Annotated in this window: 54 protein-coding genes (1 of these 54 running past the window's edge); 29 read left to right on the plus strand and 25 right to left on the minus strand. The window is 73.2% G+C overall.

Going from position 1 to position 56,021, the window contains the following annotated elements; translation table 11 throughout:
- Positions 1 to 59: 59 nt before the first annotated feature.
- The 5 genes from CP977_RS15670 to CP977_RS15690 form a co-directional block, all read right to left on the minus strand.
- Positions 60 to 551: a GNAT family N-acetyltransferase gene (locus CP977_RS15670; protein WP_062754393.1), complete on the minus strand. Its 492-nt coding sequence runs from the start codon at positions 549 to 551 to the stop codon at positions 60 to 62.
- Positions 548 to 1,597 (minus strand): hypothetical protein, encoded by a 1,050-nt coding sequence (locus tag CP977_RS15675; protein WP_152370321.1) that lies wholly within the window; start codon positions 1,595 to 1,597, stop codon positions 548 to 550. Before CP977_RS15675 ends, CP977_RS15670 begins: the two co-directional genes overlap by 4 nt.
- 130 nt (positions 1,598 to 1,727) lie before the next feature.
- Positions 1,728 to 2,717, minus strand: coding sequence for an ABC transporter substrate-binding protein (locus CP977_RS15680; RefSeq protein WP_152370322.1), 990 nt, complete (start codon positions 2,715 to 2,717; stop codon positions 1,728 to 1,730).
- Positions 2,710 to 3,438: an ABC transporter permease gene (locus CP977_RS15685; RefSeq protein ID WP_229991703.1), complete on the minus strand. Its 729-nt coding sequence runs from the start codon at positions 3,436 to 3,438 to the stop codon at positions 2,710 to 2,712. Before CP977_RS15685 ends, CP977_RS15680 begins: the two co-directional genes overlap by 8 nt.
- Position 3,439: 1 nt before the next feature.
- Complete coding sequence (locus tag CP977_RS15690) at positions 3,440 to 4,126, minus strand: ABC transporter permease (protein ID WP_062754387.1); 687 nt, start codon at positions 4,124 to 4,126, stop codon at positions 3,440 to 3,442.
- A gap of 144 nt (positions 4,127 to 4,270) precedes the next feature.
- On the opposite strand from CP977_RS15690, the gene CP977_RS15695 reads away from it, so the two are divergent.
- Positions 4,271 to 5,260: an ABC transporter ATP-binding protein gene (locus CP977_RS15695; protein WP_152370323.1), complete on the plus strand. Its 990-nt coding sequence runs from the start codon at positions 4,271 to 4,273 to the stop codon at positions 5,258 to 5,260.
- Here CP977_RS15695 and CP977_RS15700 read toward each other — a convergent pair.
- Positions 5,247 to 6,359, minus strand: coding sequence for an alpha/beta hydrolase (locus CP977_RS15700; protein ID WP_062754383.1), 1,113 nt, complete (start codon positions 6,357 to 6,359; stop codon positions 5,247 to 5,249). The two genes, CP977_RS15695 and CP977_RS15700, sit on opposite strands and share 14 nt — an antisense overlap.
- A 165-nt stretch (positions 6,360 to 6,524) precedes the next feature.
- On the opposite strand from CP977_RS15700, the gene CP977_RS15705 reads away from it, so the two are divergent.
- The 6 genes from CP977_RS15705 (at position 6,525) to CP977_RS15730 (ending at position 11,353) form a co-directional block, all read left to right on the plus strand.
- Positions 6,525 to 8,369, plus strand: coding sequence for a phosphatidylglycerol lysyltransferase domain-containing protein (locus tag CP977_RS15705; RefSeq protein WP_152370324.1), 1,845 nt, complete (start codon positions 6,525 to 6,527; stop codon positions 8,367 to 8,369).
- 27 nt (positions 8,370 to 8,396) lie between these two features.
- Positions 8,397 to 9,257 carry a dihydropteroate synthase gene (gene folP / locus CP977_RS15710; RefSeq protein WP_062754381.1) on the plus strand — a complete coding sequence of 287 codons (861 nt, stop codon included), beginning with the start codon at positions 8,397 to 8,399 and terminating at the stop codon, positions 9,255 to 9,257.
- Positions 9,258 to 9,313: 56 nt separating this feature from the next.
- A complete protein-coding gene (locus tag CP977_RS15715) occupies positions 9,314 to 9,733 on the plus strand; it encodes a nuclear transport factor 2 family protein (RefSeq protein ID WP_229991717.1) in 420 nt (139 codons plus the stop codon).
- A 134-nt stretch (positions 9,734 to 9,867) separates the two neighbouring features.
- Positions 9,868 to 10,227, plus strand: a complete 360-nt coding sequence (folB, locus tag CP977_RS15720; protein WP_062754379.1) for a dihydroneopterin aldolase — start codon at positions 9,868 to 9,870, stop codon at positions 10,225 to 10,227.
- Positions 10,224 to 10,823: a 2-amino-4-hydroxy-6-hydroxymethyldihydropteridine diphosphokinase gene (gene folK / locus CP977_RS15725; RefSeq protein ID WP_062754377.1), complete on the plus strand. Its 600-nt coding sequence runs from the start codon at positions 10,224 to 10,226 to the stop codon at positions 10,821 to 10,823. Before folB ends, folK begins: the two co-directional genes overlap by 4 nt.
- A gap of 47 nt (positions 10,824 to 10,870) precedes the next feature.
- On the plus strand, positions 10,871 to 11,353 hold the full coding sequence (locus CP977_RS15730; protein ID WP_062754375.1) for a DUF3180 domain-containing protein: 483 nt from the start codon (positions 10,871 to 10,873) through the stop codon (positions 11,351 to 11,353).
- 22 nt (positions 11,354 to 11,375) lie between these two features.
- On the opposite strand, the gene folE is transcribed toward CP977_RS15730, so the two are convergent.
- From folE to dacB, 6 genes are all read right to left on the minus strand, one after another.
- Positions 11,376 to 11,981, minus strand: coding sequence for a GTP cyclohydrolase I FolE (folE, locus tag CP977_RS15735; RefSeq protein WP_030219409.1), 606 nt, complete (start codon positions 11,979 to 11,981; stop codon positions 11,376 to 11,378).
- Positions 11,982 to 12,087: 106 nt separating this feature from the next.
- Positions 12,088 to 14,109 (minus strand): ATP-dependent zinc metalloprotease FtsH, encoded by a 2,022-nt coding sequence (gene ftsH, locus CP977_RS15740; RefSeq protein WP_062754373.1) that lies wholly within the window; start codon positions 14,107 to 14,109, stop codon positions 12,088 to 12,090.
- Between the two features lie 183 nt (positions 14,110 to 14,292).
- Positions 14,293 to 14,832: a hypoxanthine phosphoribosyltransferase gene (hpt, locus tag CP977_RS15745; RefSeq protein WP_030219403.1), complete on the minus strand. Its 540-nt coding sequence runs from the start codon at positions 14,830 to 14,832 to the stop codon at positions 14,293 to 14,295.
- 41 nt (positions 14,833 to 14,873) lie between these two features.
- The gene (tilS, locus tag CP977_RS15750; RefSeq protein ID WP_062754371.1) at positions 14,874 to 15,920 is read right to left on the minus strand and encodes a tRNA lysidine(34) synthetase TilS; all 1,047 of its coding nucleotides are present in this window, start codon (positions 15,918 to 15,920) and stop codon (positions 14,874 to 14,876) included.
- Between the two features lie 208 nt (positions 15,921 to 16,128).
- Entirely contained in the window at positions 16,129 to 17,268 is a 1,140-nt protein-coding gene (locus CP977_RS15755; RefSeq protein ID WP_062754369.1) for a zinc-dependent metalloprotease, read from the minus strand.
- Positions 17,269 to 17,486: 218 nt separating this feature from the next.
- Positions 17,487 to 18,941: a D-alanyl-D-alanine carboxypeptidase/D-alanyl-D-alanine endopeptidase gene (gene dacB, locus CP977_RS15760; RefSeq protein WP_104860480.1), complete on the minus strand. Its 1,455-nt coding sequence runs from the start codon at positions 18,939 to 18,941 to the stop codon at positions 17,487 to 17,489.
- A gap of 102 nt (positions 18,942 to 19,043) precedes the next feature.
- Here dacB and CP977_RS15765 point away from each other — a divergent pair, with 102 nt between their 5' ends.
- Together CP977_RS15765 and CP977_RS15770 are read left to right on the plus strand one after the other, a co-directional pair.
- Positions 19,044 to 19,535: an inorganic diphosphatase gene (locus tag CP977_RS15765; protein ID WP_024758444.1), complete on the plus strand. Its 492-nt coding sequence runs from the start codon at positions 19,044 to 19,046 to the stop codon at positions 19,533 to 19,535.
- A 166-nt stretch (positions 19,536 to 19,701) separates the two neighbouring features.
- Positions 19,702 to 21,399 (plus strand): threonine/serine exporter family protein, encoded by a 1,698-nt coding sequence (locus tag CP977_RS15770; protein ID WP_372460720.1) that lies wholly within the window; start codon positions 19,702 to 19,704, stop codon positions 21,397 to 21,399.
- Between the two features lie 22 nt (positions 21,400 to 21,421).
- Here CP977_RS15770 and CP977_RS15775 read toward each other — a convergent pair whose 3' ends face one another.
- Positions 21,422 to 22,120, minus strand: coding sequence for a DedA family protein (locus CP977_RS15775; protein ID WP_062754367.1), 699 nt, complete (start codon positions 22,118 to 22,120; stop codon positions 21,422 to 21,424).
- Between the two features lie 151 nt (positions 22,121 to 22,271).
- Between CP977_RS15775 and CP977_RS15780 the strand changes: the two genes are divergently transcribed.
- Entirely contained in the window at positions 22,272 to 22,640 is a 369-nt protein-coding gene (locus tag CP977_RS15780; protein WP_062754365.1) for a YbjQ family protein, read from the plus strand.
- Positions 22,641 to 22,799: 159 nt separating this feature from the next.
- Positions 22,800 to 24,089 carry an ion channel protein gene (locus tag CP977_RS15785; RefSeq protein ID WP_152370326.1) on the plus strand — a complete coding sequence of 430 codons (1,290 nt, stop codon included), beginning with the start codon at positions 22,800 to 22,802 and terminating at the stop codon, positions 24,087 to 24,089.
- Positions 24,090 to 24,100: 11 nt separating this feature from the next.
- On the opposite strand, the gene CP977_RS15790 is transcribed toward CP977_RS15785, so the two are convergent.
- From CP977_RS15790 to CP977_RS15815, 6 genes are all read right to left on the minus strand, one after another.
- On the minus strand, positions 24,101 to 24,865 hold the full coding sequence (locus CP977_RS15790) for an ABC transporter permease (RefSeq protein ID WP_062754361.1): 765 nt from the start codon (positions 24,863 to 24,865) through the stop codon (positions 24,101 to 24,103).
- A complete protein-coding gene (locus CP977_RS15795) occupies positions 24,862 to 25,815 on the minus strand; it encodes an ATP-binding cassette domain-containing protein (RefSeq protein ID WP_152370327.1) in 954 nt (317 codons plus the stop codon). Before CP977_RS15795 ends, CP977_RS15790 begins: the two co-directional genes overlap by 4 nt.
- A gap of 129 nt (positions 25,816 to 25,944) precedes the next feature.
- Positions 25,945 to 26,559: a PadR family transcriptional regulator gene (locus CP977_RS15800; RefSeq protein WP_062757021.1), complete on the minus strand. Its 615-nt coding sequence runs from the start codon at positions 26,557 to 26,559 to the stop codon at positions 25,945 to 25,947.
- A gap of 44 nt (positions 26,560 to 26,603) precedes the next feature.
- On the minus strand, positions 26,604 to 27,152 hold the full coding sequence (locus tag CP977_RS15805; RefSeq protein ID WP_062757020.1) for a DinB family protein: 549 nt from the start codon (positions 27,150 to 27,152) through the stop codon (positions 26,604 to 26,606).
- Between the two features lie 108 nt (positions 27,153 to 27,260).
- Complete coding sequence (locus CP977_RS15810) at positions 27,261 to 28,718, minus strand: aldehyde dehydrogenase family protein (RefSeq protein WP_062754357.1); 1,458 nt, start codon at positions 28,716 to 28,718, stop codon at positions 27,261 to 27,263.
- An 87-nt stretch (positions 28,719 to 28,805) separates the two neighbouring features.
- Complete coding sequence (locus CP977_RS15815) at positions 28,806 to 29,678, minus strand: helix-turn-helix domain-containing protein (protein ID WP_079131145.1); 873 nt, start codon at positions 29,676 to 29,678, stop codon at positions 28,806 to 28,808.
- 373 nt (positions 29,679 to 30,051) lie between these two features.
- Here CP977_RS15815 and CP977_RS15820 point away from each other — a divergent pair, with 373 nt between their 5' ends.
- The gene (locus CP977_RS15820; protein WP_152370328.1) at positions 30,052 to 30,549 is read left to right on the plus strand and encodes an ATP-binding protein; all 498 of its coding nucleotides are present in this window, start codon (positions 30,052 to 30,054) and stop codon (positions 30,547 to 30,549) included.
- Positions 30,550 to 30,612: 63 nt separating this feature from the next.
- Here CP977_RS15820 and CP977_RS15825 read toward each other — a convergent pair whose 3' ends face one another.
- From CP977_RS15825 to CP977_RS15840, 4 genes are all read right to left on the minus strand, one after another.
- On the minus strand, positions 30,613 to 30,825 hold the full coding sequence (locus CP977_RS15825; RefSeq protein WP_030219358.1) for a DUF397 domain-containing protein: 213 nt from the start codon (positions 30,823 to 30,825) through the stop codon (positions 30,613 to 30,615).
- A 165-nt stretch (positions 30,826 to 30,990) separates the two neighbouring features.
- On the minus strand, positions 30,991 to 33,057 hold the full coding sequence (locus CP977_RS15830) for an FUSC family protein (protein ID WP_152370329.1): 2,067 nt from the start codon (positions 33,055 to 33,057) through the stop codon (positions 30,991 to 30,993).
- Positions 33,058 to 33,091: 34 nt separating this feature from the next.
- The gene (locus tag CP977_RS15835) at positions 33,092 to 34,249 is read right to left on the minus strand and encodes a DUF2786 domain-containing protein (protein WP_062754349.1); all 1,158 of its coding nucleotides are present in this window, start codon (positions 34,247 to 34,249) and stop codon (positions 33,092 to 33,094) included.
- Between the two features lie 156 nt (positions 34,250 to 34,405).
- A complete protein-coding gene (locus CP977_RS15840) occupies positions 34,406 to 34,975 on the minus strand; it encodes a GNAT family N-acetyltransferase (protein ID WP_152370330.1) in 570 nt (189 codons plus the stop codon).
- 90 nt (positions 34,976 to 35,065) lie between these two features.
- Here CP977_RS15840 and CP977_RS15845 point away from each other — a divergent pair, with 90 nt between their 5' ends.
- Positions 35,066 to 36,760: a bifunctional 3'-5' exonuclease/DNA polymerase gene (locus CP977_RS15845; protein ID WP_062754345.1), complete on the plus strand. Its 1,695-nt coding sequence runs from the start codon at positions 35,066 to 35,068 to the stop codon at positions 36,758 to 36,760.
- Positions 36,761 to 36,805: 45 nt separating this feature from the next.
- Here the strand turns inward: CP977_RS15845 and CP977_RS15850 are convergent, their stop codons facing one another.
- Together CP977_RS15850 and CP977_RS15855 are read right to left on the minus strand one after the other, a co-directional pair.
- A complete protein-coding gene (locus CP977_RS15850) occupies positions 36,806 to 38,095 on the minus strand; it encodes a hypothetical protein (protein WP_152370331.1) in 1,290 nt (429 codons plus the stop codon).
- Between the two features lie 59 nt (positions 38,096 to 38,154).
- Positions 38,155 to 38,664, minus strand: coding sequence for a SigE family RNA polymerase sigma factor (locus CP977_RS15855; protein WP_062754341.1), 510 nt, complete (start codon positions 38,662 to 38,664; stop codon positions 38,155 to 38,157).
- A gap of 167 nt (positions 38,665 to 38,831) precedes the next feature.
- On the opposite strand from CP977_RS15855, the gene CP977_RS15860 reads away from it, so the two are divergent.
- The 16 genes from CP977_RS15860 to CP977_RS15935 all read left to right on the plus strand — a co-directional run.
- Positions 38,832 to 39,215 (plus strand): DUF6479 family protein, encoded by a 384-nt coding sequence (locus CP977_RS15860; RefSeq protein WP_062754339.1) that lies wholly within the window; start codon positions 38,832 to 38,834, stop codon positions 39,213 to 39,215.
- A 433-nt stretch (positions 39,216 to 39,648) separates the two neighbouring features.
- Positions 39,649 to 40,647, plus strand: a complete 999-nt coding sequence (locus tag CP977_RS15865) for a serine/threonine-protein kinase (RefSeq protein ID WP_229991704.1) — start codon at positions 39,649 to 39,651, stop codon at positions 40,645 to 40,647.
- Positions 40,648 to 40,653: 6 nt separating this feature from the next.
- On the plus strand, positions 40,654 to 42,828 hold the full coding sequence (locus tag CP977_RS15870; protein WP_152370332.1) for a protein kinase domain-containing protein: 2,175 nt from the start codon (positions 40,654 to 40,656) through the stop codon (positions 42,826 to 42,828).
- 23 nt (positions 42,829 to 42,851) lie between these two features.
- Complete coding sequence (locus CP977_RS15875; RefSeq protein WP_062754336.1) at positions 42,852 to 44,954, plus strand: serine/threonine-protein kinase; 2,103 nt, start codon at positions 42,852 to 42,854, stop codon at positions 44,952 to 44,954.
- Between the two features lie 545 nt (positions 44,955 to 45,499).
- Complete coding sequence (locus CP977_RS15880; RefSeq protein WP_152370333.1) at positions 45,500 to 46,108, plus strand: YybH family protein; 609 nt, start codon at positions 45,500 to 45,502, stop codon at positions 46,106 to 46,108.
- Between the two features lie 271 nt (positions 46,109 to 46,379).
- Positions 46,380 to 47,612 carry a 3-deoxy-7-phosphoheptulonate synthase gene (locus CP977_RS15885; protein WP_062754332.1) on the plus strand — a complete coding sequence of 411 codons (1,233 nt, stop codon included), beginning with the start codon at positions 46,380 to 46,382 and terminating at the stop codon, positions 47,610 to 47,612.
- Positions 47,600 to 48,223, plus strand: coding sequence for an isochorismatase family protein (locus tag CP977_RS15890; protein WP_062754330.1), 624 nt, complete (start codon positions 47,600 to 47,602; stop codon positions 48,221 to 48,223). Before CP977_RS15885 ends, CP977_RS15890 begins: the two co-directional genes overlap by 13 nt.
- Entirely contained in the window at positions 48,220 to 50,124 is a 1,905-nt protein-coding gene (locus CP977_RS15895; protein WP_062754328.1) for an anthranilate synthase family protein, read from the plus strand. The genes CP977_RS15890 and CP977_RS15895 overlap by 4 nt, the downstream gene beginning before the upstream one ends.
- Positions 50,121 to 50,468 (plus strand): hypothetical protein, encoded by a 348-nt coding sequence (locus CP977_RS15900; protein ID WP_062754326.1) that lies wholly within the window; start codon positions 50,121 to 50,123, stop codon positions 50,466 to 50,468. The genes CP977_RS15895 and CP977_RS15900 overlap by 4 nt, the downstream gene beginning before the upstream one ends.
- Positions 50,465 to 51,085, plus strand: coding sequence for a phenazine biosynthesis FMN-dependent oxidase PhzG (phzG, locus tag CP977_RS15905; RefSeq protein ID WP_062754324.1), 621 nt, complete (start codon positions 50,465 to 50,467; stop codon positions 51,083 to 51,085). The genes CP977_RS15900 and phzG overlap by 4 nt, the downstream gene beginning before the upstream one ends.
- Before the next feature lie 43 nt (positions 51,086 to 51,128).
- Positions 51,129 to 52,976 (plus strand): asparagine synthase (glutamine-hydrolyzing), encoded by a 1,848-nt coding sequence (asnB, locus tag CP977_RS15910; protein WP_062754322.1) that lies wholly within the window; start codon positions 51,129 to 51,131, stop codon positions 52,974 to 52,976.
- 74 nt (positions 52,977 to 53,050) lie between these two features.
- Positions 53,051 to 53,542: a PhzA/PhzB family protein gene (locus CP977_RS15915; protein ID WP_104860479.1), complete on the plus strand. Its 492-nt coding sequence runs from the start codon at positions 53,051 to 53,053 to the stop codon at positions 53,540 to 53,542.
- A 113-nt stretch (positions 53,543 to 53,655) separates the two neighbouring features.
- Positions 53,656 to 54,066, plus strand: a complete 411-nt coding sequence (locus tag CP977_RS15920) for a VOC family protein (RefSeq protein ID WP_062754320.1) — start codon at positions 53,656 to 53,658, stop codon at positions 54,064 to 54,066.
- Between the two features lie 147 nt (positions 54,067 to 54,213).
- Positions 54,214 to 55,224: a methyltransferase gene (locus CP977_RS15925; protein ID WP_062754317.1), complete on the plus strand. Its 1,011-nt coding sequence runs from the start codon at positions 54,214 to 54,216 to the stop codon at positions 55,222 to 55,224.
- A gap of 18 nt (positions 55,225 to 55,242) precedes the next feature.
- Positions 55,243 to 55,728: a DUF488 domain-containing protein gene (locus CP977_RS15930; RefSeq protein WP_062754315.1), complete on the plus strand. Its 486-nt coding sequence runs from the start codon at positions 55,243 to 55,245 to the stop codon at positions 55,726 to 55,728.
- A protein-coding gene (locus CP977_RS15935; protein ID WP_229991705.1) for an asparaginase domain-containing protein crosses the window boundary here: on the plus strand, positions 55,725 to 56,021 show its 5' portion. Its footprint extends 1,380 nt past the window's final position; only the first 297 of its 1,677 coding nucleotides appear in the window; it begins with the start codon at positions 55,725 to 55,727; the stop codon falls past the right edge of the window. The genes CP977_RS15930 and CP977_RS15935 overlap by 4 nt, the downstream gene beginning before the upstream one ends.

Below are 56,021 nucleotides of genomic sequence, written 5' to 3' on the forward strand. Positions count from 1 at the left end.
GGTAGAGCAAGTAGGGCAGGCAGGGCAAGTAGGGCAGGCAGGGCAGGCAGAACCCGCCGCTATCCGTCCTCGCGGCGCATCACCGCGTACACCCGCCCCGACGTGCCCGGCGTGCGCCGGTCGCACACGGACCAGCCCCAGCGCTCGTACCGCTTCGTCAACTCCGGTACGTCCAGGGTCATCAGAAGGCGTGAGCCGGGCGCCAGGGCGGCGAGGAGCGCGTCGTGGAGGGCGCGGCCGGTGCCGAGGCCCTGGTGGGCGGGGGCGACGACGAGTTCGGCGAGTTCGAAGGCGGGCTCCCGGCCGGTCAGGACGGTGTCGGTCCAGCCGGCCGTGAAGCCCAGGAGCTCGTCGTCCGGGCCGAACGCGGCGACGGCCCGGAAGTCGGGCCGCCCGGCCGCCGAGCCGAGCAGCCGCTCCACGGTCCGTACGGCGCCGAGCGGCGGCTCGTGCCAGGGCGCGCCGCAGAAGGCCTGGGCGCACAGGGCGAGCAGTTCGTCCCGGCGGCGGGCGACCTCACCGGCGGGGAAGTCGGCGAGGCGGTGCGTCACGAGTTCACGGCCCCGCGCAGCTCCGCCAGGTCGAGCTGTTCCGTCTCGTCGTGCGCGGTCAGGTCGATGACCTGGCCGATCGTCCGCGGCGGCACGGGGGTTCCGATGCCGGGGACGGCGGCGGGGCCGGTGGCCGGGACGAGGGCCGGGGTGCCGAGCGCGGCCCCGGCGGCCAGGACCTCCTCGCCCACGACGTCGGCGAGGTCGGTGTTCTGCACGGCCTCGATGGCCTCCGCCGTCTTCTGCGTGCCGAAGAAGTCGAAGCCGCCCTCGGGGCGCGGGACGGGCCTGCGGGAGGCGTACGGGACGATCGCGGCGGCGACCGGTACGGGCGCGGCGGGCGGGAGCGCGAGGGCGGGGGCGGCCGGCCGGGTGTGCTGCTCGGTCCCGGCGGCCGCCGCGTGCTTCCCCTGCGGCTCCTCCGTCTCCCGGGCGCGCTCGGCGAGGTCGCGGGCGCGGGCGGCCTCGGCGGTGCGGCGGGCCTGCTGGGCGGCGGCGTTGCGCGGGAGGTCGCGCAGGGCCAGGGCGGCGCGGCGGAAGGCCTCCGGGGTGAGCGCGGAGCCGGCGGCCGGGAGGGCCTTGGTGTCGCCCGCGCTCTCCAGGGCGAGGACGCGGCGGCCCTCCAGGGCGCTGGCGCGCTCGGTCTCGGCGGTGGCGTAGCGGCGGAGCAGGTCGGCGTGCTCGCCGCGCAGTCCGGCGAGCTCCACGCGCTTGGCGCGGAGCTTGGCGTCGAGCCGGGCGCGCAGGGCGCGGGACTCTTCGAGGTCGGACTCCAGTTCGGCGATCCGCTCCTCGGCCCTCCACTGGTCGGCGGCGCGCGCCCGCTCGGTCTCGGCGACGCGCAGTCCGGCGCTCCGGTCCCAACTGCGCATGAGGACGGCGCCGGTGACGGCCGCGGCCGCCGCGGCGGCGGTCAGCAGCCGCACGACCACCAGGTCTCCGGGCAGCCAGGCGGCCGCGGCGCACACGACCGCGGCGCCGGCGACCGCGGAGGGCGGCAGCAGCTTGTGCAGAGGCGGGGAATGGCGGTGGCGTCCACGTGGCATGGCCTGAAATTTACCGTGCGTAGGCGCCATGTGGGGGGTCGGCCCGGCAATCTCTTGGCCACTTCTCGCCACCGGAAGTGGATATCGCCCGTTCCGGTTCCGTTTCGGGCCGACTCCCCCCGCGCTTCGCCTACTTCTTGAGCAGCCCCTTCGTCGTCAGATACTCCTTGGCGACGTCCTCCGGCTTCGCCCGCTCGGCATCCACCCTGCGGTTGAGTTCGGCGAGATCCGCTGTGGTCAGCACCTTGGTGATCTTGTCGAGGGCGGCGGCTATCTCGGGAGAACCGGCGTCCTTCGCGTTGACCACGGGCAGGACGTTGTCGGCGTTCTGGAGCTTCTTGTCGTCGGTGAGGAAGACGAGGCCGTAGTTCTCGATCGTGGCGTCCGTGGTGGTCGTCAGGACCAGCTGGTCCACCCCGTCCTTCACGGCCTGCTTGGCCTGCGGGGTGCCGACGCCCTTGGGGTCGATCCCGGCCACGTCGATCCCGTACGTCTTCTTCAGACCGGGGGCGCAGAAGGGGCGCACCGCGCACTCGTCACCGGCGGCGATCTTCACCTCGATCTTGGACGCGCCGAGATCGGAAAGCGTCGTCAGCTTGTTCTTCTCGGCGAATTCCTTGGTCACCGCGAAGGCGTTCTGATCGACCGCCTCTCCGAACGCGAGGACCTTCAGACCGCGCGGCTCGGCGAGCTTCCGCAGCGCCTCGACCGTGGCCGCCGCGTCACCGGAGGCGACCGGCTTCTCCTCGGGCGCCTTCGGCCCGTTCACCTTCGCGTTGAGGAATTCCGCGATCGTCGCCGCGTATTCCGGGACGACGTCGATCTCGCCGCTCTCCAGGGAGGGCTCGTACAGCTCGCGATTCTTCACCGTGGTGATGGAGACGGAGTATCCGGCGTCCCGCAGCGACTGTGCGTACAGCTCGGCGAGGACCTTGGCCTCGGTGAAGGCGGCCGCGCCGACCACCAGCGAGCCCTTCGACCCGCCGCCGGAGCTCCCGGAGCCCTCGTTCTTTCCGTCCTCCAGGCTGTCACCGCCGCACGCCGCGAGGGCGGCGGTCAGCGCCGCCGTGCCCAGCAGCGCGCCCGCGACACGCGAGACCCTGTTCACGAGATCACCCATCCAGTCGGCTTCGTCGGATCGTTCTGTTCTTCGGCACGCGCGCGTGCCCCCGGCCCGGACCGCGTCCCGGCCCCGGCAGGAGCCGGTCCGCGCCCACGAGCACGCCCTCCACCAGGAGGGCGAGCAGGGCCACGAGCACGGCGCCCGCGACCACCTGCCCCGTGTCGTACGTGGCGAACCCCGCCGTGATGATCCGGCCGAGGCCGCCCTGGCCGACCATCGCCGCGACGGTGGCCGTGGCGACCACCTGCACCGCGGCCGAGCGGACGCCGGTCGTCACCACCGGCCGGGCGAGCGGCAGTTCGACCCGGAGGAAGACCTGCCCGCCCGTCATCCCCATGCCCCGGGCGGCCCGCACCGCGGCCCGGTCCACCTCCCGCACCCCCACGTACGCGTTGGTGAGGAGCGGCGGCATCGCGAACAGCACCAGGGCCACCACGGTCGGCACGTAACCGGCGTTCCGCAGCGGCGACACCATGAACAGGGCGAGGACCGCGAAGACGGGCACCGCCCGTCCCACGTTCGACACGTTCACCGCGAGCGCCCCGCCCCGGCCCAGATGGCCCAGCCACAGGCCGAGCGGCAGCGCGAGCGCCGAGGCGATCAGGAGCGCGAGCCCGCTCACGTACACGTGCTCGGCGAGCCGCTGTCCGATGCCGCCGTCGCCCGTCCAGTGCGCGCCGGTGGTGAGCCAGCCCCAGGCGTCCGTCACGACCCCCACCTCACCCACCCCCCGGCGCGGTCCGTATCCGGGCCCAGGGCGTGAGGAGCCGCTGGAGGCCCAGGAGCAGCAGGTCGGCGACGACGGCGAGCAGCACGCACAGCACCGAGGCGGCGAGCACCTGCGCCTTGAAGAAGGTCGGCAGCGCGTCCTCGATCAGATTGCCGAGGCCGCCGCGCCCGACGACCGAGCCGATCGTCGTCAGCGCGATCGTGGACACCGTCGCCATCCGCACCCCGGCCATCAGGACCGGCAGCGCGAGGGGCAGTTCGACCGCCCACAGCAGCCGCAGCGAGCCGTACCCCATGCCCCGGGCCGCCTCCCGCGTCTCGGCCGGCACGGCCGCGAGGCCCGCCAGCGCGTTCCGCACGAGGATCGTCAGGGCGTACAGCACGAGACCGGTCACCACGAGCGCCGCCGAGAGCCCGAAGAACGGCAGCAGCAGCGAGAACATCGCCAGCGACGGGACCGTGTAGAGCAGCGTGGTCAGTCCGAGGACCGGGCCCGCGAACCGGGGCCTGGCCCGCACGAGCAGCGCCAGCGGCACCGCGACGACGAGCGCGATCAGCACCGAGGCGACCGTGATTCCCACGTGCTGGAGCAGCGCGTCCGTCAACTCCCCGCGGCGGGTGCGCAGGTACTCCCCGCAGATCCAGTCGTTCGTGACCAGACAGTTCGGCGCGCCCATAGTCCCTCCCCCCGGGCTCTCCACCCACCCGAACGCATGTGTGGACGACCCTAACCCCTGCCACCGACAATCCCCCGGAGTCGCCACAACGCGGCAACACGCCCTTCACACACCCCCGCCGCCCAGGGCCCAGAATGGGGAACCATGATCCGGTTCGAACACGTGACCAAGCGGTACGACGACGGCACCACCGCCGTGGACGACCTCTCCTTCGAGGTCACCGAGGGCGAACTCGTCACCCTGGTCGGCCCGTCCGGCTGCGGCAAGACGACCACGATGATGATGGTCAACCGGCTCGTCGAACCGACCTCCGGCCGCGTCCTCGTCGACGGGAAGGACATCGCCGGCGTCGACCCGGTCGCCCTGCGCCGCGAGATCGGCTACGTCATCCAGCAGGTCGGCCTCTTCCCCCACCGCACCGTCCTCGACAACACCGCGACCGTCCCCTCCCTCCTGGGATGGAAGAAAGCCGCGGCACGCGCGCGTGCCGCCGAACTCCTCGACCTCGTCGGCCTCGACCCCGCCACCTACGGCCCCCGCTACCCCGCCCAGCTCTCCGGCGGCCAGCGCCAGCGCGTCGGCGTCGCCCGCGCCCTCGCCGCCGACCCGCCCGTCCTCCTCATGGACGAACCCTTCGGCGCCGTCGACCCCGTCGTCCGCGAACGCCTCCAGAACGAGTTCCTCGCCCTCCAGGCCACCGTCCGCAAGACCGTCCTCCTCGTCACCCACGACATCGAGGAGGCCGTCCGCATGGGCGACCGCATGGCCGTCTACGGACAGGGCCGCATCGAGCAGTTCGACACCCCCGCCACCGTCCTCGCCGCCCCCGCCACCCCGTACGTCGCGGACTTCGTCGGCAGCGACCGCGGCCTCAAGCGCCTGGCCGTCACCCCCGTCACCGAGGCCGACCTCGACCCCGTACCGGCCGGAGGACCCGGAGACGGCGACCCCGCCCCCGTACCCCTCGGCACGTCCCTCAAGGACGCGCTCGCCGTCCTCCTCCAGCACGACACCGGCCGCCTCGCCGTCACCGGCCCCGACGGCGAACCCCTCGGCGTCCTCACCCCCGCCGGCGTCCACCGCGCCCTGCGCCGGGCCACCACCCCCCGGGAAGGGCACGTCAGCCCGCGCTGAGCTTCCCGCCCATCCACACGAGCCCCGGCGGAATCTCCCGGTTCCACGTGTTGAAGTTGTGCCCGCCGCTCTCCAGCGTGATCGACGAGACCTCCGCCGGGCTCTTCACCTTCCGGACGAACTCCCGCGTCCCCCGCAGGTTGTCCTCGCCCTTCAGCGACGTCGTCACCAGGAACGACGACCGCCCCTGCGGCAGGTGGTCCAGGCTCCACAGCAGGTCAGCCCGCTTGCGCAGCCGGTCGTCGCCCCGGAACAGGTCACCGGTCGTCACGTCCTCCGCCGCCCGGTAGTACGCCGAGAAACCCGCCCCCGCCGCGAACCGGTCCGGATGGTGCAGCGCGATCTTCAACGCGCAGTACGCCCCCGTCGAATTCCCCATGAACCCCCAGCTCCGCGCCCCCTTCCCCACCCGGTACGCCTCCGACACCGCCTTCGGCAGGTCCTCCGCGAAGAAGGTCTCCGTCTGCGGACCCCCCGGCACGTCCACGCACTCCGTGTCCCGCGGCGGCGCCACCGTCGGACGCAGCATCACCAGGACCATCGGCTGCATCCGCCCCCGCTTCGCCTGCTCGTACGCCGTCCTCGGGTACTTCAACCCCTTGATCAGGTTCTCCGCCGTCCCCGGATACCCCGTGAGCACCACCGACGCCGGGAACGTGCGCCCCGCGTGCTCCTTCTGGAAGTACTCCGGCGGGAGATACACGTAGGCCGGCGAGACGATCCTCGACCGCTCCCCCGCCACCACGACCTTCTGGATCTGCCCGCCGACCTCCGGACGCCCGCCGCCCGGCACGTCCACCGCCTGCTTCCCCACCACCCGCAGGTCCTTCGAACCGGCCCCGTGGTCCACGACCACCCCCATGTCCTGCTCCTGCCCGAACAGGTCCGCCCACGAGCCGTAGAAGAGGAACGACCGGTTCGCCGCCAGACCCACCGCCGCGAACAACGTCACCTGGGTCAGCAGCAGAAGGCCCACCCTGCCCACCACCGACCGCCACCCGCCGCGCGCGAGCCGCGGCCACAGCAGCACCGTGGCCAGGAACAGCACCACGGCCGCCACGACCGCCAGCACGAGGACTTTGGTACTGGTGAGACCCATGAGTCGACCGAGCCTTCTTTCCGAGAATTTCCTGTGAACCGATGAACCCGGCCCCGTACGGCGCCGTCCTAGAAGGCGCACCAGCCGGAACGGCCCGCCGAACGCGCCGCAGGGCCCGACCGGAGTCAAAGACCCTGCGCAGGACCACGGGAAGTACGGGAAGCCATGTCTGTCACGGTAGATGGGGACAAAAGAGGATCGGTTCCGGTTCGGGTACGCCGGATCCTCCGCGGCCCCCGGCCCGAGAAGGTCCCCTCCCTCGTCGGCACCGCCTGCACCCTCATCGGCCTCGTCGACATCGCCGCCGGAATCTTCCCCCGCTTCCGCGCCAGCCGCGTCCACGCCCTCGCCGAAGTCCTCCCCGGCACCCTCGGCCCCCTCTCCGCCGCCCTCTCCCTGAGCGCCGGCGTCCTCCTCCTGCTCCTCGCCCACGGCCTCAAGCGCCACAAGCGCCGCGCCTGGCGCGCCGCCGTCGTCCTCCTCCCCCTCGGCGCCACCGCCCAGTTCGTCTGGCGCCACTCGATCCTCGGCGTCCTCCTCTCCCTCGCCCTCCTCACCCTCCTCCTGCGCCACCGCGGCCAGTTCGCCGCCCTCCCCGACCCCCGCAGCCGCTGGCGCGCCCTCGCCAACTTCATCCTCATGGGCGCCGGCTCCCTCGCCCTCGGCCTCGTCATCGTCAGCGCCCACCCGCGCCGCACCGTCGGCGACCCCAGCCTCACCGACCGCCTCGAACACGTCCTGTACGGGCTCCTCGGCGTCGAAGGCCCCGTCGCCTACACCCACGGCGTCGACTGGACCGTCGGCTACTCCCTCGGCGCCCTCGGCATGCTCACCGCCCTCACCACCATCTACCTGGCCTTCCGCCCCGAGCACCCCGCCGCCCGCCTCACCGACGACGACGAGACCCGGCTGCGCGCCCTCCTCGACCAGCACGGCGGCCGCGACTCCCTCGGCCACTTCGCCCTCCGCCGCGACAAGGGCGTCGTCTTCTCCCCCAGCGGCAAGGCCGCCGTCTGCTACCGCGTCGTCTCCGGCGTCATGCTCGCCAGCGGCGACCCCATCGGCGACGTCGAGGCCTGGCCCGGCGCCATCGAACGCTTCATGGACGAAGCCAAGATCCACTCCTGGACCCCCGCCGTCATGGGCTGCTCCGAGACCGGCGGCCAGGTCTGGACCCGCGAGACCGGCCTCGACGCCCTCGAACTCGGCGACGAGGCGATCGTCGACGTCGCCGACTTCTCCCTCTCCGGCCGGGCCATGCGCAACGTCCGCCAGATGGTCAAACGCATCGAACGCAACGGCTACACCACCCGCGTCCGCCGCGTCCGCGACCTCGACGACGCCGAACTCGCGCGCATCCGCCGCGCCGCCGCCGACTGGCGCGGCACCGACACCGAACGCGGCTTCTCCATGGCCCTCGGCCGCATCGGCGCCCCCGGCGACGGCGACGCCGTCATAGCGACCGCCCACAAGGAGGACGACACCGGCACGGACTCCCCCTACGGCGACCTCAAGGCGATCATCCACTTCGTCCCCTGGGGCCCCGACGGCATGTCCCTCGAACTCATGCGCCGCGACCGCTCCGCCGACCCCGGCATGAACGAGCTCCTCATCGTCGCCGCCCTCCAGGCCTCCCCCGCCCTCGGCATCGCCCGCGTCTCCCTCAACTTCGCCATGTTCCGCGCCGCCCTCGCCCGCGGCGAGAAGATCGGCGCCGGACCCGTCCTCCGCCTCTGGCGCGGACTCCTCGTCTTCCTCTCCCGCTGGTTCCAGATCGAGTCCCTCTACAAGTTCAACGCCAAGTTCCGGCCCCGCTGGGAACCCCGCTTCGTCGTCTACCGCACCACCCGCGACCTGCCCCGCATCGGCCTCGCCGCCCTGCAGGCCGAAGGCTTCGTGAACCTCTCCCTCCCCCGCCCCTTCACCCGCCGCCGCCCGACCCCGGCCCCCCGCCCCTGCGCCCACCTCACCCCCCGCACCCCCACCGAGCACAAAGCACACGCGGCCTAGGACCTGTCCGGGCCCTACGCTGGACCCATGAGTACGACGACCGACCGGGGAACGGCCCGGGGCCTGCCGGAGTGGGACCGCTGCGCGGTCATGGGCGTGGTCAACGTGACCCCCGACTCCTTCTCCGACGGCGGCCGCTGGTTCGACACCACGGCCGCCGTCAAACACGGCCTCCACCTCGTCGCCGAAGGCGCCGACCTGGTCGACGTCGGCGGCGAGTCCACCCGCCCCGGCGCCACCCGCGTCGACGAGGAGGAAGAACTCCGCCGCGTCGTCCCCGTCGTCCGCGGCCTCGCCGCCGAAGGCGTCACCGTCTCCGTCGACACCATGCGCGCCGCCGTCGCCGCCCGCGCCGTCGACGCCGGCGCCGTCCTCGTCAACGACGTCAGCGGCGGCCTCGCCGACCCCGCCATGGTCCCCGCCGTCGCCGCCGCCGAAGTCCCCTTCGTCGTCATGCACTGGCGCGGCTTCAGCGAGAACATGAACAGCCTCGCCGTGTACGACGACGTCGTCGCCGACGTCGTCACCGAACTCCGCACCCGCATGGAAGCCGTCGTCGACGGCGGCGTCCACCCCGACCGCATCGTGATCGACCCCGGCCTCGGCTTCGCCAAACTCGCCCCCCACGACCTCGCCCTCGTCGCCCACCTCCCCGAGCTGCGCGCCCTCGGCCGCCCCCTCCTCGTCGCCGCCTCCCGCAAACGCTTCCTCGGCCACGTCCTCGCCCGCGAGGGCGCCGCCCCGCCCCCCGCCCGCGAACGCGACGCCGCCACCGCCGCCGTCTCCGCCCTCGCCGCCCACGCGGGCGCGTGGGCCGTCCGCGTCCACGAGGTCCGGGCCACCGCCGACGCCGTACGGGTCGCCCGCGCCGTCGAAGGAGCCAGGTGACCCCCGCCACCGACGCGGCCGCCGTCGAAGCCGCCAACACCGCCTTCTACGAGGCCATGGAGACCGGCGACTTCGACACCGTCTCCGGACTCTGGCTCGACGACGACGCCACCCCCGTCACCTGCGTCCACCCCGGCTGGCCCGTCCTCACCGGCCGCGGCGAGGTCCTCCGCTCGTACGCCCTGATCATGGCGAACACCGAGTACATCCAGTTCTTCCTCACCGACCTCAAGATCTCCCTCGCCGCCGACACCGCCCTCGTCACCTGCACCGAGAACATCCTCAGCGGCGGCCCCGCCGAGGACGGCGCCGAACTCGGACCCCTCGTCGGACAGCTCGTCGTCGCCACCAACGTCTTCCGCCGCACCCCCGACGGCTGGCGCCTCTGGTCCCACCACGCCTCCCCCGTCCTCGCCGGAGACGACGGCCCGGACAACGCGGAAACCGCCCCCGACGACCTCGAACCACCCTCCTGACCTGCGCTTCCGCCCGCCCCCGGCCCCCCACGGGCACGCCCTGTCGGTCCTCGCGGGTAGATTCGACACCGGACACCCGGCCGTCCGCACCCGGCTGCGTGGCCACCCGAACTACGACAGCAGGAGTGATTCGCGTGGATCGTGTCGCGCTGCGCGGCCTCAAGGCCCGGGGCCACCACGGCGTCTTCCCCAAGGAGCGCGAGGAGGGCCAGACCTTCATCGTGGACCTGACCCTCGGCCTGGACACCCGCCCCGCCGCCGCCGGGGACGACCTCTCCAAGACCGTCCACTACGGCATCGTCGCCGAAGAGGTCGTCGACGTCGTCCAGGGCGAGCCCGTCGACCTCATCGAAACCCTCGCCGAACGCATCGCCCAGCAGTGCCTGCGCCATGCCGGGGTACAGGAGGTGGAGGTCGTCGTCCACAAGCCGGACGCGCCCATCACCGTGCCCTTCGACGACGTCACCATCACGATCACCCGGAGCCGACGATGAAAGCGACGCACAGCGACCCCACCGTCCAGCCCGTACCCGCCTCCGTCGTCGAGACCGTCGACGCCGCCGACACCACCCTCTCCAACCCCCGCTGGGCCGTCCTCGCCCTCGGCGCCAACCTCGGCAACCGCCTGGAGACCCTCCAGGGCGCCGTCGACGCCCTCGCCGACACCCCCGGCCTCCGCGTCAAGGCCGTCTCCCCCGTCTACGAGACCGAGCCCTGGGGCGTCGACCCCGGCAGCCAGCCCTCGTACTTCAACGCCGTCGCCCTCGTGAAGACGACCCTGCCGCCCTCCTCCCTCCTGGAGCGCGCCCACGCCGTCGAGGAGGCCTTCCACCGCGTCCGCGAGGAGCGCTGGGGCCCCCGCACCATCGACGTCGACATCGTCGCGTACGCGGACGTGGTCTCCGACGACCCCGTCCTCACCCTGCCCCACCCCCGCGCCCACCAGCGCGCCTTCGTCCTCGCCCCCTGGCACGACGTGGACCCCGAGGCCCAGCTCCCCGGCCACGGCCCGGTCGCCGCCCTCCTCTCCGCCGCCGGCGACGAGGGCGTCACCCTCCGTACCGACCTGGAACTCCGTCTGCCCGAGTAGTCGTTAGGCTCGTGGCAGACCGCCCGCGACCACACGAAGGACACCCGGTGAAACAACTGCGGCTGAAGGTGCTCGCCGGACTGTTCCTGGCGGCCGGCATCCTCTCCTGGGGCGGCGCCCGGCTCTGGGACGCGGTCGGCTCCCTCCCCAGCGTGCCGGTCGCCGCGCCGATCGTCCTCGCCGTGATCGCCGTCGTCCTCACCGCGACCGCCCTCTCGATCCGCGCCCGCCTCAGGGCCCAGCGGGAACGCCGCCCCGGCGCCAAGGGCGTCGAACCCCTGATGGCGGCCCGCGCGGTGGTCTTCGGCCAGGCCAGCGCCCTGGTCGCCGCCCTCGTCGCCGGCATGTACGGCGGCACGGGCGTCTTCCTCCTCGGCTCCCTCGACGTCCCGGCCCGCCGCGACCAGGCCCTCTACGCGGCCCTCGCGGTCCTGGCGGGCCTGGCCGTCATCGCGGCCGCTCTCTTCCTGGAACGCGTCTGCAGGCTGCCGGAGGACGACGACGAAGGCCCGGGCAGCGCCCGGGCCTGAGGCTTTTCCTCCGTGGTGGCGCTCAGCGCGCCATGATGAGGCTCATCGCCTCGGCACGGGTCGCGGGGTCGCGCAGCTGACCGCGGACGGCCGAGGTGATGGTCTTGGCGCCGGGCTTGCGGATGCCGCGCATCGACATGCACATGTGCTCGCACTCGAAGACCACGATGACCCCGCGCGGCTCCAGGATCTCCATCAGCGAGTCGGCCACCTGGGTGGTGAGCCGCTCCTGCACCTGCGGACGACGGGCGTAGACGTCGACCAGACGGGCCAGTTTCGACAGGCCGGTGATCTTCCCCGACGTGGACGGGATGTACCCGACGTGGGCAACCCCACGAAACGGGACAAGGTGGTGCTCACAGGTCGAAAACACCTCGATGTCCTTGACCAGCACCATTTCGTCGTGACCCAGGTCGAACGTGGTCGTCAGGACGTCCTGGGGCTCCTGCCGCAGACCCGCGAATATCTCCTTGTACGCCCGCGCCACCCGCGCCGGCGTTTCCCTCAGGCCCTCGCGGTCCGGGTCCTCGCCGACCGCGATGAGGAGCTCTCGTACGGCGTTCTCGGCGCGCTTCTCGTCGAAGTCGCCGATCCTGCCCTCGCCGTCCAGCGTCACCGGGTCGGTCATCTTTGCCTCGTTCCGTATGCCTGTGTGCGCGAATGGCCGCGCCCCCACAGGCTAAAACCTGTGGGGGCGCGGGATCCATTCCGGGTCCGCCGGGCGACCGGGGAGGTCAGTCCTCCGGGGACGGCGGGTCCACCGGGGCGATGTCGATGCCCTTGGTGGTGTCGACCTGGGTGGTCGAGCCGTTCGCCGTGTTCGTCAGGGCCAGCTCCTTGGGGGAGAGGACCGGCGGGCGGGTGGAGGGGGTGCGGCGGGAGGAGCCGGTCCACGCCGGGCGGGCCGGGCGCTTCACGATGGGGGCGAAGATCTCGGCGATCTCCTCCTTGCCCAGGGTCTCCTTCTCCAGGAGGGCGAGGACCAGGTTGTCGAGGACGTCTCGGTTCTCGACCAGGATCTCCCAGGCCTCGTTGTGGGCGGTCTCGATGAGCTTCTTGACCTCTTCGTCGACCAGCGCCGCGACCTCTTCCGAGTAGTCGCGCTGGTGCGCCATCTCGCGCCCGAGGAAGGGCTCGGTGTTGTCGCCGCCGAACTTGATCGCGCCGAGGCGCTCGGTCATGCCGTACTGGGTGACCATCGCGCGGGCCGTGGCGGTGGCCTTCTCGATGTCGTTCGCGGCGCCGGTGGTCGGGTCGTGGAAGACCAGTTCCTCGGCGGCGCGTCCGCCCAGCATGTAGGCGAGCTGGTCGAGCATCTCGTTGCGGGTGGTCGAGTACTTGTCCTCGTCCGGCAGGACCATCGTGTAGCCCAGGGCACGGCCGCGGGACAGGATGGTGATCTTGTGGACGGGGTCGGAGTTCGGCGAGGCCGCCGCGACCAGGGCGTGGCCGCCCTCGTGGTACGCGGTGATCTTCTTCTCCTTGTCCGACATGATCCGGGTCCGCTTCTGCGGGCCCGCGACCACGCGGTCGATCGCCTCGTCCAGCGCCTTGTTGTCGATGAGCTTCTGGTCGCTGCGGGCGGTGAGGAGCGCCGCCTCGTTGAGGACGTTGGAGAGGTCCGCGCCGGTGAAGCCGGGGGTGCGTCGGGCGACGGCGCCGAGGTCGACGTCCGGGGCGACCGGCTTGCCCTTCTGGTGGACCTTGAGGATCTCCAGGCGGCCCAGCATGTCGGGGCGGTCGACGGCGATCTGCCGGTCGAAGCGGCCGGGGCGCAGGAGGGCCGGGTCGAGGATGTCGGGGCGGTTCGTGGCGGCGATCAGGATGACGCCGCCCTTGACGTCGAAGCCGTCCATCTCCACGAGGAGCTGGTTGAGGGTCTGCTCGCGCTCGTCGTGGCCGCCGCCGAGGCCGGCGCCGCGGTGGCGTCCGACGGCGTCGATCTCGTCCACGAAGACGATGGCGGGCGCGTTGGCCTTGGCCTGCTCGAAGAGGTCGCGGACCCGGGAGGCGCCGACGCCGACGAACATCTCGACGAAGTCGGAGCCGGAGATCGAGTAGAACGGGACCCCGGCCTCGCCGGCGACGGCGCGCGCGAGGAGCGTCTTGCCGGTTCCGGGGGGGCCGTAGAGCAGGACGCCCTTGGGGATCTTGGCGCCGACGGCCTGGAACTTGGCGGGCTCCTGGAGGAATTCCTTGATCTCGTGGAGTTCCTCGACGGCCTCGTCCGAGCCGGCGACGTCGGCGAAGGTGGTCTTCGGGGTGTCCTTGGTGATGAGCTTCGCCTTGGACTTGCCGAACTGCATGACGCGGGAGCCGCCGCCCTGCATCTGGTTCATCAGGAAGAGGAAGACGACCACGATGAGGACGAAGGGGAGGAGGGAGAGGAGGATCGAGACGAGGGCCGACTGCTTCGTCGGGGAGACGGTGTAGCCCTTCTCGATCTGTCCGGCCTCGAACTTCTCCTGGAGCTTGTCGGCGAGTGCGACGCCCTGGCTGCCGATGTAGCTGGCCTGGATCTTGTCGCTCTTGTCGATCTTCTGGCCGTCGACGAGCTCGAGCTTGACGAGCTGTTCGTCGCCGGTGGTGATCTTTGCCTGCTTGACCTGGTTCTTGTCGATCGCCTGGACGACCTTGCCGGTGTCCACCGTCTTGTAGCCCTCGGACGAGCCGACGACCTGCATCAGCACGACCACGGCGAGGACGGCCAGCACGATCCACATGACCGGCCCACGGAAGTATCGCTTCACGTCCATCCATACGGAGCGATAGCGCTCCGTCCCTCCTGCCCGTAGGAAAATGCTGCTGTGAGAGCTGCTGTGAGTACTGCGGTGTGAAAAAACTGTTCTTCGGACGGTACCTCAGCATCGTCGCCCGGGACCGCCTTCCCGTGGTTCAACGGAGGGAAGGCGGTGCGGGTTCCCCGTACGGCCGTGGGTTCAGCCGCCGTAGACGTGCGGGGCGAGCGTGCCGACGAAGGGGAGGTTCCGGTACTTCTCGGCGTAGTCGAGGCCGTAGCCGACGACGAACTCGTTGGGGATGTCGAAGCCGATCCACTTGACGTCGATGGCGACCTTGGCGGCCTCGGGCTTGCGCAGGAGGGTGCAGACCTCCAGGGAGGCGGGTTCGCGCGAGCCGAGGTTGGACAGGAGCCAGGACAGGGTGAGGCCGGAGTCGATGATGTCCTCGACGATCAGGACGTGCTTGCCCTTGATGTCGGTGTCGAGGTCCTTGAGGATGCGGACGACGCCGGAGGACTGGGTGCCGGCTCCGTAGGAGGAGACGGCCATCCAGTCCATGGTGACGGGGGTGGACAGGGCGCGAGCCAGGTCCGCCATCACCATCACGGCGCCCTTGAGGACGCCGACGATGAGCAGGTCCTTGCCCGCGTATTCCGTGTCGATCTTCGCGGCCAGCTCGGTCAGCTTGGCGTCGATCTCTTCCTTGGTGATGAGCACCGACTGGAGGTCGGTGCCCATGTCCTTCTCGTTCACCCGGGTCACTTTCGTTGCAGCGTGCGTCAGCCTTGCCGGATGACCAGTCTGCCACCCTGGCGGCGGGCTTCGACGCGGCCGGGCAGGTTGATGGCTCCCTGGCCGCGCCAGCCGGTGACGAGGCGGTCGACTTCCTCGATGTGGCGGGCGAAGAGGGATCCGGCGGGGGCGCCCTCGGCGATGACGGCGCGGCGCAGGACGCGGCGGCGCACGGCGGGGGGCAGTCCGAAGAGTTTGGCGCATTCGAGGGCGCCGGCCTCGTCGCGTACGGCGGTCTCGGCGTCGGCGGCCCAGGTGTCGAGGGCGTCGGCGTCGTCGCGGGAGAGCCGGGCCGTGCGGGCGAGGGCTTCGACGACGCCTTTGCCGAGGGCCTTCTCCAGGGCGGGGAGGCCTTCGTGGCGGAGTCGGGAGCGGGTGTAGGCGGGGTCGGTGTTGTGGGGGTCGTCCCAGACGGCGAGTTCCTGTGCGACGCAGGCCTTGCGGACGGTCTGGCGGTCGAGCTGGAGGAAGGGGCGCCGGTAGCGGCGGGTGGCGCCGGAGACGGCGGCCATGCCGGAGAGGGAGCGGATTCCGGAGCCGCGGGCGAGGCCGAGGAGGACGGTCTCGGCCTGGTCGTCGCGGGTGTGGCCGAGGAGGACGGCGGCGGCGCCGTGGCGTTCGGCGGCGGCGTCGAGGGCGGCGTAGCGGGCGTCGCGGGCGGCGGCCTCGGGTCCTCCTTCGCGTCCGACGGTGACGGCGACGGCCTCGGAGGGGGTGAGGCCGAGCGCGGTCATGCGTTCGGCGACCTCGGCGGCCCGGGTGTCGGAGCCTTCCTGGAGGCCGTGGTCGACGGTGATGCCGCCGGCGCGTACGGGGAGTTTGCGGGCTTCGAAGGCGAGGGCGGAGGCGAGCGCCATGGAGTCGGCGCCTCCGGAGCAGGCGACGAGCACGAGGGGGGCGTGCGGGTCGGCCGTGGTGGGGGGAGGGGTGTTCCGGTGCTCGGCTCGCTGCTCTGCCCGGTGTTCGGTGAGGACGTCGTGGAGTACGCGGCGGACCGCCAGGCGTATCGCCGCGACCGCAGGATGGGGACCCATGTCCGGTGCCCTTCGTGAATGGGGTGGGGTGCCTCGGTCGGAATCTTAACGGTCGGAATGGGGGGTTCGGTCACTCAGAGTGCGTCGATGGTGACAGAAACCCGGCCGTTACCCGAGCATTGCACGCCTCACCCCGTGGTCAGGGTCCCTCGGACGGGTGATTGGCGGGGGGTCGCCCGGCGTTCTGGTGCCGTCCGCCCCATGCGTCTCATGAGTCTGCCTTACGGTGCACCCTCGCGATCCAGTCGGCGGGGGCGGCGATCTCGCTCTTGGTGGGGAGCGTGTTGGGGGAGGTCCAGACGCGGTTGAAGCCGTCCATGCCGACCTGGTCGACGACGGCGCGGACGAAGCGTTCGCCGTCGCGGTACTGGCGGAGCTTGGCGTCGAGGCCGAGGAGCTTGCGGAGGGCGAGGTCGAGGCGGGAGGCGCCGCGGGCGCGGCGGGCCTGGAACTTCTCGCGGATCTCGGCGACGGAGGGGACGACCTGGGGGCCGACGCCGTCCATGACGTAGTCGGCGTGGCCTTCGAGGAGGGACATGACGGCGGTGAGGCGGCCGAGGATCTCGCGCTGTTCGGGGGACTGGACGAGTTCGACCAGGGAGGGGGCGGGTTCGCCCTCCTCTCCTTCGGGGCGTCCGCCGGCGAGGGTCTGGGCGGCTTCGCGGAGGCGTTCGACGAAGGTCCCGGGGTCGACGTCGGTGGCGGCGAGGAACGTCTGGATTTCGCCCTGGAGGTGGTCGCGGAGCCAGGGGACGGCGGTGAACTGGGTGCGGTGGGTCTCCTCGTGGAGGCAGACCCAGAGGCGGAAGTCGTGCGGGGAGACCTCCAGTTCGCGTTCGACGTGGACGATGTTGGGGGCGACGAGGAGGAGGCGTCCGGCGCCGTTCGCTCCGGCGGGGAGGTCGCGGGTGGCGGGGGCGAAGGTCTCGTACTGGCCGAGGATGCGGGAGGCGAGGAAGGACAGGAGCATGCCGAGTTCGACGCCGGTGACCTTGCCGCCGACGGCGCCGAGGACGGCGCTGCCGGGGACGGCGGAGCGGCGTTCCTGCATCTTGCCGAGGAGGGGGGTGAGGAGTTCGCGGAAGCCGGCGACGTTGGCCTTGATCCAGCCGGCGCGGTCGACCACGAGGACGGGGGTGTCGGGGGGTTCGTGGCCCTCGGGGATCATCCGGGTGTAGGCGCGGACGTGTTCTTCCGAGGCCTTGGCGTGCCTGCGGAGTTCGGCGACGACCGCGCGGGCCTCGTCGCGGCCGACGTCGGGTCCTGGCCGTACGAGGCGGGTCGCGGTCGCGACCGCGAGGTTCCAGTCGACCATCCCGGATGTGCCTGCGCCACCGATGCTCGTCATGTGTCAACCGTACGGTCTCGGGGCGCGTTCGGTGTGTGTTCGGTACGGACCCGGTTGGGGCTGTCCGGCGGATCGGGGTCGGACGGGCCGCGGCGTCCGGTGCGGTACATCGCAAGGCGCCGGAGCGGTTCGACAGCGGAGCTGTCGGGCCGTTTCGGCAACGCGGCGAGGTGCCGTGCCGGGCGTCGCGGCCCCGGCCATGATCCGCCGGACAGCCCCTACGGGTGGTCGGGTCCGGTCAGGGCGGCGGAGAGGCGGTCGAGGGCGGGCTGGGCCTGGTACGGGGAGGGGGTGCGGCCGGCGAGGAAGGCGAAGGCGAGGAGGCGTCCGTCGGGGGTGGCGACGGTGCCGGCGAGGGTGTTGACGCCGGTGAGGGTGCCGGTCTTGGCGCGGACGAGGCCGGCTCCGGCGGGGGCGGTGTCGAAGCGGTCGGCGAGGGTGCCGGTGAAGCCGCCGACGGGGAGGCCGGTGAGGAGGGGGCGCAGGGCGGGGCGGGCGGGGTCGGCCGCGCGGGTGAGGAGACCGGTGAGGAGGGCGGCGGAGACGCGGTCGTTGCGGTCGAGGCCGCTGCCGTCGGCGAAGCGGGTGCCGGTGACGGGGAGGCCGAGGCGGGCGAGTTCGGCGCGGACGGCCTTTCCGGCGCCGTCGAAGCTCGCGGGGAGCTTGTGGGCGAGGGCGGTCTGCCGGGCGAGGGCTTCGGCGAGGTCGTTGTCGCTGTGGGTGAGGGTGCGTTCGACCAGGTCGGCGAGGGGGGCGGAGTGGGTGCGGGCGAGGGGGGCGGCCTTCGGGGTGGGGCCGGGGGCGGGGTCGCCGGTGACCGTGACGCCGGCGCGGGTGAGGTGGGCGGCGAAGGCGGTGGCGGTGTCGCGGGCGGGGTCGGCGCTGCGGGGCGCGGGGCCGCTGGGGCTGGTGTCGAGGCGTCCGGCGCGGGTCATGAGGGCGGTGACGGGGGCGATGTTCTCGTTGGGGCCGATGGGGTGGACGGCGGGGCCGGTGTAGAGGCCCGTGTCGTAGGCGAGGCGTACGGAGGTGTGGCCGCGGGCCCTGAGGGCGCGGGCGGTGTCGGTGGCGAGGGCCTTGAGGCGCGTGTCGTCGAGGGTGGGGTCGCCGCCGCCGGTGAGGGTGACGGTCTTCCCGTCGGGGGCGGCGGTCGTGGTGGTGGGGATGCGGTGGTCGGGGCCGAGGGCGGAGAGGGCGGCCGCGGCGGTGGCGATCTTGACGGTGGAGGCGGGGGTCATGGGGGTGGTGGCGCCCTCGCCGTAGAGCTGCTTCCCGGTGGCGGTGTCGACGACGGAGGCGGTGCGGAGGGGGCCGAGGCCGGGGTCGGCGAGGAGGGGGCCGAGGACGGCGGCGAGGTCGGCGGGGCCCTTGCCGGGGTCGGCGTCGGCGGGTCCGGCGGAGGGGCCGGTGGACGGCCCGGCGGGCGCGGCGGGGTTCAGGGCGGCGAGGACGCCGGGGGCGCTGGGGGCCGGTGCGGGGCGGTGGGGCGCGGCGGGGGCCGGGGGCGGCGGGGCGTGACGTGTGCCACCCGCCGCGGGGGCGGCGGCGCGGGCCCGCTCGGCCGTACGCTGACCGGAGTCCCACGGGCCGGCCAGGGTCACCGCCGCGGCGGCCAGGGCCAGACCGAGGGCGGCGGAGCCCGCCGTGAGCTGCCAGGTCCTCGGCTCGGGCATTGCTGACCAGCCCCTTTCGCGATCACACACGTGCGTGAGGGACACTTAACCACCGCGCTGTGTCGCGAGCATTCACTTGTGTTGATTCAGGAGGAGCCACCCGTGGAGTTCGACGTTCTCATCGAGATCCCCAAGGGATCGCGGAACAAGTACGAGGTCGACCACGAGACCGGTCGCATCCGTCTGGACCGTCGCCTCTTCACGTCGACGGCCTACCCGACCGACTACGGCTACGTGGAGAACACCCTCGGCGAGGACGGCGACCCGCTGGACGCGCTCGTCATCCTGGACGAGCCCACGTTCCCGGGCTGCCTGATCAAGTGCCGCGCCATCGGCATGTTCCGCATGACGGACGAGGCGGGCGGCGACGACAAGCTGCTGTGCGTCCCGGCCACCGACCCGCGCATGGAGCACCTGCGGGACATCCACCACGTGGCGGAGTTCGACCGCCTGGAGATCCAGCACTTCTTCGAGGTCTACAAGGACCTGGAGCCGGGCAAGTCGGTCGAGGGCGCGGACTGGGTCGGTCGCGCCGAGGCCGAGGAAGAGATCGAGAAGTCGTACGCGCGGGCCAAGGAGCAGGGCGGCCACTGAGCCGGTTCCGGCCCCGCCGGTCCTGATCGCGTGAAGGGCGGCGCACCCCTCGGGGTGCGCCGCCCTTCGCGTGTCCGTCGCGGCCCCTTCACACGCCCGTCGCACGCGCGGAGTGCGCACGCCCATACTGGAAGCGACGATTCCCCAGGGAGAGCGAGGCGGCAGAGTGGTGGCGGAGCCGGGCGGCTCGATGGACGTGCGGGACGACGGGGCCGGGGAGGCTCCGGAGGACCGGAAACCGCAGTCGGACGAGGCGCGGAGCGCGTTCGTCCCGCCGGCCGGGGTGGAGCGGCCCGCGCCACCGGAGGAGGAGCACCCGACCTCCGAGTTCGCCCTGCCGTCGGGGCTGCGGGCGGAGTCCGGTCCGGAGCCGGAGGGTTCGGCGTTCGCTCCCCCGGCCACCTACTCGGCGAAGAACTCGCCGCCCGCGTTCACGCCGGCGTACGGGGTGCCGCTGGTGCGCCTGGCGCGGGACGCGCCGTGGCAGGACCGGATGCGGACCATGCTGCGGCTGCCGGTGGGCGAGCGGCCGGTGCCGGAGGCGTCGCGCAAGGAGGACGAGTCGGGGCCGTCGGTGCCGCGCGTCCTGGACCTGACCCTGCGCATCGGCGAGCTGCTGCTCGCGGGCGGGGAGGGCGCGGAGGACGTCGAGGCGGCGATGTTCGCGATCTGCCGTTCGTACGGGCTGGACCGGTGCGAGCCGACGGTGACGTTCACGCTGTTGTCGGTGACGTACCAGCCGTCGCTGGTGGACGACCCGGTGACGGCGAACCGGACGGTGCGGCGGCGGGGCACGGACTACACGCGGCTGGCGGCGGTGTACCAGCTGATCGCGGACATCAACGCGCCGGCGCACGACGAGCAGGCGCACGAGGTGACGCCGGAGGAGGCGTACCGGCGGCTGGCGGAGATCCGGCGCAACCGGCACCCGTATCCGGGGTGGGCGCTGACGACGGCGGCGGGGGTGCTCGCGGGGGCGGCGTCGGTGCTGCTGGGCGGTGGCCTGACCGTGTTCTTCGTGGCGGCGCTCGGCGCGGTGCTCGGGGACCGGCTGGCGTGGCTGTGTGCGGGGCGGGGGCTGCCGGAGTTCTACCAGTTCCTGGTGGCGGCGATGCCCCCGGCGGCGATGGGGGTGCTCCTGACGCTGCTGCACGCGGACCTGCGTCCGTCGGCGGTGATCACGGGTGGCCTGTTCGCGCTGATCCCGGGGCGGGCGCTGGTGGCGGCGGTGCAGGACGGTCTGACCGGTTTCTACATCACGGCCTCGGCGCGGCTCCTGGAGGTCATGTACTTCTTCGTGGCGATCGTGGTGGGCGTGCTCTCGGTGCTGTACCTGGCGGTGCAGTTCGACGCGCAGCTGAACCCGGAGGGGGTGCTGCGGGCGGTGGAGCGGCCGGTGACGCAGACCCTGGCGTCGATGGCGCTGTCCGCGACGTTCGCGATCCTGTTGCAGCAGTCGCGGGCGACGGTGCTGTTCGTGACGCTGAACGGCGGGGTGGCGTGGGTGGTGTACGCGTCGATCGCGGTGACCGCGGGCGGCTCCGCGGTGATGGCGACGGCGGTGGCGGCGGGGCTCGTGGGGCTCTTCGGGCAGTTGGTCGCCCGGTACCACCACACGTCGTCGCTGCCGTACGTGACGGCGGCGATCGGGCCGCTGCTGCCCGGTTCGGCGACGTACTTCGGGGTGCTCGCGATCGCCCAGCACAATCTGGACCAGGGGTTCGCGTCGCTGGCGAAGGCGGCGGCGCTGGCGCTGGCGATCGCGATCGGCGTGAACCTGGGGAGCGAGCTGGCCCGCCTGTTCATGCGGGCCCCCGGTGCGGCGGCGGCCCGGCGGGCCGCGAAGCGCACCAGGGGCTTCTAGCGTCGTTGCGTCTTCGTACGGGTTACCGCTTGGCGTGGCGGCCGCGGGAGCCCTGCTGGGGGTCGGGGGTGCCGTGGTCGCCCTCGGCCGCGCGGGCCTTCTTGGACTGCGAGCGGGCCTTGAGGTACTCGATCACGATCGGGACCACGGAGAGCAGGACGATCCCGACGAGGATCTTCTCGATGTGCTCGTGCACGAAGTCGATCTTGCCGAGGGAGGCGCCGAGGATGGTCACGCCGGCGCCCCACAGCACGCCGCCGATGATGTTGAACGTGATGAACGAGCGGTAGTTCATCCGGCTGACGCCCGCGATGATCGGGGTGAAGGTGCGGATGATGGGGACGAAGCGGGCCAGGATGAGGGACTTCGGGCCGTGCTTCTCGAAGAACTCGTGCGCCTTCTCGACGTTCTCCTGCTTGAACAGCTTGGAGTCGGGGCGCTTGAAGAGGGCGGGTCCGACCTTGCGGCCGAAGAGGTATCCGACCTGGTCGCCGATGATCGCGGCGGCCACGATCAGGGTGCAGACCAGCCAGAGCGGCTGGTCGAGCTTCCCGGTGGTGACGAGCAGACCGGTGGTGAAGAGAAGCGAGTCACCGGGCAGGAAGAACCCGATGAGGAGTCCGGACTCGGCGAAGACGATCACCAGGACACCGATCAGACCAAAGGTCTGGATCAAATAGTCCGGGTCCAGCCAGCTCGGTCCGAGGGCAAGCGTGTTCACGGGTTCCGGGCTCCTGCGGTCGGTGGGGGCTTGGGGACGGGCTGCCCCAAGCTATCAACGTGGGGCGGGCGCCCCCGGTTCCACCCGGGTTCCCAGGGGATGCGGAAGGGTCTCACGGGGCAGAAAGTGTGGAATCAGGAGGTGTATGCCGATGGGCATCGAGGAGTACGGGGGCGGACAGGGTCCGCACCCCGAAGTACTGGTCGTGACGACGAACGACGTCCCGGGACACGAGGTCCGGCAGGTGATCGGCGAGGTCTTCGGACTCACCGTGCGCTCCCGGCACCTGGGCAGCCAGATCGGCGCGGGGCTGAAGTCGATGATCGGCGGAGAGCTGAAGGGTCTGACGAAGACCCTGGTGGAGACCCGCAACCAGGCGATGGAGCGCCTGGTGGAGCAGGCGCGGGCGCGCGGCGCGAACGCGGTGCTCTCCTTCCGCTTCGACGTGACGGAGGCGGCGGACGTGGGCACGGAGGTCTGCGCGTACGGCACGGCGGTGGTGATCGCGCCCCGGGTGTGAGTTCCGGGCGCGGGCCCGCGGCGCGGGGCGGTGCGCGGTGCGGGTCGGTGCGGGGCTTCGGCCCCGCACCGCACCGGGCTCCCCAGGCGTGAGGTGTGGGTTCGGGCGGTTCGGCCCGATCTCGGTGGTTCACGACTTTTGCTCACCTATGGTGGGGCCGTGTCCACCGATCGTGCGCCGGCCGCGCCCTCCCCCGCCGCCGACGAGGCCCCGCTGCGGGTCCTGTTGCCGCAGATCCTGCCCGCGCTCGTGGTCGGGGCGGGGTCCGGGCTGCTCTTCCTGGGGATCAGCGCCCTCTCGGAGGAGTTCAAGCACGTCCTCTGGGAGGACCTGCCCGACGCCCTCGGGATCGGCGGGTACTCCTCCCTCTGGATGATCACCATGCTCACGGCGACCGGTGTCGCCGTGGGCCTGGTCGTGTGGAAGACGCCCGGGCACGCCGGGCCCGACCCGGCGACCACGGGGCTCGGCGGGGCGCCGATCGCCCCGGGCGCGGTGCCGGGGCTGCTGCTCGCCGGCACCCTCGCGCTGGCCGGCGGGGTCAGCCTGGGCCCCGAGAACCCGATCATCGCCTCCAACATCGCGCTCGCGTACTGGGCGGGCCGCAGGCTCGCGCCCGCCGTGCCGGGCATCGCCTGGATCTCGCTCGCGACGGCCGCCACGATCGGCGCCCTCTTCGGCACCCCGGTCGCGGCCGCCCTGGTCATCTCCGAGGCCCTGGCCGGGCACCCGGGCCCCGGCTCCCTCTGGGACCGCCTGTTCGCCCCGCTCCTGGCCGCCGGCACCGGCGCCATGACCACCCAGCTGCTCGCCGAGCCCACCTTCGCCCTGGGGCTGCCGCCGCTGACCGACCCCGGCTGGGAGGACCTGCTCGCGGCCCTGGTGATCGCCTCCGCCGCGGCCCTCTTCGGCCTCGCCGCCTGCTACCTCTTCCCGTACGTCCACGCCGCTGCCCGGCGGCTGCGGCACCCGATGCTGATGCTGCCCCTCGGCGGGCTCGTCCTCGGCCTCCTGGGGGCCCTCGGCGGGCACCTGACCCTCTTCAAGGGCCTGGAGGAGATCAAGGAACTGACGGCGAACATCGGCGGCTGGTCCTCGGGCGAGCTGGCGAAGCTGGCGGTGGTCAAGCTCGTCGCCCTGCTCGTCGCCGCCTCCTGCGGCTTCCGGGGCGGACGGATCTTCCCCGCCGTCTTCATCGGCGCCGCCTTCGGCCTGCTCACCCAGGCCCTGGTCCCCGAGGTCCATCCGGCCGTCGCCGTCTCCTCGGCCGTGCTCGGGGTCCTGCTCGCCACCACCCGGCAGGGCTGGATCAGCCTCTTCACCGGCGCCGTCCTCGCCGCCTCCCCCGCCGTGCTGGCCCTGCTCTGCCTGGCCTCGCTCCCCGCCTGGCTGATCGTCACCGGCCGCCCGCAGCTCGAACTGGACGAGAACGGGCGGTCGTTGAGGTAAGGGACGCCCGCCTATTTCCCGAGCCGGCCGAACTTCCGTACCGCCAGCGGGAAGAAGACCGCGAGGAGCAGCAGCGGCCACACCACCGCCGCCGTCACGTGCCCCGGTTCGCCGCCCGGGTTGCCGAAGAGCTCGCGCACCGCCGTCGCGGTCGCGGACATGGGGTTCCACTCCACGACCGCGCCGAGCCAGTCCGGCATCGAGGCGGGCGAGGCGAAGGCGTTGGAGAGGAAGCCGAGGGGCCAGACCAGGATCTGGACCGCCTGCACCAGCTCCGCCCGCCCCGCGACCAGGGCCAGGAAGATCCCGATCCACAGCATCGCGAAGCGCAGCAGGAGCAGCAGTCCCAGGGCGCCCAGGAAGGCCCCGGGGCCGCCGTCCGCCCTCCAGCCCATCGCGTACCCCACGCCGGTCATCAGGAGCAGGCCCACCGCCGACTGGAGCATGTCCGCCGACGCCCGTCCGACCAGGACCGCGCCGTCGGCCATCGGCATCGAGCGGAAGCGGTCGATCACGCCCTTGTTCAGGTCCTGGGCGACCGCCGTCATGGTGGCTTCGAGGCCGAAGACCATGGTCAGGGTGAGCATGCCGGGCACCAGGTAGTCGACGTACGCGCCGTCGACGGCCCGTCCACCGCCCACGAGGTAGCCGAACATCACCAGCATCATGACCGGGAAGACGAGGCCGACCAGGACCTGGACCGGCTGCCGGGCCCAGTGGGCCAGTTCGCGGCGGGTCATCGTCCAGCAGTCGGCCGCCGCGTACGAGGCGCTCATGCCGCCGCCTCCTTCGCCTCGCGGTCCGTCAGGCGCAGGAAGACCTCGTCCAGGGTCGGGCGCCGCAGGGCGATGTCCTCCGCCTCGATCCCGGCCGCCCCGAGCGCCCGCACGGTCCCGGCGAGCGACTCCATCCGGTCGGCCACGGGGGCGCTGAGCAGCCGCCGGTCGGTGTCCACGGTCACCTCGGCGCGGGCCGCCGGGAGGAGGCCGGCCGCCTCGTCGAGCCTGTGGGCGTCCCGTACGACGACGTCGATCCGGTCCGCGCCCACGCGGGCCTTCAGCTCGTCGGCGGTGCCGTCGGCGACGACCCGGCCCCGGTCCACGACCGAGATCCGGTCGGCGAGCCGGTCGGCCTCCTCCAGGTACTGGGTGGTGAGCAGGACCGTGGTGCCGCCGCCGACCAGGGAGCGCACCGACTCCCAGACCTCGGCGCGTCCGCGCGGGTCGAGTCCGGTGGTCGGCTCGTCGAGGAAGAGCACTTCCGGGTCGGTGATCAGGGACGCCGCCAGGTCGAGCCGGCGCCGCATGCCGCCGCTGTACTGCCGGACGGGCTTGCGTCCGGTGTCGGCGAGCCCGAAGCGCTCCAGGAGCTCGTCGGCGCGGGTCCCGGCGCGCCGGGCGCCGAGGTGGTGGAGCCTGCCGAACATCTCCAGGTTCTGCCGGCCGCCCAGCTCCTCGTCCAGGGCCGCGTGCTGGCCGAGGAGCCCGATCCGCCGTCGCACCTCGCGGGCCCCGGTCCGCACGTCGTGCCCGGCGACGCGGACCAGGCCCTCGTCGTGCCGGAGCAGGGTCGCCAGGATCCGCACCGTCGTGGTCTTGCCCGCGCCGTTGGGGCCGAGGAGGCCGTGGACGGTGCCGCGCCCGACGGTGAGGTCGAGTCCGTCCAGGGCGTCCTTGTCCCCGTACCGCTTCCGCGCGCCCTCCACGCGGATCGCTTCCGTGTTCATCCGTTTCCTCCGGAAAAGAATCTAGTCAAACTTGACCAGTTGCCACCGACGGAGCAGGGTATGCCCATGCGGAGCATTGGTCAAACTTGATGAGTCGGTCTGACCCGATCCACCGGGGACATCCCCCGGTCAGGTCGCGTACGGGTTCTCCTCGCCCTCCGCGAGCACCCCCACGAACGGGTCGCCCTCGCCCGCGAACACGTACGCCCCGGCCTCGATCCGCTCGATCAGGCCGAGCGTCCACCGCTTGCCCGCGTCGACCGAGTCGACCCACATGTGCATGATCTCGCCGATGTGGCCGAGCTGCTCCGGGCCGCCCTCCGGCGTGTAGTAGTCGGTGACCGTCGTCCGCCACCCGTCGAGCGCCCGGACCCGCCGGCGCAGCAGCTCCACGGCCTCCGCCCTGGGCAGGTCCACCATGAAGCCGATGGCCGCCGACAGGACGTCCGCCTTCTGGTCGTGGCCGGCCAGCGCCTCGCGGAGCAGCGCGAAGTACTCCTCCGTGCCCGCCTCGGTCAGCTCGTACTCGACGCGGGGCGGGCCGCCGACCGTGCTCGGCGCGACCTCGTGCGCCCGCAGCAGTCCCTGCTTCGCCATCTGCTTGAGCGCGTGGTAGATCGAGCCGGGCTTGGCGTGCGACCACTCGTGCGCGCCCCAGTACTCCAGGTCGTTGCGCACCTGGTAGCCGTGGGCGCGGCCGTGCTGCCGCACCGCGCCCAGGACGAGAAGACGGATGGCCGACATCCCACGTACCTCCTGGTCGATCCCGACCAGGGTACGCGCGGCGATCACCGCCCCGACGCCTCCGCCTCGGCCGCGATCAGCTCGTAGGAGCCCTTGCCGTCGATGCTCTCGCGGATGATGTCGGCGTGGCCGGCGTGGCGCCCCATCTCCTGGACGAGGTGGAGGACCATCCAGCGGACCGTGACCCGCCCGTCCTTCGGGAACCAGGGGGCCTCCGGCAGCGGGAAGGTCTCGTCCAGGCTGGGGACCGAGCGGACGAAGTCCTCGGTCTGCTTGGCCACGTCCGCCCAGAACGCCAGGACCCCCGGGATCGTCTCGCCGTCCACGAGCCGGAAGGCCTCGCCCCAGGTCTCCTGGGTCCGCTGCTTCTCGTTGGGCCGCTGCTGTGCGAGCCGGAGCCAGCTGAGCTCGACCTCGGCGACGTGCTTGAGCAGCCCGGACAGGCTCAGCTCGCTGGCGCTGGGGGTGCTCGCCGCCTGCTCCTCGGTGAGGCCGAGGACGACCCGGCGCAGCGCGGCGCGCTGGGCCTCCACGAAGTCGAGGAGCGTGCCGCGCTCGTCGCCGGGGGTCCCTGCGGGAACAAGAGCAACCATGACGTCCGCCTTCCGGATGTGGTCCGTGCCGGGTTGTCCCGACACAGACCACGCTACGGAGGCTTGCGGACAGTTACTGTCCTCGATCGTTCCCGGCGGGGGAAGAACTCAGAAGGGGAAGCGGCTGCGGCCGTGCTGGATCGAGATCCACTTCTGGGTGGTGAAGGAGTCCACCATCGAGTCGCCGTTGAGCCGCCCGACGCCCGACTGCTTCTCGCCGCCGAAGGGGACGATCGGCTCGTCGTGCACGGTGCCGTCGTTGATGTGGATCATGCCGGTGCGGACGCGCTTGGCGAGCCGCACGCCCCGCTCGACGTCCCCGGTGTGGACGGCGCCGCTGAGCCCGTACGGGGTGTCGTTGGCGATCCGGACGGCCTCCTCCTCGCCGTCGAAGGGCACGATCAGGGCGACCGGGCCGAAGATCTCCTGGCTCAGGACCGGGGAGTCGGCGGCGAGGCCGGTGAGGACGGACGGGGAGACGAGGTTGCCGTCGACCGTGCCGTGCAGCAGGGCGGTGGCGCCGGCGGCGACCGTCTGGTCGACCAGGGAGGAGACGGACTCGGCCTGCTGGGAGTTGATGAGCGGGCCGATGTGGGTCGCCGGGTCGGCCGGGTCGCCGACGCGCAGGGTCTTCACCTTGGCCACGAACTTCTCGGTGAACTCGGCTTCCAGGCTGCGGTCCACCAGGATGCGGTTGGCGGCCATGCAGACCTGGCCCTGGTGCACGAAGCGGCTGAAGACGGCCGCGTCGACCGCGTAGTCGACGTCGGCGTCGTCCAGGACGATCAGGGCGCTGTTGCCGCCGAGTTCGAGGACGGCCTGCTTGAAGTGCTGGGCGCAGACCGTGGCGACGTGTCGGCCGACCTTGTCGGAGCCGGTGAAGGAGATGACCTTCGGGACCGGGTGGGTCAGGAGCGCGTCGCCGATCTCGGCGATGTCGGTGACGACGACGTTCAGCAGGCCGGCCGGGAGACCGGCCTCCTCCAGGACCTTGGCGACGAGGGTGCCGCCGCAGATCGGGGTGTTCTGGTGCGGCTTGAGGACGACCGCGTTGCCGAGCGCGAGGGCGGGCGCGACCGACTTCAGGGAGAGGAGGAAGGGGAAGTTGAAGGGGGATATGACGCCGACGACGCCGACCGGGACGCGGTAGACGCGGTTCTCCTTGCCGTCGACCGGGGAGGGCAGGATGCGGCCCTCGGGACGCAGCGCCAGCTGGACCGCCTCGCGCAGGAACTCCTTGGCGAGGTGCAGCTCGAAGGCCGCCTTGAGGCGGGTGCCGCCCAGCTCGGCGACGATCGTCTCGGAGATCTCCTCCTCGCGGTCCTCGATGATGCGCAGCGCGCGCTCGAAGACGAGGCGGCGGGTGTACGGGTTGGTCTCGGCCCAGGCGGTCTGGGCGCGCTCGGCGGCCCGGTAGGCGCGGTCGACCTCGGCGACGGTGGCGACGGTGATCGAGGCGAGCTTCTCCCCGGTGTACGGGTTGAAGTCGATGATGTCCCACGAGCCACTGCCCGGCTTCCACTCGCCGTCGATGTACTGGTGGGCCAGGTCGGTGAAGTGCGACATGTGTGGAGACCCCTCTACCCGCTACCCGCGCGTTGCGACTGATGTACGAAATTCATACGCCTGATGTGGCGTCATCGTACTGATGTGTCAGGAGAGTTGGAGGAGACCCCGGAGGATGTCCCGGCTTTCGGCCGGATCCGGTCCGTCCTGCTGGAGCCTGTCCATCACCCGGCGGTACTGGGCGACCTCCTCGCGCTTGTCGAGGTAGAGGGCGCTGGTCAGCTGCTCCAGGTAGACGACGTCGGAGAGGTCGGACTCGGGGAAGCTCAGCATGGTGAAGGCGCCGCTCTCGCCGGCGTGGCCGCCGAAGCTGAAGGGCATGACCTGGAGCGTGACGCCGGGGTGCTCGGAGACCTCGATGAGGTGCTTCAACTGGCCGCGCATGACGGCCCGGTCGCCGTACGGGCGGCGCAGCGCGGCCTCGTCCAGGACGGCGTGGAGCTGCGGGGCGCGCTCGGAGACGAGGACCTTCTGGCGTTCGAGCCGCAGGGCGACCCGGCGGTCGATCTCGGCGCGCGGGGCGTCGGGCATCCCCCGGGTGACGACGGCCTGGGCGTACTCCTCGGTCTGCAACAGGCCGTGGACGAACTGCACTTCGTAGACGCGGATGTGGGAGGCGGCGCCTTCGAGCCCGATGTACGTCTGGAACCAGCCGGGCAGGACGTCGCCGAAGCTGTGCCACCAGCCGGCGACGTTGGCCTCGCGGGCGAGTCCGAGGAGGGCACCGCGCTCGGCCTCGTCCCCGACCCCGTAGAGCGTGAGCAGATCCTCGACGTCCCTGGCCTTGAAGCTCACCCGTCCCAACTCCATGCGGCTGATCTTGGATTCGGACGCGCGGATCGAGTACCCGGCCGCCTCGCGGGTGATCCCGCGCGACTCGCGCAACCGCCTCAGCTGGGAGCCCAGCAGGATGCGCCGCACCACGCTCCCGTTCGCTCCGCCCGATTCGCCTGCGGTCACGGCCCCAGCCTCCCCTTTACGGTGTCGACCCCCGTCGAATCCCCCGCCGAATCCCCCGTCGAGCCCCGGATTCTGCCACCAAACGCTTCAGCGCGTACACATTCGATTACGGAAAGGCGACGGGATCCGGGCATCCCCGGGCACGACGTGTGCAGATCCGGGGAAGTTTCCTTCCTGTAATCGTCATCCGTTCGCCCACGTGCGGACGACTTATGCACAGATTAGGCACAGGGTTGGACAGGTCCGGCGCGTGCACGTGCATCTGCCCTTGCATCCGGGGGGCGCATTCGGAACCATGGGGCCCGCGCAGCCGCGTACTCGTTCGTGTTGTCGTGTTGTCGCACCACAGTCGCGATTCCCGGGAGTGCCTCGCATGGGGACGAATGGATCGACCGTGCTCGAGCCGTTACGGCAGGGCCTTCCGCCGATCGATCCCGGCGCCGTCTCCACCTCCGCCTCCTGCGCCCTTCCCGCGCGGTTCGAAGCCGTGCGCGGGGCCCGGAAGTTCACCAGCGCGACGCTCGACCGCTGGGAGCTGTCGGAGCGCTTCGACGACGTGGCCCTGGTCGTCTCCGAACTCGTCACCAACGCGCTGCGCCACGCCGTGCCCGCGGACGCGGGTCCGGACGACGGCCGGCAGCCGCCGGTCCGGCTCCACCTGATGCGCTGGGCCTCGCGTCTGGTGTGCGCCGTGCGCGACCCCAGCACGGAGAGCCCGGAGGCGCGCGGCGGCGAGGAGGACTTCTCCGCCGAGTCGGGGCGCGGCCTGTTCCTGGTGGACTCGTTCAGCGACAGCTGGGGCTGGCACCCGCTGGCGGGGACGCTCCGGGGCAAGGTGGTGTGGGCGCTGTTCCGGATCGGCCCGGAGTAGACGGACGTATGCAGCGAGGGCCCCGGCGGTCGCCGCCGGGGCCCTCGCTCGCGTCCGTGCGCTTCACACCAGGTGGTCGAACTCCCCGTCCTTCACCCCGAGCAGCAGCGCCTCTATCTCGGCGGGCGTGTAGACGAGCGCGGGCCCGTCGGGGTGGCGGGAATTGCGGACGGCAACGTTTCCCCCCGGAAGTTTTGCGAACTCCACGCAGGAACCCTGGGAGTTGCTGTGCCTGCTCTTCTGCCACACGACACCGCGCAGCTCCGTGGCCGCCATGCCGTTGTACGCGTGATGCGCAGGATGCACTGGTAGCTCCCGAGTTGCTTGGTGCAGGTGTCAACTTCCTCGGATCATAGCTGTGTTCACTCGGCCGCTGCATGAGCAGATGCACGTGCACGGGGGGTGGCGTAGCGGCTACGCGACAGAGCGTGCCACCAGCGGTTATCGGCGACTCGGGGTGGTCTCCGAGAGGGCCGTCGCGAGCTCGTCCAGGCTCTCCAGGAGCAGGACGGCGCCCTTGTGGAGGAGGAAGTGGTCCGGTGGCGCGCCGGACCAGGCGTCGGCCGTCTCCCGCAGCTCGGCCCAGTCCGGTTCCCCGCGCTCGCGCAGCTCCTTCGCGCCCCGCTCCGTCGAGCGGCGCAGGGCCTCGGCGAGGGCGGCGGCGTACGGGAGGGGGGCGGCGCCGCGGTCGGGCAGATGGGCCTCCATGAGCATCGCGACCCGGCCGAACTCCCCGAGCGCGTGCTCGGCCTGCTCCACCGCCGCGTGCGACAGGCCCCGGTGGCGCACCGGCTCGTGCGCCGCGCGCTCCAGCGCCTCCTGCCAGGCGACCCGGGCGGCGCGGGTCCGCAGGAGCGCCTCCCGCACCTCGGGGTCGGCCGGGCCCGCCGGGTCGGCGTACCCAGCGGCGACGACGGACGCGTACCGTCCGATCGCCTCCAGCCAGTCCGCGAGCCGGCCGCGCAGCCGGGGCGTCTCCCAGGCCGGATAGACGGCGTACGCCAGCATCGCGAGGAGCCCGCCGAGGAGGGTGAGCAGGACCCTTTCCCGTACGGTCTGGTCCACGCCCTCGCCGGCCGTGCCGAGCAGGAAGACGACGTACGCGGAGACGCAGACCTGGCTCGCCGCGTACCCCGTCCGCATCAGCAGGTACATCCCGAAGGCGCACAGCACCGCGAGCCCGGCGGAGAGGTACGTGCCCGGGTGCGCCGAGCGGACGACCGCCGTCGCGAGGCCCACGCCGACCAGGGTGCCGCCGAAGCGGGCCACCGAGCGGGCGTACGTCTGCGAGAAGTCCGGGCGCATCACCATGACCGAGGCCATCGGGGCCCAGTAGCCGTGGCCGAAGGGGAGGACCGTGCCGAGGAGGTAGCCGGCGGCGGTGACCACCGAGACGCGGATCGCGTGGCGCAGGACCGGGGACTCGTGGCGCAGCTCGGCGCGGACCTGGGCGAGGACGATCGGGGCGAGGCGGAGGAGGGTGGGCCGGGAGCGGGACACTCCCGTGCGGATCGGTGTCTCGCCGTGCGGCTCGGCGGTCTCCAGGACGTCTCCGAGGAGCGCGGCGAGGCGCGTGGCGGCGCGGCGGGGCGGGCCGGTGAGGACGGAGCCGGTGTCGGGGGTGCGGAGGGCGTCGAGGGCCGGGGCGGGCAGGGCGACGGGTTCGCCGTGGCGGACGGCGTGCGCGGCGGCGTCGAGGACGGCGGCGGCCGCGTCGAGCAGCTCGCGCACCCGGGCGCGCTGCGGGCCCTCGCCGGGGACGCCGCCGGCCGGGTCCGCCAGCGAGGCCAGGACCGGGCGGATGCGCTCCGCGAGGCCCCGGGAGCCGTGCAGCTCGGGCGGGCGGCGACGGGCCTGGCGGGGGGTGACGGCGGCGGCGTTGCGGGCGGTCATGAGCGGGACGGGGTCGAAGGGGGCGACCGGGTCGTGGCGCAGGCGGCGGGCGTAGTCGGCCTCGGCGGCGAGCGCGTCCGCGAGGGCGTCGCGCTGGGCGCCCCAGCGGCGGACCGGGACCAGGGCGACCAGGGCGGCCTGGACGAGACCGCCCGCGAAGATCACGGCGGCGTGGCCGGCGGCGGTGGCGACGGAGGTGGGGAGGGTGACCGTGACCAGCATCATCGCCACGTTGGAGGAGGCGATGAGGCCGGCGGTGGGGCCGGCGGCCCAGGCGAGGCCCGACAGGAACGTCCACAGGAGCAGCAGGGCGAGGAAGAGCCCGTCGTGGGCGGCGGTGAGATAACCGATGAAGGTCGAGACGGCGAGGCTGGCGCCGGAGGCGAGGGCGAGGGTGGGGCGGGGGCGCCAGGAGCGCTGGAAGGTGGCGATGGCGGCCTGGAAGGCGCCGAAGGCGGAGGAGACGGCGACGGCGGGGCCGAAGAGGGCGAGCGAGACCCCGACGACGAGCGCGAGCCCCAGCGCACCCCGCGCCGCCCCCACCGGCTCCAGCCGCTTCCGCTCGACGGCGAGCCCGGAGCGGGCGGTTCCTTTCAGGGCCCGGAGCCAGCTCATGCGGGAAGCGTATCCACGATCCAGGACGAAACGGTCATTCGTCCTGGTGTCGGGGCCTCCGGGAGCTGTCCGAGGAGCCGTTCTCCACCCCCCGGCGGTTCGGGTGGAGGGTTGCTCGGTCGGCGGCTGTGGCGCCGTGGGTCCAGCCCGCTTCGTCCCAGGCGGCGCGGACGCGGGTGGTGCGGGTCTCGGGGAAGAGTTCGTCCGTGCGGGTGGTGACCGCCGCCTCGCGGGAGGCGAGGGCCGGGAGGAGGGTCGGGGCCTCGGCGGCCACCCGGCGGGACGTGGCCGAGAGCCGGGCGCCCAGCCGGTTCGCGTACGCGAGGAGGAAGGACTGCCGGAAGGACTTCGTGCGCTTGCGGCCGCCCGCCCGCTGCTCCGCCTCCGCCCGCGTCATCGCCGCCGTCCCCTGCACGAGCAGCGACGTGTAGAGCAGCTCCACCGGGTCCAGGTCCGACTCGAAGCCGACCACCGTCGAGAAGCCGTGCGCTTCGTTCCACACCGCCCGGCAGTGGTTCGCCGTCGCCACCGCGTCCAGCAGGATCGCCTTCGCCTGCTCGTACGGCGGGTCCACCCCGATCCGGATCGCGCCGGGCGCCTCCGGGGACGGCGCGCCCGCCGCGAGCGTCGCCTCGTCCAGGCTGTGCCGGGCCATCAGCTCCTGCGCCTTGGCGGTCAGCGCCTCCGCCTCCTCCGGGTACCCGGTCGCCTCCGCCTTCGCGAGCAGCGCCCTGATCCGGCCCAGCGTCCGGGGCTCCCCCGGCGCCGGCGGCGGCAGCGCCTCCCCCGGCGCCGGGCCGACCGCGTCCAGGCGCGGCAGCCGCACGAGCAGCCGGTACAGCTCCAGGACGGCGGTCGCGTACGAGAAGCGGTCCGTCGGCCGGCCGGGGTCCTCGGGCAGCTCGGCGAGCTGCGCCTCCCAGCGGTGCGGCAGCCGCCCGTACCCCGCCGTCTCCGTCCTGATCAGGCCCGCGAGGAGCCGTACGTGCTCGTCCGCGAGGTCCCGGCGGGCCGCCCGGACGAGGTCGGCGGGCTGCCAGCCGCGCGCCCACAGCGTCCTCACGAACTCCTCGCCGCGCCGCGTCAGTTCCGCGTCCGCGCCCCGGTCGGCGGCGAGCAGCGAGGCCGCCGTGTCGAGCGAGCCGTCGTCGCTCGCGTACAGCGCCCCGAAGGCCTTGTCGATGGTGCCCACGCCGTCCTCGCGTCCCGTTCCGTCCCCGTGCCCGTCCTCCTCCCCATGGTCGCAGCCCTCGCCCTCCTCGCGTGGCGCGCGGTCCGGTGACCGGTCATGGTGGGACGACGGGGCGGTGGCCGGGGTCGGAGCCGGGTCACCGTCCCGGTCCCGGGCTCAGCCGGCCGTTCCCGCCGCCTTCGCCGCCCGCCAGTCCGGGGCCAGGACCGACCAGACCTCCTCGTCGTGGCGGCGGCCCCGATGGAGGTGGCTCTCGCGGAGGACCGCGTCCCTGGTCATGCCGAGGCGGCGGGCCACCGCGACGCTCGGCGCGTTGTCCGAGGAGGCGACCCATTCCACCCGGTGGATCCCGCGCACCTCGATCGCCCAGTCGATCAGCGCCCGCGCCGCCCGGGTCACCAGGCCCCGGCCCGTCGCGGCCGGCTCCAGCCAGCAGCCCGCCTCGGCCGTGCCGCGCGGGGTGTCGAGCGTCCGCAGGATCACGGCGCCGACCAGGGTCCCGTCGAGCCGGATGCCGTGGATGCGGCCCGTGTCGGCCGCCGCCCTCTCCGCGTACAGCCGCAGGAAGGCCCGGCTGGACTCCAGGTCGGTGACGACGTCCGGGAGCCCGTTGCGCGCGCCGATGAACTCCCGCCCCCGGTCCATGTGCGCCAGGAACTCGTCCGCCTGCCACGGTTCGAGCGGGCACAGCTCCGCCCCGTCGTCCCCCAGGGACCTCGCGTACATCGTCCTCCCCCTCCGCGTCCGGATCCGCTCCGCGTCCGCGCCCCAGCGTAGGGCCCGGCTCTGTCAGTGGCGGCTGCCAGACTCGCCGGTATGAGCGAGAGGTGGGCGCTGGCCGCCGAGGAGGAGGGGGACGGTGCGCTGCTCGCGCCCCTCGGCCCGGACGGGGCGCCCGCCGGGCCGGTGCGGCGCGAGCCGGACCTGGTGGCGGCCGTGCGGGACCGGCCGGAGGTGGCCCGGTGGGTGTGGCGGTCGACGGCCGAGGTGTACCCGAGGCTGCTCGCCGCCGGGGTGCGGGTCGAGCGGTGCTACGACGTGGAGGGCGCCGAGCAGCTGCTCCTCGGGTACGAGGGGCGGCTCGGCGAGCCCCGTTCGGCGGCCGCCGCCTGGGCGCGCCTGCGGAACGCGCCCGTACCGCCCGATCCGCCGCCCCGCACCGCCGAACCCGGCTCGCAGGACTCGCTGTTCGAGCCGCGCCGGGTGGCCGCCGTGCCCTTCGAGGGGCTCCTCGCGGTCTACGCGGAGCAGCTGCGCCGCCACGACCGGGTCGAGCACCCGGGCAGGATGCGGCTGCTGACGGCCGCCGAGTCGGCGGGGATGCTGGTGGCCGCCGAGATGCACCGGGCCGGGCTGCCGTGGCGGGCCGACGTGCACCGGGAGCTGCTGAACGAACTGCTCGGCGAGCGGTACGCGGGCGGGGGCGAGCCGCGCCGTCTGGCCGAGCTGGCGGCCGAGGTGTCCGCGGCCCTCGGGCGGCGCGTCCGGCCCGACCTGCCCGCCGACGTGGTGAAGGCGTTCGCGGCGGCCGGGATCAGGCTGCGGTCCACGCGCCGCTGGGAGCTGAGCGAGGTCGACCACCCGGCGGTGGAGCCGCTGATCGCGTACAAGAAGCTGTACCGGATCTGGACGGCGCACGGCTGGTCCTGGCTGGCCGACTGGGTGCGGGACGGCCGCTTCCGGCCGGAGTACCTGCCCGGGGGCACGGTCAGCGGGCGCTGGACGACCAACGGCGGCGGGGCCCTGCAGATCCCGAAGGTGATCCGGCGGGCCGTGGTCGCCGACGGGGGCTGGCGGCTCGTGGTGGCCGACGCCGACCAGATGGAGCCGCGCGTCCTCGCCGCGATCTCCCGCGACCCGGGCCTGATGGAGGTCGCGGGCCACCCCGACGACCTGTACTCCCGGCTGTCGGCCCGCGCCTTCTCCGGCGACCGCGAGCACGCCAAGCTCGCTCTCCTGGGCGCGATCTACGGGCAGACCAGCGGCGACGGCCTGAAGAACCTGGCGGCGCTGCGCCGCCGCTTCCCGCGCGCCGTGGCGTACGTGGACGACGCGGCGAAGGCGGGCGAGGAGGGCCGGCTCGTGCGGACCTGGCTGGGCAGGACCAGCCCGCCCGCGGTCGGCTCGGGCGACGCCGACGAGGCGGGCCTGCCCCAGGAGGAGGGCCCCGAACCGGTCGTGGAGGAGGGCGAGTTCACTCCCGGGTACGCCTCGGGGAACACGCGGGCGCGGGGTCGCTTCACCCGGAACTTCGTCGTCCAGGGCAGCGCCGCCGACTGGGCGCTGCTGATGCTGGCGGCCCTGCGGCGCTCGCTCGCCGGGATGCGGGCGGAGCTGGTCTTCTTCCAGCACGACGAGGTGATCGTGCACTGCCCGGCGGAGGAGGCGGAGGCGGTCACGGAGGCGATCCGGGCGGCCGGGGACGAGGCGGGGCGGATCACGTTCGGGGAGACGCCGGTGCGGTTCCCGTTCACGACGGCGACGGTGGAGCGGTACTCGGACGCGAAGTAGGGCGTACGGGGGTGGAGTTCGCCCCCGTACGCCGTACTCGCGGTCCTACTTGATCAGCTTCTGCCACTTCGGGCTCAGGGCGATCGCCTTCAACTGCTCGACGGTCAGGGCGGGTTCGGCGCGCGTGGCGGGGGCCCGGTAGCCGTCGGAGTTGAGGGTGGTGATCACGACCCGGAAGCCCTCGGGCGTGAGGGTGTCGACGGTCCGGGCGACGACGCCGTCACCGCCCTTCTCGGCGGCTTCCCGGGTGACCCCGACCAGGCGCCCGTCGGGCAGGGTGGTGGCTCCGACGGCACGCAGGTGGTCGGCGACGTCGTCCATGCCGGTCTGGACGTTGACCTCGACGAAGCTCCGGCCCTTGCCGTCGTCGACGAGGAGGCTGACGTATCCGTAGTCGTCCCGGCCGCCCTTGCCCTCCGCCTTCAGGCCCTTGGGGAGCAGGGAGAGCAGGGTGGCTCGGACGGCCTCGCCGGAGGGCTCGTCGGGCGCGCTCGGCGGTGTGCCCGGCTGCGACGGCTCGGGCAGCTTCGCGAGCAGCGGCCTCCAGGCGTCGGCCGTGACGAGGGCCTTGAGCTGGGCGAGGGTGAAGGGCGGGTTCTCCCGGCTGACCGGGGCGCCCTTCTCGGCGGCGGCGTTGTACTCGTTCACGTCGACGATGAAGCCGTCCTCGGTGAGCAGGGTCGCCCGCCAGTCCTTGGTGTCCTCGCGCCGGTCGGGGTACTCGTACCCCTGGAGGAGCATCAGCCGGCCGACGCCGGGGAGCTTCTCGGTGGTGCACTCGGCATCGGGCACGTGGGCCTTGTCGGGGCAGGTGACCATGCCCTCGCCCGCCTCGCCGGGTCCGTAGGAGCGGGAGAGGAGGACGGTGACGGCGGCCTTGCCGTTCCCGTCGTCGTACACGCCGAGGACGCCCTGGCCCAGCCCGTTCTCGTTGTCGATCGTCCACCGCCCGGCCGGGGTGTGGGCCTTGAGGACGGCCGCGGCCTCCTTGACGGGGATCCGCGCCGTGTCGGGCAGCGGGCCGGTCGGTTCGGTGGCGGAGGTCGGCTTCGGCGGCGCCGCCACGGACGCGGTGTCCACCGCCCCGGTGGGGCCGAAGAACAGGCCGCCGTACACCCCGCCGGCCGCCATGGCGACGAGCGCGAGGGCGCTGCCGGTCACCGCGAGCCTCCGGCGCGCCAGGCGGCGCCGGCCGCGCCGGAGGCCGCCCTCGACGAGCTCGCGCCGGTCGTCGGCGGCGAAGCCGTCGCCGGTGCGGCGCAGGACCGTGCCGAGTTCCTCCTCGAAGGCGTCGTGCGGGGGGTTCTCGGGGTGGGGGCCGTCGTTTCGGGGCATGCGGGATCACCGTCTCGGGTTCGGGGCGGAAGGGGGTGCGGAGGCGGGGTGGGGTCCGGTCAGCGGACGGCCAGTTCGGCGAGGGTGCCGCCGAGCCGTTTCCGCAGGGTGGCGAGGGCCCGTACGGACCGGGTGCGGACCGCGGCGGAGCTGACGTGCAGGGCCTCGGCGGTCTCCTCGACGCTGCGGTCCTCCCAGTAGCGCAGCACCACGACCGCCCGGTCCTTGGGCGCGAGTCCGGCGAGGGCGTCGAGGAGCGCGATCCGGAGCGCCGGGTCCGTACCGGTCTCGGAGATCCGGTCCGGCAGCTCGCCGAGCGGGCGCTCGGTGGCCGAGCGGCGCCGCCGGTGGCTGAGGAAGGTGCGGACGAGCACGGTCTGGGCGTACGCGGCGGGGTTCCCGATCCGCGCGACGCGGCCCCACAGGGCGTACATCCGGCCCAGCGTCTCCTGCGTGAGGTCCTCGGCGAGGTGGGTGTCGCCGCTGGTCAGGAGGCATGCCGAGCGGTACAGGGGGCCCGTGCGCGCGGAGGCGAACTCCAGAAACTCGTCCGCACGGGACTTTCTCATGTCCCTCCTCGTCCCGGTCGCGCCGTCTCGGTCACGGCGTGTGGTCGCCGTGCGCCTCCTTGCCGTACACCTCATTGACGCGGTGGGGAGGGGCATATGTTTCAGATAAATCCGAAGAGGTGTCCGACCGGCGCATCCAAAGAAGCGGAATCGGGTAATCCGTAGACATGAACACTCTCAGCGCAGCAGAGAACCTGGCGGCTGGAGTCTGGCAGTCCGGTCTGGCACAGGTTCTCGGCGGACTCGTCGTCGTCGCCGTCCTCCTCAGCGCCTTCTGGTTCGGCTTCCGGGTCCGCACCCGCGAACCGGCGCCGCCGAAGCCCGAGGAGCAGCCGCACCGGCCGGACGACGGCTCCCTGCCCGGCGAGGCGAGCGAGTACCGGCAGGGGGCCGAGATGCCGCAGACCGACGCCGAGCACCGGCTCATGCCGTACCAGCTGAAGCACTCCGGCACGGAGCCCTCGCCCCAGCCGCCGGACGAGGAGAAGCGCAAGTGGGGCGGCATCTCCAGCGGCGGCTTCGGCAGCGGGGGCACCGGGCACGGCGACTGAGCGGCGGACGCGGGGACGCGCGGGAGCGCGGACACGCGGGAGCGGGATCCGGCGGCGGGGCACGTCCCCGCCGCCGGATCCGCCTGCGTGGCCCGCGGCTCCGGCGGCCCTGCCGGAGGGCCCTGTACCTGGGTGGGGCCCCCGCCCGCCCTGCGTGAGGCCTCCGTACTCGCGTAGGGCCTGCCCGCGTGAGGGCCGGTGCTCGGGTAGGGCCCGCCCGCGTGAGGCCCCGCACCCGTGTCGACCCGCCCGCGTGGGACCCCGTACCCGCGCAGGGCCCGCCCGCGTGAGGCCCGGTGCTCGCGTGGACCCGCCCGCGTGAGGCTCCCGTACCCCCGTAGGACCGCCCCGCGAGGCCCCGCACCCGCCCCCCGTCCGGGTGAAGCCCCCTGAGTAGGATCGTTCCGGCTCATCACAGACCGGGGGGACGGGCATGGAACCGCTGCGCCACGACGACCCCCCGTGGGCCGGGTCCCACGTCCTCCTGGGGCGGCTCGACGCGGATTCCGAGCGGGCCGTTCCCGTACGCCGGTTCGTCGCCCGGAGCGCCGACGGCGACCGCGACCTCCTCGTCTCCCTCCCGCGCCCCGACGCCGACCCGGCCCGCTGGGCGGTCGAGGCGGAGGGCGCCCGCAGGCTCTCGCTCCCCGGATTCCTGCCGGTCACCGAGGTCGGCGGCACGGCCGAACTCCCCTGGTGCGCGACGCCGTACGTCCCCGCCCTCCCGCTCCCCGCCGCCCTGCGCGCACACGGCGGCCCCCTGCCCGAACCGTTCGTACGGTTCCTGGGCGCCGCCCTCGCCCGGGCCCTCGCCACCGCCCACGCCCGGGGCGTGACGCACGCGGGCCTCTCCCCCGCCGCCGTCCTGCTCACCACCGACGGGCCCCGCGCGAGCTGCTTCGGGGCGGTGCGGGCCGCGGGCCCGGACGGGGAGCGGCGCGACGGTCCGCCGGGCCTCGACCCCGGCTGCCTCGCCCCGGAGCAGGCGGCCGGCGGCCGGCCCCGCCCGCTGGGCGACGTGTACGCCCTGGGGGCGGTGCTCGCCCACGCGGCCACCGGCCACACCGTCCCGGAGCGGGACGAGATCCCCGTACCGCTCCGGTCGCTGGTCACGGCCTGCCTCTCCCGCGACCCCGCGACGCGCCCGCAGGCCCACCAGGTCCTCGCCCTGCTGGAGCCGAACACCCGATGGGAGCCGGTCGCCCACCCGGTCGCCGGGCCCCGCCCCCGGGGCGCACACCCCGCCACCGTCCTCGACGCCCCGCCGCACCCCGCCACCGTCCTGGACGGCGCCGACGGTCCCGGCCCCCTGCCCGCCCTCGTGGTCGCCGCGCTCGCGCGCCAGGCGGCGCGGGTCCTCGCGGCCGAACTCCCCGCCCCGGCACCCGGGCACCCCGCCCCCGGCTCCCCCCGCCCCACCGCCCTGGACTGACGGTCGATGCTCTCCCCGCTCTCCCACGACGACCCGCACCGGATCGGTGCCCATCGCCTCATCGCGCGCCTGGGCAGCGGCGGCATGGGTACGGTCTACCTCGCCCGGTCGGACGCCGGCCGCACCGCGGCCCTGAAGACCATGCACGCGCACATCGCCACCGACCCCGGCTTCCGCACCCGCTTCCGCCTGGAGGTGGACGCGGCCCGCGTCATCGGCCCGGTCCACGGCGCCCGGGTCTTCGACGCCGACCCGCTCGCCGAGACCCCCTGGCTGGCCACCGAGTACGTCCTCGGGCCGCCCCTCGACGACGCCGTCGCGCTCGCCGGGCCGCTGCCCGAACCGGCGGTGCGCGCCCTCGGGGCCCTGCTGTGCGCGGCCCTGGGCCGGCTCCACGCCTCGGAGGTCGTCCACCGCGACCTCAAGCCCTCCAACATCATGGTCACGGCGGACGGCCCCAAGGTCATCGACTTCGGCATCGCCCGCGCGATCGGCGACGACCGCCTCACCCGTACCGGGACCGCCGCCGGGACGCCCGCGTTCATGTCCCCGGAGCAGGCGACCGGGCAGGAGCACGCCCCGGCGGGCGACGTGTTCGCGCTCGCCGGCGTCCTCGTCTTCGCGGCCACCGGCCACGGCCCCTTCGGCACCGGGCAGCACGCCGACCTCGTCTACCGCGTCCGCTACGCCGAGCCCGACCTCACCGGCGTGCCCCCGGCCCTGCTCCCGGTGCTCGCCCGCTGCCTCGCCAAGGATCCCGCCGACCGCCCCACCACCACCGGGCTCGCCGCCCTCCTGGACCCCGGGCCGGACGCCTTCGCCACCCGCCTGCCCGAGCCGCTGCTCGGGGAGATCGTCCGCCGCGTCGGCGCCGTCCGGCACGCCCTGCCCCGGCGCCTCCCGGCCCCGACCGAAGACGCCCTCACGGAGACCCGCCCCGGCGATGCCCCGACCGGTCCTTCCCGCCGCAGGCTCCTGCTCCTCGGCGGGGGTTCCGTCCTCGGGGCGGCGGCGATCGGCGGCGGCGCCTGGGCCTGGTCCCGGCCGGACGGCACCTCCGCGCGACAGCCGCCCGCGCCGAAGCAGCCCAAGTGGGACCTGCTCTGGCAGGTGCCGACCGCCTCCGTGGTCCCCTCCTTCCCTCCCGCGCCTGTCGTCCTGGACGGGCTGGTCGTCGTGGGCGAGAACGGCGTGAAGGGGCTCGACCCGGTGACGGGCAAGCCCAAGTGGTCCGACCCCGACGTCTACTTCAGGCGCAAGGTCGCCACGGACGGCAGGAAGCTCTACGCCGCCGACGGCCTCCTCACGGACACCGCCCCGCTCGGCGTCTTCACGGTCGATCCCGCCACCGGGGAGACCGGCACCCCGTTCGGCACGTTCGAGGACATGCCGGGGAACCTCTACGGGACCCAGCTGCTCTGCGCGACCGGCGACGCCGTCTACCTGACCGGGGGCCGGAGCCCCCGGCGGACCACGGAGGCCGTCTTCCGCGAGGGCCAGCGGTGGTTCCTCCTCGCCGTCGACGTCCTCTCCGGCCGGAAGCTCTGGGAGGTCCCGCTGCCCGCCCGGCAGGACGGGTCCGACCGCCTGCACTTCCTGTCCGCCCGCGTCTCCGGCGGACACCTGGTCCTCGTCCAGCAGGCCGGGGACGGCGGGCTGCGCCTCGCCGTGCACGACGCCCGCACGGGCGAGGCGCTGTGGGACCGGCCGCTCGACGGCGACCGGCCGGCGTTCGACCGGGCCCACCTCGCCGTCGACGACCGGCACGTGTACCCGTCGGCGGGCGGACTCGTCGCGCTCCGGCTCGCCGACGGCAAGCAGGCCTGGCGCTTCGACGGGAACGCCCCGGGGGCCCGGTTCGGCCCGCCGGCCGTCGGGGAGGACACGGTGTACGCCGTGGAGGAGGGGCGCGGCGCGGTCGCGCTCGACGCCGCCACCGGCAAGGTCCGGTGGGCGGAGAAGGGCCGTACGGTCGCGGGCGCGGACCTCGACGTGCCGCCCGTGGTCGGCCCCGTACACCTCTACAGCAGGTCCTCGACCGGGCTCGTCGCCTCGGACCTGCGCACCGGCGCCGTGTCCCGGCCCTTCAAGGCCGCCCGGGCCCGGTACTTCGCCCACGTCCCCGCCGGGCGGCTCATCGCCGTCGGGGACGAGTACACCGCCGCGTACCCCCTCGTCTGAGCTCACGGAAAGCCGCACCCGCCATGAAGCCCCTGGAATCCGGAGACCCGATCCGCCTGGGTCCGTACCGCGTCCTCGCCGTCCTCGGCGCGGGCGGCATGGGCAAGGTCTACGTCGGGCAGGACGGCGAGGGCCGCGCGGCCGCCGTGAAGGTGCTGCACCCCCATCTGAGCCACGACGCGAACCTCGCGCAGCGGTTCGTCCGCGAGGCGCAGATGGCCAGGGCGGTCACCGGCGGCTCCGTCGCCCGCGTCCTGGACGCGCGGACCGAGGGCGGACGGCCGTGGATCGCCACCGAGTTCCTGACGGGGCCGACGCTCGCGGACGCCGTCGCCTCCCACGGCCCGCTCGACGAACCGACGGTACGGGCCCTCGCGGCGGCGCTCGCCGGAGCGCTCCGCGACATCCACGCCGCGGGTCTCGTCCACCGCGACCTCAAGCCCGCGAACATCGTGCTGACCGCGACCGGCCCCCGCGTCATCGACTTCGGCATCGCCCGCCCCGAGCACGGCCTCACCCTCACCACCACCGGACAGGTCCCGGTCACCCCCGGCTACGGCGCGCCCGAGCAGGTCCTCGGGCAGCGCGTCGGCCCGCCCGCCGACGTCTTCTCGCTCGGCGCGGTCCTGGTGTACGCGGCGAGCGGGCGGCCCGCCTACGAGGGCGCGCACGTCGCCGCCGTGCAGTACGAGGTCGTCCACGGCGAGCCGCGCCTGGAGCACGTGCCGCCCGCGCTCCGGCCGCTGATCGGCCCGTGCCTCGCCAAGGACCCGACGGCCCGCCCGCTGCCGGAGCAGATCGCCGCGTACGCCGCCCCGCCCCGGAACGCCGGGCGCGTCTGGCGGCAGGGCCCGCTCGCGGGGGACATCACGGCCCGCGCGGACGGCCTGCACCGGCTGACCACCCTGCCGGGCGGGGTCGCGCCGCGCCCCGTCTCGCGCCGCCGGCTCCTCACCGGCCTCGCGGCCGGCGGGGCCGTCCTCGCGGCGGGCGGCGGGGGTGCCGCCTGGTGGGTCCTCAGGGGGGAGCCGGACGGCCCCTTCGACATCCCCCCGGCCGTACCGGCGCCGAAGGCCGGGATCCTGGACGCGGCGAAGGGCGACTACGTCCTCGGCGAGCTGCCCGACCCGCTCTGGAGCGTCCCGGGGGCGCTCTCGAAGGAATCGCCCGCGCCCCTCCTCGCGGGGGACGTCGTCGTCACCGGGGCGCCGGGGGGCGGCATCGCCGCGCGGAGCGTCGTGGACGGGGCGGTCCGGTGGTCGGCGCCGGGGACGACGCCCCGCGGCCGCTACCTGTCGCTCTCGGACCGGCTCGTGGCGGCCGTCGGCCGGGACGGCTCCCTCGTCACCTTCGTCGCCTCGACCGGCGCGCCCAAGTGGACGGCGCCCGCGGCGGAGGCCTCGCTGCTCCTCGCCTCGGACGACGAGGCCGTGTACCTGGTCACCGAGGACGGGAAGGTGCGCGCCGTCGGCCGGTCCGACGCCCGGGTCCGCTGGACCGTCGGGGTCGACGCGGACCTCCTCGCGGAGTCCCGCGCGCGCGGCCTCGCGGCGCACGGCCGGCTGGTCCTCACGGTGCCGGACGGGTCCGTCCTCACCCTCGACACGAAGACCGGCCGCACCGTCTGGCGGCTCCGCGACCAGGCCGAGGGCGCCCGGCCCAAGGTCGCCCTGTCCGACCGTCTCCTGTGCGTCAGCGGGAAGTACCTCTCGGCCGTCGACGTCGTGACCGGAAAGCAGGTGTGGCGGGCCGAGAACTTCAAGCCGCCCGAGGGCCAGGTGTTCTTCTGGGGCTCGCCGACCCTCCACGGCGAGCACCTGTACGTGTCCGCCAGGGAGGTGCTCCTCCGCTTCGACCTCCGGACCGGCAGGCCCTCCGACTGGCCCTACGCCGGCCTCGTCCAGTGCGATCCGCACGGTCCCCTCGTCGTCCAGGGCAACGGCCTGTGGTCGGTCGCCGTCAACAGGACCGAGGGCGGCATCAACGTCCTCAGCCTCGACCCGGAGAACGAGACGACCTGGGTGTTCCGGATCGTCAGGAACCCCGAGGCCTACTGGATCGAGGGCGACGCCGACCGCGTCGTCCTCATGGACGGCACGACCCTCACGGCCCTGCCGGTGTTCTGACCCGGCGACCCGGCGGGCACCCCGCCGAAGCTCCTCAAAAGGATCTTCGGGGAGATCACTGCGAGGAAGCCGAGAGGATCCGAGCAAGATCGCATTGCGATCCCTTTACCTTCCGTTGACCCTCGACGCGGACCCCGTTCACGGAACGTCACCGAGGCACCGGAATCCGTCAATGTGACGTGTGTCACCCACCGAGCCGTTCGGGAGTGGATATATCACCACAAGTCAGCCGCACAAAACGCGCCTTGATCACCGGAATGAGTGATTCAGGCTACGGACGGCGACCGAACGCCGTCCGGACGGTGTTCCGGGATCCGGAATTTCCGCAGGTCATGACGGGGCGTCCGATGTTCCACTTTGCCTTCCGGACGGCGCAATGGATCACTTCCACCACCACATTTCAGGAGCGTTGACAGGGGCCGTGACGGACTGTTGTATGAACGCGACCAAGGGGGCGGGATGGCAAAAGGTGGCCGACCGACGAGCCCGACGCATTGAGCGCGTCGCCAATTCCTTTTGCCATCTCCATCACGGGGAGAGATGCCATGAGCAAAATGAAGCAAACCCTTCCGCTCGTCGCCGCGGCCCTTGTCTTAACGACGGGAAGCTTCATCGGTCCCAGCTTCATACAGCCCGAGGCGGTGGCGGCGAGCAAGCCGGCCAATCCCACGACCACGACCACCACCACGACTCCGTCGCACCTCATCGGCACGCGCACGGCGGCGCGCACCCCCGCCGAACTGCTGACGCTCCTGGGCGAGCGGATCAAGGCCAAGGACGTCGAGGGGATCATCGCCCTGCACGAGCCCGAGGCGGCGATCGTCGACTACGACGGGTCGATCGTCCGGGGCCACGCGGCGATCCGGGCGTTCTACATCGAGTGGTTCAAGTTGGACCCCGTCCTCACCGTCAACCCGCTCCAGACCGTGGTCGCCGGAGGCTGGCGCACCTGGGACGGCAAGACGCGCGACCGCACCGCGTCCATCATGGGTGACTACTCCCTGACGCAGAACGCGGCCGACGGCACCCGCGAGACCTTCACCGGCGCCTTCTGCGACACCGTGAAGGAACAGTGGGACGGCTCCTGGCTCTACATCCAGGACAACCCGTACCCGCCGCACGGCGGACCGGCGCCCACGGCCGCCCACCACTGACCCGGCCGCCCCGGCGCCCCGGCCCGACGTCCCGACCCGCTTCGGCGTCCGGCCCGTCCCGGCGCCCCGGCCCGTCCTCGCCCGGCCGGCGGATCGGCGAACCCGGCACGCGCATTCCGCTCCGCCGTGCCGGGCGTCGAAAATCCTTGCATCACGTGCATTCCGAGGAAATTCCGGCTGCCCGCGGAAAGAAAGGAAATCCGCGGGCGGCCGGTCATCGGGAATTGATCGACGGACAGGCGCGTCGGCCGGCCGGAGGTTTGGAGCACATGTGAACGTCATCCCGCTCGAAGAATTACAGACCTCTACCGCACACCAGCAGCCCCCGTGGGAAGACCCCGCGGAAGTCGAGCGGGTCCGGGGGGCGCTGGCCGCCCTCCCCCCGCTCGTGGAGACGGAATCGCTGGACCGGCTCCGGCAGCGGCTCGCCGAGGTCGCCGCCGGCCGAGCGCAGGTGGTGCAGGCGGGCGACTGCGCGGAGGACCCCGCGGAATCCACCGCGGCGGACGCGGAGCGCAAGACCGGACTCCTCGACGAACTCGCCGGCGTCATGAACGCCGTCACCCGCCAACCGGTGGTACGGGTCGGCCGGATCGCCGGCCAGTACGCCAAACCCCGCTCGGCGCCGACCGAGACGGTCGGCGGCATCGAGATCCCCGTCTACCGGGGGCACCTGGTGAACGGTCCGGAGCCGGACCCGGAGGCCCGGCGCCCCGACCCCCGGCGCATGCTCGCCGGCTACCACGCCGCGAGCCGGCTCATGGCCCACCTCTGTCCGACACCGGAGGCACGCGCCGACCCGCCCGTCTGGACCAGCCACGAGGCCCTGCTCCTCGACTACGAGATCCCGATGCTGCGACCGGACCGGCAGGGCCGGCTCGCGCTCACCTCGACGCACTGGCCCTGGATCGGCGAGCGGACCCGGCAGCTCCGGGGAGCCCACGTCGCCCTGCTGGCCGACGTGGTGAACCCCGTGGCCTGCAAGGTCGGGCCGCGGACGACGGTCGCCGAGCTGCTCGGGCTCTGCGAGCGCCTCGATCCCGGGAAGGAACCGGGACGCCTCACCCTGATCGCCCGGATGGGCGCCGACGCGGCAGCCGGTCTGCTGCCGCCGCTGGTCCGGGCCGTGCGCGCCGCGGGACACCCGGTGATCTGGCTGGTCGACCCCCTGCACGGGAACACCGTGGCCACCTCCGACGGACGCAAGACCCGCGTCGTGGAGACGGTCGTCCGCGAGGTCACCGCCTTCCGGGACGCCGTGCGCGCGGCCGGCGGAACAGCGGGCGGGATCCACCTGGAGACCACCCCCGACCCGGTGACCGAATGCGCCGACACCCCGCACGACACCGGCCGGGTCGGCGACAAGTACACGACGCTGTGCGACCCGCGGCTCAACCCCCGCCAGGCGAGAGCCGTCGTGGCGGCCTGGCGGGAACGGACCGCGCGGGAACGGCCGGCGCGGAAGCAGACGAACCGAGTGGAGGGAGAAGCATGGCGGGCCTAGCCCCGATACCGGCCTATCCACTGCCGACGGCGGCCGAACTGCCCGCCGGTACGGCGAAGTGGACACCCGACCCGAGCCGCGCGGCCCTGCTCGTCCACGACATGCAGCGGTACTTCCTCGCGCCCTTCCCGCCGGAGACCCGCGACCCGCTGGTGCGCCACTGCGCCGACCTGCGGGAGCGGTGCGCGGGGCTCGGCGTCCCGGTGTTCTACACCGCCCAGCCCGGCGGCATGACGGACGAGGAACGCGGCCTGCTCAAGGACTTCTGGGGACCGGGCATGCGGGTCGACCCCACCGACCGCCAGATCGTCCCGGAGCTCGCCCCCGCGCCGGCCGACCGGGTGCTCACCAAGTGGCGCTACAGCGCGTTCTTCCGCTCCGACCTGCTGGAACAACTGCGCGCCCAGGGCCGCGACCAGCTGATCCTCTGCGGCGTGTACGCCCACGTCGGCGTGGTGGCGACGGCCCTGGAGGCGTTCACCAACGACATCCAGACGTTCCTGGTCGCCGACGCCGTCGGCGACTTCTCCGCCGACCACCACCGGCTGGCCCTCACGTACGCCGCCGCCCGCTGCGCGGTGGTCACGACCACGGAGGAGGTGTTCCGGTGAACCCCACGGAGCTGCTCCGGCGGGTGCTGGGCCCCGACCCGGGAGCCTTCGCCCTGCTGCACCGCCCCGAGAGCCTGGGCCCGGACCGGGTGGAGGTCCTGCTCGGCCGGGTCGGCACCCCGGCCCGGCTCGCCGACATCCCGGTGGCCGACCGGACCGGGCGGCCGGACGGGCCCCGGCACGAGACGCTGGTCCTGGTCCCCCACCGGCAGATCACCGAGCGCGGTTTCGCCGCCGCCGAGGACGGCTCGCCGCTGCTCGCGATGGAGGTCACCGACCAGGGGCTGATCAGCGTGCCCGACGTGCTCGACGCGCTGCCGGACGAGCCGATCGCCCTGACCGGCGGGCACTTCGACACCGACGACGAGGCCTACGCGGACACCGTCCGCGCCGTGCTCCGGGACGAGATAGGCACCGGGGAGGGCTCCAACTTCGTCATCAAGCGCTCGTTCGTCACCGGCATCGCCGGGTACTCGACGCGCAGCGCGCTCAGCCTGTTCCGCCGGCTGCTCACCCGGGAGAGCGGCGCCTACTGGACCTTCGTCGTCCACACCGGCGACCGCACCTTCGTCGGGGCCACGCCCGAACGCCACGTCAGCCTGCGCGACGGCGTCGCCGCCATGACCCCGATCAGCGGCACCTACCGCTACCCGGCCACGGGACCGGTCCTGTCGGAGGTCATGGAGTTCCTCACCGACGGCAAGGAGACCGACGAGCTGTACATGGTCCTCGACGAGGAGCTCAAGATGATGGCCCGGGTCTGCCGGGGCGGCGGCCGCGTGTCCGGGCCGTTCCTGCGGGAGATGGCCTGGCTCGCGCACACCGAGTACACCATCGAGGGGCACAGCGACCTCGACCCCCGGGACATCCTGCGGGAGACGATGTTCGCCCCCACGGTGACCGGCAGTCCGCTGGAGAACGCCTGCCGGGTGATCGCCCGCCACGAGCCCCGCGGCCGGGGGTACTACGGGGGCGTCGCGGCCCTCATCGGGCGCGACGCCGACGGCGCGCACACCCTGGACTCGGCCATCCTCATCCGTACCGCCGACATCCGGAGCCCGGACGCCGACGGCACCGGGCACGTCGAGGTCGGCGTCGGCGCGACCCTGGTCCGGCACTCCGACCCCGAGGCCGAGGTCGCCGAGACCCGCACCAAGGCCGCCGGGGTGCTCGCGGCGCTGGGCGCCGACGAGCGGCTCGACGGGCACCCGCTGGTCCGGGAGGCGCTGGGCAGGCGCAACGAGGCGATCGCGGGCTTCTGGCTCAGCGGGGCCGAGAACCGCGCGCGGCCCCATCCGGCGCTCGAAGGGCGCCGGGCGCTGGTCGTCGACGCCGAGGACACCTTCAGCGCGATGCTGGTCCACCAGCTGCGCGCCCTCGGACTGACCGTGGAGCTCGACGGCTTCGACGCCCCCCACCGCTTCGACGCCCACGACCTGGTCGTCATGGGCCCCGGCCCCGGCGACCCGCGGGACGCCGGGCACCCCAGGATGGCCGGACTCACCTCGTCCATCGAGGAGTTGCTGGACCGGCGGGCGCCGTTCCTGGCCGTCTGCCTCAGCCACCAGCTGCTCTGCCGGCGCCTCGGCCTCGAACTGCGGCGCCGGGACGTCCCGAACCAGGGCGTCCAGCGGGAGATCGACCTGTTCGGCTCGCGCGAACGCGTGGGGTTCTACAACTCCTACTCGGCCCGTGCGCGGACCGGCCGGCTGGAGTGCCCCGGCGTCGGCGAGGTGGAGGTCTGCCGCGATCCCGGCACCGGCGAGGTGCACGCCCTGCGCGGCCCGCACTTCGGCTCGGTGCAGTTCCACCTCGAATCCGTGCTCACCCGGGACAGCGGACGCGTCCTGACCGAGCTTCTCGTGCCACTGATGGAGACCGCGGAGGTACTGAGCGCATGAAAGCCACCATCGCCTGGTGGGACCTCGCCGGGTCCGGCCAGACCATCGACTCCCTGCGCGTCTACCTGCGCGACGAGGGCGTGGAGCCGTGGACGGAGGTCCCCGGCATGCGGCTGAAGTTCTGGATCTCCGATCCGGCGACCGACCGCTGGGGCGCCGTGATGCTGTGGGACTCCGACGCCGACCTGACGGCCCCGATGCCGCCCAACCGGGCCACCGAGCTCATCGGACGTCCGCCGGCCGTCCGGATGGTGTCCGACGTCGAGGCCGTCGTCGAGGGCGCCCACTCCGGCGGGCCGCTCGAAGGCGGTCTGGCCTACGACGCGGCCGGGACGGCACCGTGAGCGCCCCGGCCCGGCCCCGGGCCGCCGAGGAGTTCACCACCCCGCCCGCCGAACCGATGGCGCTGCTCAAGGCCTGGTTCGACGGCGCCGTCGCGGACGCCGTCCGCGAGCCGGGGGCCCTGGCGCTGGCCACCGTCGACGCCCACGGCGACGTCTCCGGCCGGATCGTCCAGACGCTGGAGATCCGGGCGACGGGCCTGGTGTTCACCAGCCACACCGACAGCCGCAAGGGCCGGGACCTGGCGGAGTCGGGCCGGGCGTCCGGGGTCTTCTACTGGCGCGAGGCCGGCCGCCAGGTGAGCGTGAGCGGCCAGGCCCGCCCGCTGCCCGGGGCCGAGTCCGACGCCCTGTGGGCGGCGCGGCCCGTCTCCACGCACCCGATGTCGGTGCTCGCGCACCAGAGCGCGCCGCTCCTGGACGAGGACGCGCTGCGCGAGCGGGCCCGGGAACTGGCCCGGGACGGCACGGCGCTGCCCCGGCCCGACCGCTGGGTGGGCTACCTGCTGGAGCCCGCGTCGGTGGAGTTCTGGCAGATCGAACCGGAGGACCGGTTGCACCGGAGGCTGCGTTACGAGCGCGACGGTTCCGGCTGGCGTACGAGCCGGCTCCAACCGTGAACGTGCTCCGGACCGTGCACCCGAGAGGAAGAAAGGCAAGTCGATGTGTGGAATGACGGGCTGGGTCTCGTTCGACCGGGACCTGACGCAGCAGCGCGCGCGGCTGGAAGCGATGACGGAGACCATGGCCTGCCGGGGCCCGGACGCCTGCGGCAACTGGCTCGACCGGCACGCGGCGATCGGGCACCGGCGGCTGGCGGTCATCGACCTCGAAGGCGGCGCCCAGCCCATGGTGGTGCCCACCGACGACGGCCCGGTGACCATCACGTACACCGGTGAGGTCTACAACTACACGGAGCTGCGCGCCGAGTTGCTGCGCCGCGGCCACCGGTTCCTGACCCGCAGCGACACCGAGGTCGTGCTCCACGGCTACCTGGAGTGGGGCGAGGGGGTCGCCGAACGGCTCAACGGCATGTTCGCGTTCGCCGTCTGGGACTCCCGGGTCGAGAAGCTGGTCATGATCCGCGACCGGATGGGCGTCAAGCCGCTCTACTACTACGCCACCGACGACGGGGTGATCTTCGGCTCCGAGCCGAAGGCGATCCTCGCCAACCCGCTGGCGGACCGCGCCGTCGACCTCGCCGGACTGCGGGAGCTGGTCAGCTTCACCCAGACGCCGGGCAGTTCCGTGTGGTGCGGCATGAACGAGGTGCTCCCGGGCGGCCTGGTCACCGTCGACCGCTCCGGACTGCGCGAGCACCGCTACTGGACGCTGCCCACCCGCCCGCACACCGACGACCTGAAGACCACCGTCGCCACCGTGCGCGAACTGCTCGAGGACATCGTCGCCCGCCAGGTGGTCTCCGACGTCCCGCGCTGCACCCTGCTCTCCGGCGGTCTGGACTCCAGCGTGATCACCGCCCTGGCCGCCGCCGAGCTGGGCCGGCCCGGCGGGGACGGCGAGAAGGTGCGCAGCTTCGCGGTGGACTTCGTCGGGCGGGAGGACGACTTCGTCGCCGACGAACTGCGGGGCACGACGGACGCCCCGTACGCGCTCGAGGTCGCCTCGCACGTCGGCTCCCGGCACGAGGCGATCGTGCTCGACCACGCCGCGATCGCCGACCCGGACGTGCGCCGGGCCGTCATCACCGCGCGGGACAGTCCGCTCAGCCTCGGCGACATGGACGCCTCGCTCTACCTGCTGTTCCAGGCCATCCGCCGGCAGTCCACCGTCGCCCTGTCCGGCGAGTCCGCCGACGAGGTCTTCGGCGGGTACCGGTGGTTCCACCAGCCGGAGGTCCAGGCCGCGCAGACCTTCCCCTGGATGGCGGTCTTCGTCAGCGGGGCGCGGGCGCAGGTGTCCGACCGCTTCAACGCCGACATCACCGCCGCCCTCGACCTGCCCGCGTACATCCGCGACCGCTACTCCGACGCGGTCGGCGAGGTCGAGCGGGCCGAGGGCGAGAGCGACCACGAGATGCGGATGCGGGTGATGTGCCACCTGCACCTGACGCGCTTCGTGCGGATGCTCCTGGAGCGCAAGGACCGGATCAGCATGGCCGTCGGGCTGGAGGTCCGGGTCCCCTTCTGCGACCACCGGCTCGTCGAGTACGTCTACAACACCCCGTGGTCGATGAAGACCTTCGACGGCCGGGAGAAGAGCCTGCTCCGCGCCGCGACCGCGGACCTGCTGCCGCGGTCGGTGCTGGAGCGGGTGAAGGCCCCCTACCCGGCCACGCTGGACCCGCACTACACCCATGCGCTCCTCCAGCAGTCCAAGGAGCTGCTCACGACCGACGACCCGGTCTTCGCCCTGGTCGACCGCGGCCGGCTGGAGGAGATCACCCGGCACGACCCGGCCACCATGCCGATCGACGTCCGCAACGGCATGGAGCGCGTGCTCGACCTGAGCACCTGGCTGGACGTCTACCGGCCGGAGCTGCGGCTCTGACGCGGCCGCGGCCGGTCACGGCCGCGCGCCCCGCGTCACCGCCCACGCCCGCACCACGGATGGAGGAGTACGAGATGGGAACGGAAGACACCCGGCCCGAGGGGTTCGGGACCGACCTCGACCTGCGCGCCCGGCACCGTGCCGTCGTCGCGGACTACATGAGCCGCAAGGGCGAGAACCGGCTGACGCGCTACCTGCTCTTCACCGAGGACGGCAGCGCCGGCCTGTGGACCAGCGACACCGGCGAACCGGTCGACTCCCACGGGCACGAGAAGCTCAAGGCGCACGGCGAGTGGTCGCTGCGCATGTTCCCCGACTGGGAGTGGAAGAACGTCGAGATCTTCGACACGCAGGACCCCAACCGGTTCTGGGTCGAGTGCGACGGCGAGGGGAAGATCCTCTACCCGGCCTATCCGCCCGGCCACTACCGGAACCACTTCATCCACTCGTTCCTGCTGGAGGACGGGCGGATCAAGCAGCAGCGCGAGTTCATGAACCCGTTCCAGCAGCTGCGCGCGCTGGGCATCGAGGTGCCGAGGATCGACCGCGGCGGCATCCCCACCTAGGGCCGGACAAGCCTCGGGGCCCGTCCGACCCCGATCACCGGAGAGGCCCCGGGGGTCCCGCCCCGGGCCCTCCGGCCGGCCCGCCCGTACACATCCACAGCAAGGAGCATCAGGTGGCATCTCGGCTCAACCCGTACATCGCCTTCGACGGGAACGCCAGGGAGGCGATGGAGTTCTACCACGAGGTCCTCGGCGGCAAGCTGGAGCTGGGCACCTTCGCCGACTTCGGCTCGTCGGAGTCGCCCGACGCCGACAGGATCATGCACGCCACGCTCACCACCGCCGACGGCTTCACGGTGATGGCCTGGGACGTCCCGGAGCGGGTCCCCTTCGACCCGGGCACCAACGTCGCGCTCTACCTCGGCGGCGACGACCCCGGCCTGCGCGAGTACTTCGAGGGGCTGTCCGCCGGCGGCACCGTGGCGATGCCCCTCAGGAAGCAGATCTGGGGCGACGAGGCCGGCACGCTCGTCGACAGGTTCGGCATCACCTGGATGTTCAACATCACCGGGACGCGGTCCTGAGACCGCCCGGTGCGGGGCGGCGCCGTCGGGGCGCCGCCCCGCGCCGGGGGCGACCCGTGTCGCCCGAAAACCTCTGTCGTGCCGCGGGACCCCGCGGCGAAGCGGGCCGACCGGATCCGGTCGGCGGGTCGGAATGGTGAGGTCTCCATGACAGTCGACGTGCAGACCACGCGGGACGTGGTCGACATCATCACCGGGGGCTGGAGGGCACAGGCCCTCTACACCGCCGTCAAACTCGGACTGCCCGACCACGTCGAGGCGGGTCTCGGCACCGACGCCGAGCTGGCGAAGGCGACCGGGGCGAGCGAGGGGGGCGTCCACCGCCTGATGCGCCTGCTGGTGGCCATGGGCATATTCGAGGGCGACGGCTCCACCGGCTACCGCGGCACCCGGGTGAGCGCCGCCCTCATCGAAGGCCCCGGCTCCCTGGGCGACATGTGCCTGCTGTACGGCGAGGAGTTCTACTCCGCCTGGGGCCACGCCCACCACGCCATCGGCACCGAGAGCTCGGGGTTCGAGGTGGCCTACGGCCGCCCGTTCTACGACCACCTGGGGCAGGACGCGGCCGTCGCCCGCCGGTTCCAGGCCACCATGAACACCGCCAGCATGTTCTTCCACCGGGTGCCCGAGGTCTTCGACTTCTCCGGGAAGAGGGTCGTGGACGTGGGCGGCGGCGGCGGGCAGCTGCTCGCCACGATCCTGGAGGCCGTGCCGGACGCCCGGGGCACGCTCTTCGACCGCGAGCACATGATGCCCAAGGCGCGGGAGCACCTGGTCGCCGCCGTCGGCCCGGACCGGGTCGAGCTGGTGCCGGGCGACATGTTCCGGAGCGTCCCTGAGGGCGGCGACGTGTACGTCCTGTGCCGCGTGCTGGCCGGCCACGACGACGAGGCCGTCGTCCGCGTCTTCGAGCACTGCCGGCGCGCCATGGCGGACCCCTCCTCCCGGCTGCTGATCCTCGACCGGTTCGTCGCGGACGAGAACCCCACCGTGCTGCCCTCCCTGTGGGACCTGCACCTCCTGGTGACGACGGGCGGCGAGCACCGCACCGTCGACAGGATCACCCGGCTCCTCGGCCGGGCAGGCATGGAGATCGCCGGGACCGCGGAGCTGCCCATGGAGACGACCGCCCTGATCGTCGCACCGCGCCCCGCGTAACGAGAGGAGGAGACCTCGGTGTTCAAGCTGGCAACGATCGGCGTCTACGGATTCGACGGCGATTCCTTCCTGGAACGACTGCGGCTGGCGGACGTGCGCCTGCTGCTCGACGTGCGGCAGCGCCGCGGGGTCCGCGGACCGGACTACGCCTGGGCGAACTCGCTCCGGCTGCAGGCGGCCCTCGCCGGGGCCGGGGTCGCCTACCGGCACCACCGCGAGCTCGCCCCGACCACCGAGCTGCGCCACCTCCAGTACGCGGAGGACGACCGCCAGGGGGTCGGCAAGCGCTCGCGGCGCGAGCTCGCGCCCGAGTACACCCGGCGCTACACCGCCGAGATCCTCGACCCGGCCGACCTCGACCCGGTCCTGGAGGAGCTGCCGGACAGCGGTGTCGCGGCGCTGTTCTGCGTCGAGCGGGACCCCGAGGCGTGCCACCGGTCGCTGATCGCCGGCCGGCTGGCCGAGCGGCACGGCGTCACCGTCGAGCACCTGAGGCCGCTGTGACGGGCGACGTCCTGCGGGCCGGTCCGGCGCGGCCGAGGATCGCGGTGTTCGCCGGGCCGACGGCGACGATCCTGAACACCCCGGACCTGGTCACGTCGAACAAGGCCCGCGCGCGCCACGGCCTTCCGCTCCGTCCGGACCGCCGCGACGTCCTGCGCCCCCAGCGGCTCGCGGCGCCCGCGACGCTGTACGTCGAGGCGTTCAGCGCGCACCCGCTCGAAGGGGACGCGGCGGACCTGTACGCCCCGCCGGACGGCTGGCTCGACGGGGACGGCGCCTTCCACGCCGAGCGT

This window comes from Streptomyces cinereoruber, assembly GCF_009299385.1.
In the GTDB taxonomy this organism is placed as follows: domain Bacteria; phylum Actinomycetota; class Actinomycetes; order Streptomycetales; family Streptomycetaceae; genus Streptomyces; species Streptomyces bikiniensis.

Excerpts from the sequence above, each read along its gene's own strand:
- CP977_RS15675 (WP_152370321.1), bottom strand. The coding sequence starts at position 1,597 with ATGCCACGTGGACGCCACCGCCATTCCCCGCCTCTGCACAAGCTGCTG.
- CP977_RS15680 (WP_152370322.1), bottom strand. The coding sequence starts at position 2,717 with ATGGGTGATCTCGTGAACAGGGTCTCGCGTGTCGCGGGCGCGCTGCTG.
- CP977_RS15690 (WP_062754387.1), bottom strand. The coding sequence starts at position 4,126 with ATGGGCGCGCCGAACTGTCTGGTCACGAACGACTGGATCTGCGGGGAG.
- CP977_RS15695 (WP_152370323.1), top strand. The coding sequence starts at position 4,271 with ATGATCCGGTTCGAACACGTGACCAAGCGGTACGACGACGGCACCACC.
- CP977_RS15700 (WP_062754383.1), bottom strand. The coding sequence starts at position 6,359 with ATGGGTCTCACCAGTACCAAAGTCCTCGTGCTGGCGGTCGTGGCGGCC.
- CP977_RS15705 (WP_152370324.1), top strand. The coding sequence starts at position 6,525 with ATGTCTGTCACGGTAGATGGGGACAAAAGAGGATCGGTTCCGGTTCGG.
- folP (WP_062754381.1), top strand. The coding sequence starts at position 8,397 with ATGAGTACGACGACCGACCGGGGAACGGCCCGGGGCCTGCCGGAGTGG.
- CP977_RS15715 (WP_229991717.1), top strand. The coding sequence starts at position 9,314 with ATGGAGACCGGCGACTTCGACACCGTCTCCGGACTCTGGCTCGACGAC.
- folK (WP_062754377.1), top strand. The coding sequence starts at position 10,224 with ATGAAAGCGACGCACAGCGACCCCACCGTCCAGCCCGTACCCGCCTCC.
- folE (WP_030219409.1), bottom strand. The coding sequence starts at position 11,981 with ATGACCGACCCGGTGACGCTGGACGGCGAGGGCAGGATCGGCGACTTC.
- ftsH (WP_062754373.1), bottom strand. The coding sequence starts at position 14,109 with ATGGACGTGAAGCGATACTTCCGTGGGCCGGTCATGTGGATCGTGCTG.
- hpt (WP_030219403.1), bottom strand. The coding sequence starts at position 14,832 with ATGGGCACCGACCTCCAGTCGGTGCTCATCACCAAGGAAGAGATCGAC.
- tilS (WP_062754371.1), bottom strand. The coding sequence starts at position 15,920 with ATGGGTCCCCATCCTGCGGTCGCGGCGATACGCCTGGCGGTCCGCCGC.
- CP977_RS15755 (WP_062754369.1), bottom strand. The coding sequence starts at position 17,268 with ATGACGAGCATCGGTGGCGCAGGCACATCCGGGATGGTCGACTGGAAC.
- dacB (WP_104860480.1), bottom strand. The coding sequence starts at position 18,941 with ATGCCCGAGCCGAGGACCTGGCAGCTCACGGCGGGCTCCGCCGCCCTC.
- CP977_RS15780 (WP_062754365.1), top strand. The coding sequence starts at position 22,272 with ATGGGCATCGAGGAGTACGGGGGCGGACAGGGTCCGCACCCCGAAGTA.
- CP977_RS15790 (WP_062754361.1), bottom strand. The coding sequence starts at position 24,865 with ATGAGCGCCTCGTACGCGGCGGCCGACTGCTGGACGATGACCCGCCGC.
- CP977_RS15795 (WP_152370327.1), bottom strand. The coding sequence starts at position 25,815 with ATGAACACGGAAGCGATCCGCGTGGAGGGCGCGCGGAAGCGGTACGGG.
- CP977_RS15800 (WP_062757021.1), bottom strand. The coding sequence starts at position 26,559 with ATGTCGGCCATCCGTCTTCTCGTCCTGGGCGCGGTGCGGCAGCACGGC.
- CP977_RS15805 (WP_062757020.1), bottom strand. The coding sequence starts at position 27,152 with ATGGTTGCTCTTGTTCCCGCAGGGACCCCCGGCGACGAGCGCGGCACG.
- CP977_RS15810 (WP_062754357.1), bottom strand. The coding sequence starts at position 28,718 with ATGTCGCACTTCACCGACCTGGCCCACCAGTACATCGACGGCGAGTGG.
- CP977_RS15820 (WP_152370328.1), top strand. The coding sequence starts at position 30,052 with ATGGGGACGAATGGATCGACCGTGCTCGAGCCGTTACGGCAGGGCCTT.
- CP977_RS15825 (WP_030219358.1), bottom strand. The coding sequence starts at position 30,825 with ATGGCGGCCACGGAGCTGCGCGGTGTCGTGTGGCAGAAGAGCAGGCAC.
- CP977_RS15830 (WP_152370329.1), bottom strand. The coding sequence starts at position 33,057 with ATGAGCTGGCTCCGGGCCCTGAAAGGAACCGCCCGCTCCGGGCTCGCC.
- CP977_RS15840 (WP_152370330.1), bottom strand. The coding sequence starts at position 34,975 with ATGTACGCGAGGTCCCTGGGGGACGACGGGGCGGAGCTGTGCCCGCTC.
- CP977_RS15845 (WP_062754345.1), top strand. The coding sequence starts at position 35,066 with ATGAGCGAGAGGTGGGCGCTGGCCGCCGAGGAGGAGGGGGACGGTGCG.
- CP977_RS15850 (WP_152370331.1), bottom strand. The coding sequence starts at position 38,095 with ATGCCCCGAAACGACGGCCCCCACCCCGAGAACCCCCCGCACGACGCC.
- CP977_RS15855 (WP_062754341.1), bottom strand. The coding sequence starts at position 38,664 with ATGAGAAAGTCCCGTGCGGACGAGTTTCTGGAGTTCGCCTCCGCGCGC.
- CP977_RS15860 (WP_062754339.1), top strand. The coding sequence starts at position 38,832 with ATGAACACTCTCAGCGCAGCAGAGAACCTGGCGGCTGGAGTCTGGCAG.
- CP977_RS15865 (WP_229991704.1), top strand. The coding sequence starts at position 39,649 with ATGGAACCGCTGCGCCACGACGACCCCCCGTGGGCCGGGTCCCACGTC.
- CP977_RS15870 (WP_152370332.1), top strand. The coding sequence starts at position 40,654 with ATGCTCTCCCCGCTCTCCCACGACGACCCGCACCGGATCGGTGCCCAT.
- CP977_RS15875 (WP_062754336.1), top strand. The coding sequence starts at position 42,852 with ATGAAGCCCCTGGAATCCGGAGACCCGATCCGCCTGGGTCCGTACCGC.
- CP977_RS15880 (WP_152370333.1), top strand. The coding sequence starts at position 45,500 with ATGAGCAAAATGAAGCAAACCCTTCCGCTCGTCGCCGCGGCCCTTGTC.
- CP977_RS15890 (WP_062754330.1), top strand. The coding sequence starts at position 47,600 with ATGGCGGGCCTAGCCCCGATACCGGCCTATCCACTGCCGACGGCGGCC.
- CP977_RS15900 (WP_062754326.1), top strand. The coding sequence starts at position 50,121 with ATGAAAGCCACCATCGCCTGGTGGGACCTCGCCGGGTCCGGCCAGACC.
- asnB (WP_062754322.1), top strand. The coding sequence starts at position 51,129 with ATGTGTGGAATGACGGGCTGGGTCTCGTTCGACCGGGACCTGACGCAG.
- CP977_RS15915 (WP_104860479.1), top strand. The coding sequence starts at position 53,051 with ATGGGAACGGAAGACACCCGGCCCGAGGGGTTCGGGACCGACCTCGAC.
- CP977_RS15925 (WP_062754317.1), top strand. The coding sequence starts at position 54,214 with ATGACAGTCGACGTGCAGACCACGCGGGACGTGGTCGACATCATCACC.